The sequence below is a fragment of the Flavobacterium longum genome (assembly GCF_965137575.1).
GTDB classification, from domain to species: Bacteria; Bacteroidota; Bacteroidia; order Flavobacteriales; family Flavobacteriaceae; genus Flavobacterium; species Flavobacterium longum.
In genome coordinates, this window is the sequence record NZ_CBCRZJ010000008.1 from 1 (window position 1) to 55,984 (window position 55,984).

General features: G+C 47.9%; 65 protein-coding genes (1 of these 65 cut by a window edge). 50 read left to right on the forward strand and 15 right to left on the reverse strand.

All coding sequences use genetic code 11. From position 1 onward, the window contains the following. The first annotated feature begins 476 nt into the window (after positions 1-476). The 15 genes from ACM9J1_RS12770 to ACM9J1_RS12840 all read left to right on the forward strand — a co-directional run bounded on the left by ACM9J1_RS12770 (position 477) and on the right by ACM9J1_RS12840 (position 12,857). Positions 477-818 carry an SdpI family protein gene (locus ACM9J1_RS12770; protein ID WP_415582453.1) on the forward strand — a complete coding sequence of 114 codons (342 nt, stop codon included), beginning with the start codon at positions 477-479 and terminating at the stop codon, positions 816-818. 125 nt (positions 819-943) lie between these two features. Next, positions 944-1,864 (forward strand): hypothetical protein, encoded by a 921-nt coding sequence (locus ACM9J1_RS12775; RefSeq protein ID WP_415582454.1) that lies wholly within the window; start codon positions 944-946, stop codon positions 1,862-1,864. Positions 1,865-2,035: 171 nt separating this feature from the next. Next, a complete protein-coding gene (locus tag ACM9J1_RS12780) occupies positions 2,036-2,947 on the forward strand; it encodes a hypothetical protein (RefSeq protein ID WP_415582455.1) in 912 nt (303 codons plus the stop codon). Between the two features lie 1,385 nt (positions 2,948-4,332). Further along, the gene (locus ACM9J1_RS12785) at positions 4,333-5,094 is read left to right on the forward strand and encodes a T9SS type A sorting domain-containing protein (RefSeq protein ID WP_415582457.1); all 762 of its coding nucleotides are present in this window, start codon (positions 4,333-4,335) and stop codon (positions 5,092-5,094) included. Positions 5,095-5,111: 17 nt separating this feature from the next. After that, positions 5,112-5,243 carry a T9SS type A sorting domain-containing protein gene (locus ACM9J1_RS12790; RefSeq protein ID WP_415582622.1) on the forward strand — a complete coding sequence of 44 codons (132 nt, stop codon included), beginning with the start codon at positions 5,112-5,114 and terminating at the stop codon, positions 5,241-5,243. Between the two features lie 163 nt (positions 5,244-5,406). Beyond that, positions 5,407-6,105: a zinc metalloprotease gene (locus ACM9J1_RS12795; protein WP_415582458.1), complete on the forward strand. Its 699-nt coding sequence runs from the start codon at positions 5,407-5,409 to the stop codon at positions 6,103-6,105. A 219-nt stretch (positions 6,106-6,324) separates the two neighbouring features. Next, positions 6,325-6,582, forward strand: a complete 258-nt coding sequence (locus tag ACM9J1_RS12800; protein WP_415582460.1) for a type II toxin-antitoxin system ParD family antitoxin — start codon at positions 6,325-6,327, stop codon at positions 6,580-6,582. Then, positions 6,569-6,862, forward strand: coding sequence for a type II toxin-antitoxin system RelE/ParE family toxin (locus ACM9J1_RS12805; protein ID WP_415582461.1), 294 nt, complete (start codon positions 6,569-6,571; stop codon positions 6,860-6,862). The genes ACM9J1_RS12800 and ACM9J1_RS12805 overlap by 14 nt, the downstream gene beginning before the upstream one ends. A gap of 275 nt (positions 6,863-7,137) precedes the next feature. After that, complete coding sequence (locus tag ACM9J1_RS12810; protein ID WP_415582463.1) at positions 7,138-7,593, forward strand: hypothetical protein; 456 nt, start codon at positions 7,138-7,140, stop codon at positions 7,591-7,593. Positions 7,594-7,607: 14 nt separating this feature from the next. Continuing rightward, on the forward strand, positions 7,608-8,027 hold the full coding sequence (locus tag ACM9J1_RS12815; RefSeq protein ID WP_415582465.1) for a DUF1801 domain-containing protein: 420 nt from the start codon (positions 7,608-7,610) through the stop codon (positions 8,025-8,027). A 139-nt stretch (positions 8,028-8,166) separates the two neighbouring features. Continuing rightward, positions 8,167-9,333, forward strand: a complete 1,167-nt coding sequence (locus ACM9J1_RS12820; protein ID WP_415582467.1) for a T9SS type A sorting domain-containing protein — start codon at positions 8,167-8,169, stop codon at positions 9,331-9,333. Beyond that, positions 9,334-9,939: a M949_RS01915 family surface polysaccharide biosynthesis protein gene (locus tag ACM9J1_RS12825; protein WP_415582468.1), complete on the forward strand. Its 606-nt coding sequence runs from the start codon at positions 9,334-9,336 to the stop codon at positions 9,937-9,939. An 11-nt stretch (positions 9,940-9,950) separates the two neighbouring features. Beyond that, positions 9,951-10,232, forward strand: a complete 282-nt coding sequence (locus tag ACM9J1_RS12830; RefSeq protein ID WP_415582470.1) for a TIGR03643 family protein — start codon at positions 9,951-9,953, stop codon at positions 10,230-10,232. 250 nt (positions 10,233-10,482) lie between these two features. Further along, complete coding sequence (locus ACM9J1_RS12835) at positions 10,483-11,493, forward strand: S41 family peptidase (RefSeq protein ID WP_415582471.1); 1,011 nt, start codon at positions 10,483-10,485, stop codon at positions 11,491-11,493. A gap of 110 nt (positions 11,494-11,603) precedes the next feature. Then, entirely contained in the window at positions 11,604-12,857 is a 1,254-nt protein-coding gene (locus tag ACM9J1_RS12840; RefSeq protein ID WP_415582472.1) for a cystathionine gamma-synthase family protein, read from the forward strand. 69 nt (positions 12,858-12,926) lie between these two features. Here the strand turns inward: ACM9J1_RS12840 and ACM9J1_RS12845 are convergent, their stop codons facing one another. Continuing rightward, positions 12,927-13,190 (reverse strand): hypothetical protein, encoded by a 264-nt coding sequence (locus ACM9J1_RS12845; RefSeq protein ID WP_415582473.1) that lies wholly within the window; start codon positions 13,188-13,190, stop codon positions 12,927-12,929. Positions 13,191-13,385: 195 nt separating this feature from the next. Here ACM9J1_RS12845 and ACM9J1_RS12850 point away from each other — a divergent pair, with 195 nt between their 5' ends. Genes ACM9J1_RS12850 through ACM9J1_RS12865 form a run of 4 tightly spaced genes read left to right on the forward strand, consistent with a single transcriptional unit; the run spans position 13,386 to position 16,423 of the window. Then, the gene (locus tag ACM9J1_RS12850; protein WP_415582474.1) at positions 13,386-13,733 is read left to right on the forward strand and encodes a DUF2200 domain-containing protein; all 348 of its coding nucleotides are present in this window, start codon (positions 13,386-13,388) and stop codon (positions 13,731-13,733) included. 11 nt (positions 13,734-13,744) lie between these two features. Then, positions 13,745-14,974: a serine hydrolase domain-containing protein gene (locus ACM9J1_RS12855; RefSeq protein WP_415582475.1), complete on the forward strand. Its 1,230-nt coding sequence runs from the start codon at positions 13,745-13,747 to the stop codon at positions 14,972-14,974. Next, complete coding sequence (locus ACM9J1_RS12860) at positions 14,975-15,391, forward strand: DUF3788 family protein (RefSeq protein WP_415582476.1); 417 nt, start codon at positions 14,975-14,977, stop codon at positions 15,389-15,391. A gap of 36 nt (positions 15,392-15,427) precedes the next feature. Next, positions 15,428-16,423 (forward strand): alpha/beta hydrolase, encoded by a 996-nt coding sequence (locus tag ACM9J1_RS12865; RefSeq protein WP_415582477.1) that lies wholly within the window; start codon positions 15,428-15,430, stop codon positions 16,421-16,423. On the opposite strand, the gene ACM9J1_RS12870 is transcribed toward ACM9J1_RS12865, so the two are convergent. After that, on the reverse strand, positions 16,420-16,647 hold the full coding sequence (locus tag ACM9J1_RS12870; RefSeq protein ID WP_415582623.1) for a four-helix bundle copper-binding protein: 228 nt from the start codon (positions 16,645-16,647) through the stop codon (positions 16,420-16,422). The genes ACM9J1_RS12865 and ACM9J1_RS12870 overlap by 4 nt on opposite strands. A gap of 242 nt (positions 16,648-16,889) precedes the next feature. Here ACM9J1_RS12870 and ACM9J1_RS12875 point away from each other — a divergent pair, with 242 nt between their 5' ends. Next, positions 16,890-17,429 carry a DUF4256 domain-containing protein gene (locus ACM9J1_RS12875; RefSeq protein WP_415582478.1) on the forward strand — a complete coding sequence of 180 codons (540 nt, stop codon included), beginning with the start codon at positions 16,890-16,892 and terminating at the stop codon, positions 17,427-17,429. Between the two features lie 4 nt (positions 17,430-17,433). Here ACM9J1_RS12875 and ACM9J1_RS12880 read toward each other — a convergent pair whose 3' ends face one another. Continuing rightward, complete coding sequence (locus ACM9J1_RS12880) at positions 17,434-18,132, reverse strand: tetratricopeptide repeat protein (RefSeq protein WP_415582479.1); 699 nt, start codon at positions 18,130-18,132, stop codon at positions 17,434-17,436. A 258-nt stretch (positions 18,133-18,390) separates the two neighbouring features. Next, the gene (locus ACM9J1_RS12885) at positions 18,391-18,756 is read right to left on the reverse strand and encodes a YegP family protein (RefSeq protein WP_415582480.1); all 366 of its coding nucleotides are present in this window, start codon (positions 18,754-18,756) and stop codon (positions 18,391-18,393) included. 126 nt (positions 18,757-18,882) lie between these two features. Between ACM9J1_RS12885 and ACM9J1_RS12890 the strand changes: the two genes are divergently transcribed. The 9 genes from ACM9J1_RS12890 to ACM9J1_RS12930 all read left to right on the forward strand — a co-directional run bounded on the left by ACM9J1_RS12890 (position 18,883) and on the right by ACM9J1_RS12930 (position 24,323). After that, a complete protein-coding gene (locus ACM9J1_RS12890; protein ID WP_415582481.1) occupies positions 18,883-19,503 on the forward strand; it encodes an HD domain-containing protein in 621 nt (206 codons plus the stop codon). Positions 19,504-19,538: 35 nt separating this feature from the next. Continuing rightward, positions 19,539-19,910 carry a hypothetical protein gene (locus ACM9J1_RS12895; protein WP_415582482.1) on the forward strand — a complete coding sequence of 124 codons (372 nt, stop codon included), beginning with the start codon at positions 19,539-19,541 and terminating at the stop codon, positions 19,908-19,910. A gap of 2 nt (positions 19,911-19,912) precedes the next feature. After that, entirely contained in the window at positions 19,913-20,332 is a 420-nt protein-coding gene (locus ACM9J1_RS12900) for a DUF1801 domain-containing protein (protein ID WP_415582483.1), read from the forward strand. Continuing rightward, positions 20,329-20,730 (forward strand): hypothetical protein, encoded by a 402-nt coding sequence (locus tag ACM9J1_RS12905; protein WP_415582484.1) that lies wholly within the window; start codon positions 20,329-20,331, stop codon positions 20,728-20,730. The genes ACM9J1_RS12900 and ACM9J1_RS12905 overlap by 4 nt, the downstream gene beginning before the upstream one ends. Before the next feature lie 40 nt (positions 20,731-20,770). Beyond that, positions 20,771-21,154, forward strand: a complete 384-nt coding sequence (locus tag ACM9J1_RS12910) for a hypothetical protein (RefSeq protein WP_415582485.1) — start codon at positions 20,771-20,773, stop codon at positions 21,152-21,154. A gap of 117 nt (positions 21,155-21,271) precedes the next feature. Beyond that, positions 21,272-21,907: a class I SAM-dependent DNA methyltransferase gene (locus ACM9J1_RS12915; protein WP_415582486.1), complete on the forward strand. Its 636-nt coding sequence runs from the start codon at positions 21,272-21,274 to the stop codon at positions 21,905-21,907. A gap of 40 nt (positions 21,908-21,947) precedes the next feature. Next, the gene (locus tag ACM9J1_RS12920) at positions 21,948-22,337 is read left to right on the forward strand and encodes a hypothetical protein (protein ID WP_415582487.1); all 390 of its coding nucleotides are present in this window, start codon (positions 21,948-21,950) and stop codon (positions 22,335-22,337) included. A gap of 54 nt (positions 22,338-22,391) precedes the next feature. After that, positions 22,392-23,648 (forward strand): peptidase T, encoded by a 1,257-nt coding sequence (pepT, locus tag ACM9J1_RS12925; RefSeq protein ID WP_415582488.1) that lies wholly within the window; start codon positions 22,392-22,394, stop codon positions 23,646-23,648. A gap of 84 nt (positions 23,649-23,732) precedes the next feature. Then, a complete protein-coding gene (locus ACM9J1_RS12930; RefSeq protein ID WP_415582489.1) occupies positions 23,733-24,323 on the forward strand; it encodes a YdeI/OmpD-associated family protein in 591 nt (196 codons plus the stop codon). A gap of 88 nt (positions 24,324-24,411) precedes the next feature. On the opposite strand, the gene yajC is transcribed toward ACM9J1_RS12930, so the two are convergent. The 4 genes from yajC to ACM9J1_RS12950 form a co-directional block, all read right to left on the reverse strand. After that, on the reverse strand, positions 24,412-24,684 hold the full coding sequence (yajC, locus tag ACM9J1_RS12935; RefSeq protein ID WP_415582490.1) for a preprotein translocase subunit YajC: 273 nt from the start codon (positions 24,682-24,684) through the stop codon (positions 24,412-24,414). A 17-nt stretch (positions 24,685-24,701) separates the two neighbouring features. Next, positions 24,702-25,175 (reverse strand): DUF1573 domain-containing protein, encoded by a 474-nt coding sequence (locus ACM9J1_RS12940; protein WP_415582491.1) that lies wholly within the window; start codon positions 25,173-25,175, stop codon positions 24,702-24,704. Between the two features lie 6 nt (positions 25,176-25,181). Beyond that, complete coding sequence (gene nusB, locus ACM9J1_RS12945; protein WP_415582624.1) at positions 25,182-26,090, reverse strand: transcription antitermination factor NusB; 909 nt, start codon at positions 26,088-26,090, stop codon at positions 25,182-25,184. A gap of 143 nt (positions 26,091-26,233) precedes the next feature. After that, positions 26,234-27,337, reverse strand: coding sequence for a Glu/Leu/Phe/Val family dehydrogenase (locus ACM9J1_RS12950; RefSeq protein ID WP_415582492.1), 1,104 nt, complete (start codon positions 27,335-27,337; stop codon positions 26,234-26,236). Positions 27,338-27,522: 185 nt separating this feature from the next. Between ACM9J1_RS12950 and ACM9J1_RS12955 the strand changes: the two genes are divergently transcribed. Further along, positions 27,523-29,280 (forward strand): ABC transporter ATP-binding protein, encoded by a 1,758-nt coding sequence (locus tag ACM9J1_RS12955; RefSeq protein WP_415582493.1) that lies wholly within the window; start codon positions 27,523-27,525, stop codon positions 29,278-29,280. A 69-nt stretch (positions 29,281-29,349) separates the two neighbouring features. Beyond that, positions 29,350-29,724: a PUR family DNA/RNA-binding protein gene (locus ACM9J1_RS12960; RefSeq protein ID WP_415582494.1), complete on the forward strand. Its 375-nt coding sequence runs from the start codon at positions 29,350-29,352 to the stop codon at positions 29,722-29,724. A 52-nt stretch (positions 29,725-29,776) separates the two neighbouring features. On the opposite strand, the gene ACM9J1_RS12965 is transcribed toward ACM9J1_RS12960, so the two are convergent. Beyond that, a complete protein-coding gene (locus ACM9J1_RS12965) occupies positions 29,777-30,112 on the reverse strand; it encodes a tRNA-binding protein (RefSeq protein WP_415582495.1) in 336 nt (111 codons plus the stop codon). Positions 30,113-30,216: 104 nt separating this feature from the next. Between ACM9J1_RS12965 and ACM9J1_RS12970 the strand changes: the two genes are divergently transcribed. After that, complete coding sequence (locus ACM9J1_RS12970) at positions 30,217-30,774, forward strand: thioredoxin family protein (protein WP_415582626.1); 558 nt, start codon at positions 30,217-30,219, stop codon at positions 30,772-30,774. On the opposite strand, the gene ACM9J1_RS12975 is transcribed toward ACM9J1_RS12970, so the two are convergent. Genes ACM9J1_RS12975 through ACM9J1_RS12985 form a run of 3 tightly spaced genes read right to left on the reverse strand, consistent with a single transcriptional unit; the run spans position 30,775 to position 33,048 of the window. Beyond that, entirely contained in the window at positions 30,775-31,095 is a 321-nt protein-coding gene (locus ACM9J1_RS12975; protein WP_415582496.1) for a cytochrome c, read from the reverse strand. Next, positions 31,095-32,066, reverse strand: a complete 972-nt coding sequence (locus ACM9J1_RS12980; protein ID WP_415582497.1) for a hypothetical protein — start codon at positions 32,064-32,066, stop codon at positions 31,095-31,097. Before ACM9J1_RS12980 ends, ACM9J1_RS12975 begins: the two co-directional genes overlap by 1 nt. Before the next feature lie 49 nt (positions 32,067-32,115). Continuing rightward, entirely contained in the window at positions 32,116-33,048 is a 933-nt protein-coding gene (locus ACM9J1_RS12985) for a peptidylprolyl isomerase (RefSeq protein WP_415582498.1), read from the reverse strand. A 141-nt stretch (positions 33,049-33,189) separates the two neighbouring features. Between ACM9J1_RS12985 and ACM9J1_RS12990 the strand changes: the two genes are divergently transcribed. The 10 genes from ACM9J1_RS12990 to uvrB all read left to right on the forward strand — a co-directional run bounded on the left by ACM9J1_RS12990 (position 33,190) and on the right by uvrB (position 47,445). Further along, positions 33,190-33,732, forward strand: coding sequence for a hypothetical protein (locus ACM9J1_RS12990; protein WP_415582499.1), 543 nt, complete (start codon positions 33,190-33,192; stop codon positions 33,730-33,732). A 44-nt stretch (positions 33,733-33,776) separates the two neighbouring features. After that, the gene (locus ACM9J1_RS12995) at positions 33,777-35,414 is read left to right on the forward strand and encodes a WG repeat-containing protein (protein WP_415582500.1); all 1,638 of its coding nucleotides are present in this window, start codon (positions 33,777-33,779) and stop codon (positions 35,412-35,414) included. 27 nt (positions 35,415-35,441) lie between these two features. Further along, a complete protein-coding gene (gene trmD, locus ACM9J1_RS13000) occupies positions 35,442-36,119 on the forward strand; it encodes a tRNA (guanosine(37)-N1)-methyltransferase TrmD (RefSeq protein ID WP_415582501.1) in 678 nt (225 codons plus the stop codon). Between the two features lie 172 nt (positions 36,120-36,291). Then, complete coding sequence (rplS, locus tag ACM9J1_RS13005; protein ID WP_415582502.1) at positions 36,292-36,642, forward strand: 50S ribosomal protein L19; 351 nt, start codon at positions 36,292-36,294, stop codon at positions 36,640-36,642. A 201-nt stretch (positions 36,643-36,843) separates the two neighbouring features. Further along, positions 36,844-38,067: an NADP-dependent isocitrate dehydrogenase gene (locus tag ACM9J1_RS13010; protein WP_415582503.1), complete on the forward strand. Its 1,224-nt coding sequence runs from the start codon at positions 36,844-36,846 to the stop codon at positions 38,065-38,067. A 110-nt stretch (positions 38,068-38,177) separates the two neighbouring features. Beyond that, positions 38,178-39,791, forward strand: coding sequence for a DKNYY domain-containing protein (locus ACM9J1_RS13015; RefSeq protein ID WP_415582504.1), 1,614 nt, complete (start codon positions 38,178-38,180; stop codon positions 39,789-39,791). A gap of 49 nt (positions 39,792-39,840) precedes the next feature. Beyond that, positions 39,841-42,090: an OmpA family protein gene (locus tag ACM9J1_RS13020; protein WP_415582505.1), complete on the forward strand. Its 2,250-nt coding sequence runs from the start codon at positions 39,841-39,843 to the stop codon at positions 42,088-42,090. A gap of 107 nt (positions 42,091-42,197) precedes the next feature. Next, positions 42,198-44,564, forward strand: a complete 2,367-nt coding sequence (locus tag ACM9J1_RS13025; protein ID WP_415582506.1) for a TonB-dependent receptor — start codon at positions 42,198-42,200, stop codon at positions 44,562-44,564. 4 nt (positions 44,565-44,568) lie between these two features. Beyond that, entirely contained in the window at positions 44,569-45,390 is an 822-nt protein-coding gene (locus tag ACM9J1_RS13030) for a DUF4249 domain-containing protein (RefSeq protein ID WP_415582507.1), read from the forward strand. 63 nt (positions 45,391-45,453) lie between these two features. Continuing rightward, positions 45,454-47,445: an excinuclease ABC subunit UvrB gene (gene uvrB / locus ACM9J1_RS13035; RefSeq protein ID WP_415582508.1), complete on the forward strand. Its 1,992-nt coding sequence runs from the start codon at positions 45,454-45,456 to the stop codon at positions 47,443-47,445. Positions 47,446-47,548: 103 nt separating this feature from the next. Here the strand turns inward: uvrB and ACM9J1_RS13040 are convergent, their stop codons facing one another. After that, a complete protein-coding gene (locus tag ACM9J1_RS13040; protein WP_415582509.1) occupies positions 47,549-47,950 on the reverse strand; it encodes a TerB family tellurite resistance protein in 402 nt (133 codons plus the stop codon). 219 nt (positions 47,951-48,169) lie between these two features. On the opposite strand from ACM9J1_RS13040, the gene ACM9J1_RS13045 reads away from it, so the two are divergent. From ACM9J1_RS13045 to ACM9J1_RS13075, 7 genes are read left to right on the forward strand one after another with little or no spacing between them, the layout of a single operon-like run. Next, complete coding sequence (locus ACM9J1_RS13045) at positions 48,170-50,404, forward strand: sensor histidine kinase (protein ID WP_415582510.1); 2,235 nt, start codon at positions 48,170-48,172, stop codon at positions 50,402-50,404. Continuing rightward, a complete protein-coding gene (locus ACM9J1_RS13050; protein WP_415582511.1) occupies positions 50,401-50,778 on the forward strand; it encodes a response regulator in 378 nt (125 codons plus the stop codon). Before ACM9J1_RS13045 ends, ACM9J1_RS13050 begins: the two co-directional genes overlap by 4 nt. Next, positions 50,775-51,806 carry an adenylate/guanylate cyclase domain-containing protein gene (locus tag ACM9J1_RS13055; RefSeq protein ID WP_415582512.1) on the forward strand — a complete coding sequence of 344 codons (1,032 nt, stop codon included), beginning with the start codon at positions 50,775-50,777 and terminating at the stop codon, positions 51,804-51,806. Before ACM9J1_RS13050 ends, ACM9J1_RS13055 begins: the two co-directional genes overlap by 4 nt. Positions 51,807-51,827: 21 nt before the next feature. Next, a complete protein-coding gene (locus tag ACM9J1_RS13060) occupies positions 51,828-52,634 on the forward strand; it encodes an alpha/beta hydrolase (RefSeq protein WP_415582513.1) in 807 nt (268 codons plus the stop codon). Between the two features lie 48 nt (positions 52,635-52,682). Then, complete coding sequence (locus tag ACM9J1_RS13065; protein ID WP_415582514.1) at positions 52,683-53,120, forward strand: DUF1456 family protein; 438 nt, start codon at positions 52,683-52,685, stop codon at positions 53,118-53,120. Positions 53,121-53,128: 8 nt separating this feature from the next. Continuing rightward, a complete protein-coding gene (locus tag ACM9J1_RS13070) occupies positions 53,129-53,539 on the forward strand; it encodes a VOC family protein (protein WP_415582515.1) in 411 nt (136 codons plus the stop codon). 21 nt (positions 53,540-53,560) lie between these two features. Continuing rightward, positions 53,561-53,881 carry a hypothetical protein gene (locus tag ACM9J1_RS13075; protein WP_415582516.1) on the forward strand — a complete coding sequence of 107 codons (321 nt, stop codon included), beginning with the start codon at positions 53,561-53,563 and terminating at the stop codon, positions 53,879-53,881. Positions 53,882-53,941: 60 nt separating this feature from the next. Here ACM9J1_RS13075 and sucC read toward each other — a convergent pair whose 3' ends face one another. Then, positions 53,942-55,135 carry an ADP-forming succinate--CoA ligase subunit beta gene (gene sucC / locus ACM9J1_RS13080; RefSeq protein WP_415582517.1) on the reverse strand — a complete coding sequence of 398 codons (1,194 nt, stop codon included), beginning with the start codon at positions 55,133-55,135 and terminating at the stop codon, positions 53,942-53,944. Positions 55,136-55,400: 265 nt separating this feature from the next. Beyond that, positions 55,401-55,790, reverse strand: a complete 390-nt coding sequence (locus ACM9J1_RS13085; protein WP_415582518.1) for a hypothetical protein — start codon at positions 55,788-55,790, stop codon at positions 55,401-55,403. A gap of 183 nt (positions 55,791-55,973) precedes the next feature. On the opposite strand from ACM9J1_RS13085, the gene ACM9J1_RS13090 reads away from it, so the two are divergent. Beyond that, on the forward strand, positions 55,974-55,984 hold the 5' end (the start) of the coding sequence (locus ACM9J1_RS13090; protein ID WP_415582519.1) for a hypothetical protein. 415 nt of this gene lie beyond the right edge of the window; 11 of the gene's 426 nt are visible here — the first part of the coding sequence; it begins with the start codon at positions 55,974-55,976; the stop codon falls past the right edge of the window.

A 55,984-nucleotide genomic window follows, 5' to 3' on the forward strand; every position in this document is an offset into this window, starting at 1 on the left:
TGTGCTAGAAGCAATTGCTGGCATTTTGTCCAGACGCAACATTTTCTTCACGAAAATGTTTTATCTTCACCGATAGAACGCAGTTCGCTAGGCCGCAACATGCTGCTAGCACTGACCGTTAGCGCGTATCGTATCGGCGCTCGCTGCTCGCCGATAGTTTATAGTTTAGCTTCTATTGCGTGAAAACTGGACGTGAAATTCTTTGCGGAAACTTTGTGGCGCAGATTGCGCTGAATAATTGAGAAGACATGTTTGATTTTCACGACTGCGCTAACAGCAAACAGGCAAGATTCGCTAGTTTTTTCGCGCCGGAAGTTTCTTATTACGAACATTTTGTATCTTCACCGATAGAACGCAGTTCGCTGGATTCGCGAACCTCGCCTGTCTGCCGCCGTTACCAGAAATGGAATTGAGCAATCAACTATCTTTCAAGTTCATAAAACAAAGATTTCCACTTTTTACCTAAATATATAGATATGCATTTTACTCTTATTTTCTTGCTAGCCTTTTCAATCGTTTGGAAATTGTTTCCGCCGAAAAAACCAAACAATCTTTACGGTTATCAATTAGGAAGCGCAAAAAAAAGCATCGAACATTGGAGAGTTGCAAATAAATATGCGGCGAATTATATGATAATACTTTATGGGATAACTCTGATATTATCTTATATATTCGCGAATCAAAATTATGAAGGACATATTTGGATTTTGTTTACTTTCTTTTCTGGTGCGATTTTGATTTATATGCTAATCGAAAACAAACTTAAAAAAATAAATGAGTCCACTTCTGGTAACAGCTTGCATAAGAAATTGCCTTAATTTTTCAAGCCGTTACTTTCTTCTCACGAATAATTTTTATCTTCACCGATACAACGCGGTTCGCTGGTATCGGCAACTTCCCATGCAAGCAAAACGTTGGCAGTAATGTTAATAAACAGCAATCCATGATAATAAACTTACCTACTTATGATGATTTTGAAAAAGTTTCTAAAGAATGTTTAATACAAGCTTTCAATTTGCTTTTTAAAGTCTATGACAATTATGAAGAGTACGACGATGACATTGTTCGAGGTGAAGTACCAATGGACGATGTTTGGGAATACAATAGTGGAACGTTGCGAACTTCAACAATTCTTTTGCATCAAGGCATCGAAACGTATATGAAAGGTATTGTTGCAAAAACATCACCTTTTCTATTATTAGAACAGAAACGCTCAGACTGGCCAACTCTGCCCGACAGTATTGATAAAGATTACGATACTTTATTTACTATCGCGGGAGAAAACTTACTAAATACGTTTTGTGCCGTATGCACAGATATTACACCGACTACTGAGCTAGTGACCTTTATCGAAAAAGTACGACAAAAACGAAACAAAGCGATTCACGGTGCAAGTAAAATTTCAAGCTCTGCAAAGGCTTTAATTCACGACATCTTACAAGCATATACTTACTTTTTCGGTATTGATAAATGGTTTGACGATTTGAAAAACTACAATTATGAAAATCCTTTATTCGGATACTTTGATTGGGAATTCGAAAATTTAATGTCTTATAAATATCTGGACTTTCTAAAATCAACCATCGGCATTAAAAAATTTAAAAACTATATCAGTTATGATGTCACAGCAAGAAGTTATTTTTGTCCTTCTTGCAAAAACGAAATCGATGATAAGTATGGAAATTTACAAAGTAAATGGGCATTTCTTAAACCTAATAGTCCAGATTCGACAAACGTTTACTGTGTTAATTGTCAACATGAAAATACTGTTGAAAGAAAAGATTGCGTCCATGAAGAATGTTTAGGAAATGTTATAGACGAAGAAGGTGTTTGTTTGACTTGTTATGAATATCAAGAAGAATAAAAACCACAACACTACTGCCAACACTGGCTAAGCGAGCATTGCTGGCTGTTTAAATAGCCTCGCGTTTTTTCTCCCGAAAAAACCCTATCTTCACCGATAGCTCTCAGTTCGCGGCACCGCAACGCCGCCTAGCCAGAGACCGTTAGTGGCTATTTTATCGATCATCCGTCTATGAAATTTAAGTTTCTCAATACTGAAATTTATGAAACTCCTTGCCCAGAATGTAAGGCGTTTTCTTTCCCAATCACGCTTGATAGAATGTCAAATTATTTCAATGGAAAAGAAATGGTTTGTCCAAAATGTTCGGCTAAATTGGATTGGTGGTCATTGTTACTTCGCCATTTTGATTGGAATTGGCCTTCTTATACTTATGCAATTGTCGGTGGTTTTACGACGTCTTTTATGATTACGATGAAACCTAACGAAATCTATGAGTTAGATTTGGAAGAAGTAGGAATACCAAAACAATCAAAGATTTTACAAACTGGTTACACTCCAAATGGAAAAGGATTATTTCCTGTTGAATTGCATGGAAATGTTCCGCCACGACATTTTATTCCTCATAAATTACACTTGTTTGGAAGGCCATTTGGCGAACCAACAGAGGAGACACCTGTTGCTGTGTCAATTTGTTGGACTCCAAAATCGGATAACAATGAAACTTGGGAAAACATTGTGAGCGCCGTAGAAGCATTTACAATTTCAGATTACAACTCATGTGTGATACCTGCCAATGTTGCTGTCGAAGCCACACTTCATGATCTGATGTCGGACTATTTCCAAAAATTTGCGGCAAGTGATAGAGTTGACGACTTTTTAAATAATGGAGCTACATATAGCTATCAATTAAACATCTTATTGCCAATGATTGCGAACAGTATTGGATTTCCAAAGATGCCAGATTTCATACGCGGAAATCTAAATACTCTGCGTAGCTTAAGGAATTCTTTAGCCCATAAGGGTAAACCAAAAAAAATAATTGATAAAAAAGCTATTTCACCCTTAATTTGTTCGGCCGCTTTTGGTTTGGCTTATCTAAATCTTTTGAACGAAACAAAAAATCAAATCCAAAACAGCCACTAACCGCAGTCAGGCAAGATTTGCTAGCCGTTGAGTTACCGTTGCATTTCTTTCACGAAAAAACATTACATTCACCGATAGTTCGCAGCTCGCTTGGCCGCAAACCTCACCTGGCTGCAAACCGTTACCAGAGATTTAATCAACTTTGATCTATAAACAGATAAAATGAAAAAATTTGTAAACGCTTTTGTGTTGACTGCAATTTTGGCTTGCCCTGCCGTTTACTTAAATTACTTTTCAAGCTTCGTTTTTCCTTGGCAACAAAATGAGGCAATTCAAGCAACTCTGAATTGGGGCGGATTAGCAAAACTGCCTCAAAATGTCCAAAATCTTGAAATCGAACGAAGAGGAAGTGCTTTTACACGACAGTTTATAATCCAGTTTGATTCTGANGAAAAACAAATTGGAAATTGGATAAAAAATAGTAAAAGGTTAAAAGACAACTCGCCAAAAATCAGAGCACAACAAAAAATATACGAGATTTATCCTGGTGAAAATGACTCATTTGGTGGAAAAGTGATAATAACAAAAAGCAAAGTATTAATAAATATGAGTTGGAGTTAATCAAAACCTCTGATAACAGCTTGCATAAGAAATTACCTTATCTGTCCAGCCTTTACTCTATTCTCACGAATAATTTTTATATTCACCGATACAACGCAGTTCGCTTGAATCGGCAACTTCTCATGCAAGCAAANCGTTATATGGCATTTAATCGNGATTCTTCGATNAACATGAAACAATCGTTGGTGATATTTATAACATTGATTTGTGCGATCACAAATTCTCAAACAAATAAAAACCAGTATCATTTTGANAAAGTCGTAGAGATTACGCAAATCACCTTGCGAAAAAGCATTGGAAATGAATATCGGAAATCTTATCNCAATATCATTGACGAATTAGAATTTAGTTTGGAAAAGGATTTTGAGACAAACGATACAATATGTTATCTACGACGATTTTATGCCATGGAGNCGCGCGAACCTAAGGACCGACTTAAAAAAGAAAAGGAAAAGGTCGACCTAAATGTTTTTTATGATATGGTTAAAAAGCTAAACCAGGTTGATGTGGAAAAAATAAATATCGACTTTAATGTCGCAGACGGGATTAGNTATTCAATAAGCATGTACGGTGGTAAGTACAGTCTAAGCTTGTCTTCAAACCTTAGAAATAAGGATAATGTTGGGTATTTCGATTTGTTTGATTCAATTTGGAAACAATTTCAGCAGTAAACGCCATATAACACACGTTATAAGCAAGCCAAAACGGTGCCTCGTCCAAAAATAGGTTGGCCCAAAATATTTTCAACAACTATCGCGACGCTCTAAAAAACATACATTTGCTTCAAATTGTCAATCATTATAATAACCCGCAAAACTCCAAACATGAAAAACGTTTTACTTGTAATAATGTCATTTAAACTGTGCACTTCTATCGCTCAATGCGGACCTATTCCGCCTCCGTTAGGAATGAATCTAGTGTATAGTATTGACTTAGATAATGATGGATTTACCATCTTCGACATATCATATTATATTGATAACATTGAACGACCTCTGATGGAAGAAATTCATGGTGTAAGTTCCTCGGGATACGATTTTGTGTTTTACAATCAAAACAATATAATTTCACCGCTTATATACCCCAATATTTTTGTCAATGAGATATGTTGGATTCAATATGATTACAGCGGCACAGGTCCAACTTTTGACCCAGTCCCACCTTGCAATTACCCTCCGTTTCCTGGAGGATATATTCAATTAATAGCCGTCCCATTTAATGGAGATCAAGACAATGATGGTATCTTAAATCTGAATGAAGATTCAGACGGTGATCTTAACTTAATGAATGATGATGATGATAGTGATGGCATTCTAAATTTCCTAGATCCTTCAAACCTAAACGTAGAAAGTCAAAGCGTCGATTCTCTTCGGGTCTATCCAAATCCTGTAAACCACGGAACCATTTATTTGGAAACATCATCACAAGTTTTGAGAGTTAGTCTCATTGACCAATCTGGAAAACAAATTAAAATTATTGAAACTCCTGAATCAACAATTAATGTTAGCGATTTTGCAACAGGAATATATTTCCTTAAAATCGAAACCGAAACATCCGTTATGACCAAAAAAATTCAAATATTGTAAACTCAATAATCACCGTTCTGGAACGAGAGGTGACATTTAATAATGAAGAGTTATCGATAGATCTTTCAGCGTTGCAAACGGGGCTTTATATTGTTCGTGTCACCGGCGAAGATGGCAATAATTACGTGACCAAAATAACTATGGAATAGCATCTTCAAGATTTGTAACGTTTTCATATCCGCAAAATCAGATTACAAATCGCTTGTGCATATCCAATTAAAAAGTGGAGCGGTGGCCTGCTTATAACCGCAAGCATAAGAAATGTCCTTACTTTCAGTAGCCTAGAGTTTACTTTTCAAGAAAAAATCTATCTTGCCGATAGAACGCAGTCCGCTGGCATCGGTCATTTCCCATGCAAGCAAAACGTTAGCGGTTTCCGAATCAACCTTATCGTACACAATGAGATTTGACACAAGGCTATTTATTTATCTTTCATCAGCATTTGCAATTTTTGTAGTTATAGGCACATTGAGCCACGAATTTGGTCATTATTTAGTGGCCGAAAGCTTTGGATACAATGCGTCGATTAGTTTTGGTTCAACTCATATACAAGATTACGATAAAGTCCCGCCGTTACATAAATTTTGGATAACGTTGGGTGGACCAATGCAAACAATGTTAACTGGATCGATCGGCCTATTTTGGATTCTAAGATATCATAAATCCTTCTCTGTCAAACAGAGATTAACGTTGGGTAATTGGGCAATAATATTCATGGCGTTATTTTGGCTTCGACAACTTTCAAACTTCGCTTTTGGAATGATTAGATTTCTCAAAAAAGGGGAATTTCCACAAAAAAATGATGAGTCAAGATTAAGTAGCTTCTTAGGATTGCCTGGTGAAACGCTCCTTATCATTTCGGCCGCGTGCGCAGCGATTGTTGTTTGGGTTGTCGTTTTTAGATTTGTCCCAAAATCACAACGGCCTACTTTCATCGCTTCAGGAATAGTTGGCGGATTTTCGGGAATGTATCTGTGGCTGCACTGTTTAGGCAAAATCATAATGCCATAGCCGGCAACCGCTAACAGTTTGCATTAGAAATTGCCTTTATTAGTCTTGCCTTTAGCCTATTCTCACGAATAATTTTTATCTTCACCGATACAACGCAGTTTGCTGACTTCGCAGACTTCGCAAGCCCGCAAAACGTTATGTGTGCTTTTTTCGAGTTTTTTCTATCAAAGAATTATGATTATTACCAAATTTTGGTAACTTTGAACAAACTCTTGAGCAATGGGAAAGAATACTTCAATATCATTGGGAGATCATTTCGAATCTTTTATCGAAAATAGTATTTCAAAAGGTCGATTCACAAATGCCAGCGAAGTCGTTCGCGCCGGACTAAGATTACTTGAAGAAGAGGAAGAAAAAGTCATTGCATTAAGAAATGCGGTTCAAGAAGGCCTGGATAGCGGCATCGTCGAAGACTTTAACCCAAAAAAGTTCTTGGAAGAATTAAAATCAAAGAAAAAGGCGAATGGGAAAGTATAAACTATCCAATCGCGCACTTGAAGATCTGTCCGAAATCTGGAATTACACTTTTGATGAATGGTCTGAACAACAGGCCGACAAATATTATGAATTGATTCTCGCTTCTTGCCAAGATTTAGCGAACAATCCCGAATTCGGGAAGAAATACGAAATTGGGATACAAGGCGTTTTCGGTTACAGGTCAAATCGACATATTATCTTCTTCATTGAATTAAGAGAAGGAGAAATTGAAATCGTTAGAATACTACACGAAATGATGGACTTGAAAAAAAAGTGCTAATAGTTTACACCACATACAAAAGCAAACAGGCGACAATCGCCTAAATTTGACAAACCGCAACTTCTTTCTCACGAACTTTTTGTACATTCACCGATAGAACTCGGCAGGGTGAAACCAGCAACCGCGCCTGTCTGCAACCGTTGCGAGAATTTGAATCAATATTCTTCAAAACAACCGTGAATTTTATAGCCAGATTTTTTACACTTTCCTTGTTACCGTCGCTCTTTGCATCGTGCGATTGCAGTCAATTACATTTAAAAAGTGCGGAAAAGGAAATGTCACCATATAAGCTTAATGACTTGTTGATATTTAAAAGTGAACTAGGAAATCTCGATTCGCTAAAGGTTTCAAGTATTGAAAACGATTTTACAAATCAAGACTGCAACTGGTCATATTCATCGACTCAAAATGAATATATCAGAACTACTTTAAACGCAAATATCTGCAGAAATCATGATTGTGGCGTGAAGATTTTGATAGAAAAAAACCGAAGAAATACTCGGGTTGAGATAAGCGTATTTCGGCAACCAGGAATTTTAAAGCTGAACGGCTCAAATACTACTTCAGTGACATTGTCATCTGGAAAAAAGTACGATTCGGTGTTCACTTTTAAAAATTATAGTCGAAATGATGAAATGGAGGCTTTCTTTTGGGATAGAACAGATGGTTTGATTAAGTATAAAACTAATAAAGAAACATTTGAATTGGTTGGTAGGGCAAACTACCGCTAACAATTCCCGGCTGCATGACCATAGTTGAAAAAGAAATACAGCAGTACATCTACAGCCAGCCGCCAATTAAACGCGCCGACATGGAACAATTGCACGCCATGATCCAGCGCCTGTCGCCCGGTGCAAAACTTTGGTTTCTGGACGGTAAAGACAGCACCGGAAAAGTCATCTCCAATCCAAACATCGGCTACGGACAGCGGGAAACGATATACGCCGACGGGAAAACACGTGAATTTTACCAAATCGGGTTGAGCGCAAACACCACAGGGATTTCCGTTTACATTCTCGGTCTTGAAGACAAGACGTATCTCAAACGCGTGTACGGCGCACAAATCGGGAAAGCGAGTGTCACCGGATATTGCGTAAAGTTCAAGTCCTTGGAAGCCATAAATCCGGACGTGCTTGAAAAAATGATCCTCGACGGCTTGTCATAGTATTCCAGGCGATTGAGACAACATTATTACCCTTTCACGGCGTTTCCATTTTGCGAATAATCCTTATCTTCACCGATGCAAAGCCGCCGGGCAGCGCCAAATCCACAACCGCTGAACGGCCAGAACGAAGCCAGAAACCGTGAAGCCCATACTTTTCTTTACCATATTGTTGCCGCTGTTTTGCACAGATGCTTTTTCACAACTTTACCCGACGTTTGGCCCCGAGAAGAAAGTCACCGTAACTGGTTTGACCTTTGACGCCATGGAACCGTTCATTTCTCCCGACGACAATATCCTGTTTTTTAATTCCCTGAATTCCGGCGGCAACACCAACTTGTATTACGCCGCCAAAGTGAACGACACCACATTCACGTATGCAGGATTGGTAAGCGGCACATTTGATCCCGCGCCAAATCATCTTGACGCAGTGGCTTCCGTAGACGCATCGAACAATTTCTTCTGGACATCGCTAAGGGATTATCCCGACCAAATCGCCAACCTTCGGCGCGGCACGTTTTCCGACGGCAATGTGTCCGGCATCAGCCCGGTTTTCGGCGATTTCAATATCGATGACTTCAACTTCCCGTTCGGCTGGCTGATTATGGATGCCGCCATCAACTACCAAGGCGATCTACTGTATTACACCAATGCGAAATTCGACTTTTCCAATACGACCTGCGTAGGCATTCCCTGTGAGGCAAAATTGGGTGTCGCGGCGCTGGTAAACGACAACACGTTCAATAAACTTCCCGATTCCGACGCGATTTTCGCCAATGTGAACGACCCGGAAAACTATTTGGTTTACGCGCCGCAAATTACGCCTGACGGGCTGGAATTGTACTACACGAGGCTTTTGAAAAATTCGGTCAACACCGAAATCTGTGTGTCGGTCAGGACAAGCGCAACCGAACCGTTTAGCCTGCCGTCTGTCATCCATGCCAATCCCGGTTTCCTGCCCGAAGCGGCAAGCCCGAGTACCGACCAACAGAAAATCTATTACCACCAGAAAGACCAGTCCGGGGTTTTTCGACTCTATTTGCGTTACCGGACGCAGACTGCAGGTGTCGCGGAACACGCCCGTAAGATGGCCCGCGCATATCCAAATCCGACCAGCGGTCTTCTGAACATCTCAACAGATGACGCCGCCGCTGACATCTTAGTAACAGTTTATTCAATCGTAGGTCAGGAAATGTTCAGTGCACCCAACGCAACGTCAGTTGACATGTCACATTTCGCCGCGGGGTTGTACTATGTCGTCATTAGTCAAGACAACAACACCTGGACGGGAAAAATCATCAAACAATAAATGAAGACTACAATATACATCACATGGCTTCTGCTGACCGCCGCCGTCGGGTTTGCGCAAAAGGAATTGATTATTGCCGATGTCGCCGAAAGCCAACTTCCTGCTGATATAAAATGGGGCGGAAAATTCAAACGGGCTTGGCGTTGGCAAGACAAACTCGGCGAAAATCTCGTGGTCATTTCCGAAACGGGTATTTATGGATCTCATGAAGGCCACCGGAATGCCGAAATCTTCGCCTATCATTTCCTGCTCGGCGAAACTTCGAAACCAATTTGGAAACTCTACGATTTCGAGAAAGATTGCCCGGTAGACGTTGAGGCGGAATTCATGGATGATGCCATCACTGACCTGGACAACGACGGCATCAATGAAATCTGGCTCGTTTACAAGAAAGCCTGTCGCGGCGACGTCAGCCCATCGGAAATGAAAATCATCATGTACGAAGGCGGAAAAAAATACGCCATGCGCGGTGAGAACAAAGTGCAGGTTTCTGAAAAAGAAACGTACGGCGGCAATTACACATTCGATGAAGCCTTCAGCAAAGCTAAAATATTCCAGAAATTCGCGCTAAAAAAGTGGCAGGAAAACATCCTGCAAAAATGGTAAGCAAAAATACAATGACCACAGCCTTTTCACCCGAACAAGTTGACCGCATCATTGAAATGGCCTGGGAAGACCGCACGCCGTTCGACGCCATTAAAATCCAGTTTGGCCTGTCGCAGGGCGACGTAGAGAAACTGATGCGCAAAGAACTCAAGCAGGCCAGTTTTAAACGCTGGCGAAAACGTGTGTCGTCGGGCATTGGCGTGAAACACCGCTGCAAAGCCGATCCGGACATGCTCCGATTCAAGTGTTCGAGGCAACGCGCCATCAGCGGCAACAGGATTTCCAAACGATGATTATCCCTTCCCTTATTTCGCCGCAAAAGGGCTATTTTTCCGCGAACAACCGTCAAACGACAACAGTCTGGTGAACGAAAAGAAATAGTCGCCGTGGATGACCCGACCAAATCGCCGATAGGTTCGCCTGTCGGCTTTTTTTATGGAAAATGGGCGTGCCAATAGAATTCATGCTTGTCTTCTTCCAAACAAGAACCTTAATTGAGTAAATTTAATTCGATAACGGCTTCCTGTTCCAAATGTAATTGTCATGAAAAGAAAAGTGTTTGTCCTGCTGTTTTTTGCTTGTTTCTGCCATGGTCAAATTCCTATCGACAGCATATACGTGACCATTAAACGGGAAAGTGTACACCGGAATAGTATCGACTGGAAAACAACAGATGAAGTTTTTCACCGTCAGTTGACCGGGGCAAAAACTGCGGACGACACGTTAAACGCCGTAGTCGAAGTATTCCGGCAACTTCAGGACTACCACAGCAACATTCAATATTTGGGCAGGACATTTTCGAACTATCCCGAATTTGACGAAAAGCAACTCCAGCAGCTGATGCCGTTGGTCAATTTGTCAAATAAGAACACCGGTGTGTTCCGGCGTAAGATCATCGACCAAAAATTCCTTTACCTACAAGTGCCAAGCATTCAGGCTTGGGGCAACGACGTGAATATTGCCGCTAAGGCGCTGTCCGATTCGCTTTGCAAAGGCAATCTGTCGAAACTAAAAGGCGTCGTTATCGATTTACGGCTCAATGGCGGCGGACAATTCAGTGCTATGGCAGGCGGTTTGGCCATGCTGCTGGGCGAGGGTTATATTGGCGGCGGTATCGACGCAAACAATCAAACAGCCTACGAGTTTACCATACAATCCGGAAACCTCTGGATCGGCAATTTCCAGGCGACCAATGTCCAACACGATTGCCGTTCGCTGGCCTCAAAAATTCCTGTGGCGATCCTGATTGGCCCGAACACGAGAAGTTCTGGAAGCATTCTGGCCCTGACGTTTAGAGGTCGCAAAAACACCATACTCATCGGCGAACCGACTGCCGAGGGTTACACCACCGGCAATGACTATTTCGCCTACATGAATGGCACAATCGCACTTAATTTAGCTACATCTTTCAGTACTGATCGGAATCGGAATGTCTATCGGTCATCGGTAAACCCCGATACGACAATCTTCGTTGGGGACGACTTTGAACATCCGGAGAAAGACGAGAAAGTCATCAAAGCAGTTGCCTGGTTGAAAACCATCGCCCGAAAGTAGCAGATTCACAAAGAAAAAGCACGTACGCGAATAAAAAGTACTATTTTCGCGCACGAAAACGATTTCGTGAATCGTGAACAATACATCAGATCGCAACACCAAAACCCCGCATGAACAGAAAAATGAAACCCGAAAGCCTCATGATGAGCTACGGCTACAAGCCAGAACTCTCTGAGGGTGCCGTAAAATGCCCCATTTTCCAGACCTCAACATTTGTATTCAAAAGCGCCGAAGACGGAAAAGCATTCTTCGAAGTCGCTTATGGCCATCGCGCGCAACGGGAAGACGAAGAACAAGGCCTGATTTACAGCCGCATCAACAATCCTGATCTGGAAATCCTGGAAAACCGCTTGACACTTTGGGACGAAGCCGAAGATTGCGCGGTATTCGAAAGTGGTATGGCGGCTATTACAACGGTATTATTGGAGTTCCTTTCGCCGGGCGATTTGCTTTTGACAAGCGCGCCGGTGTATGGCGGAAGCGACCACTTCATCAAGAAAGTCCTGCCGAAATTCGGGATTCATTACGCCGAATTCCGCGTAGGGCAAACCCATGAAGAAATCATCGAAATCGTCAACGCGACTGGCATGGCCGACAAACTCGCGATGGTGTACATTGAAACGCCGGCCAACCCGACCAACGATTTGATCGACATCGAAGGCAGCAAAGACATCGCCCGTCATTTCTCGACAGGCACGAAAGAAGTCATGCTCGCGGTAGACAATACGTACATGGGCCCGATCTGGCAGCATCCGCTCAAGCACGGCGCTGATCTGGTACTGTATTCGGCCACGAAATACATCGGTGGGCACAGCGATGTCATTGCCGGTGCATGCCTCGGTTCAAAAGCGCTTATTACGCGCGTCCGTGGACTGCGGACGTTTCTGGGCAACATGGCAAGCCCGCACACCGGATGGTTGCTGCTCCGAAGCCTCGAAACCCTGAAAGCACGGATGGACATCCAAGCCCGCAACGCACAACATGTCGCCGATTTTTTGAATCATCATCCGCTGGTGGAAAAAGTGTATTACATCGGCAACATCACCGAGAAAGATACGGCGTTATATGCCATCAAACAAAAGCAATGTCTTACCAACGGCGGCATGATTTCCTTTGATGTGAAAGGCGGCGAAAAAGAAGCCTTCAAATTCCTCAATGCCTTGCAATTGATCAAATTGGCGGTAAGTCTGGGTAGTACCGAAAGCCTTGCAGAACATCCGGCCACGATGACGCACGTTGACGTGGACGAAAGCCTTCGCAACGAATTGTCGATCACCGAAAAAATGGTGCGGCTTTCCATCGGGGTCGAACACCACGACGACATCATTGCGGATATCAGCCAAGCGTTGGAAGCCACAAGATAATATGCGATTGCAACCAAATGAAAATGCCGGCGAAAATCGTCGGCATTTGTTGTTTTTACGGAAACCCGGTTATGCAGCGGATGACAATTGGGTGGCCGCAATGCGCTCTTCGCAAAATGCTGCAAGCCTGTACAATTCCTCACGCGCTTTGCCATCCGGATTCTCAGTGCAGGCCGCAAGCGCGAAAATAAGGTTCGACTTCATCTCCGGCGACGATTTAAAGATGTCGGCCAGCGATTCGCAGTTCAAGATTCTTTCTGAGAAAAGCATGCGTTGGCTTTTGCGTTCTGAAATCAAAAGATTCAGCACCAATGTTGTAATGTTCGGGGTCATGGATTTTGTTTTAATGTTAAGACGAAATTAAGCCATGATGTACAAGCCCAGCCATTTACTCGACAAACTGTTAAGAAATTCGACATAACCCTGACCGCAAGTTTTTTGTCCGAAAAATGGTGTCGTTCATCTGCCGCGATATCTGGGCAAAAGTTTATATTTTAGCGGAAACGACTACCAATCAAAGTTTTTTCCATGAACGAAGAACGCATCCACAACCTATTATTTTCCAGCGTCTATCCGCTGTACGTCCAGAAAGCCGAAAGAAAAGGCCGCACGCAGGAAGAAGTGGACCAAATCATTTGCTGGCTCACAGGTTTCGACCAAAGCCAGTTGCAGGCGCAAATCGAGAAAAAAAGTAACTTTCGGGTGTTTTTCGACCAAGCCCAACTTCATGAAAACGCATCAAAAATAACCGGAATCATTTGCGGCTACCGCGTGGAAGACATCACTGATCCAGTCGTCCAAAAAGTACGCTACCTCGACAAACTCATCGACGAATTGGCCAAAGGCCGCCCGATGGAAAAAATCCTCCGACCTTAACGTCAAAAAATATGACCCGAGTCTTTTCACTTTTCGCCGCAATACTTATGCTGTCCTGTCAACACCGGCAAGACGTCAACCAACAGGCTGCCGATGCGCTGACCCGCCAACTCGACAGCATATCGAAACAAGGCATCTTCAACGGTTTTTCGGTGGCGATGGTGAACGACAAAGGCATTTTATACGAGAAAGGTTTGGGCATGGCCGACGTCGCGGCGCAGAAACCTTATACCGAGCAAACCATACAGAACATTGCGTCGGTCTCGAAGACATTGATTGGGATTGCGCTCTTGAAAGCTCAGGAACTGGGCAAATTAAAGCTCGACGACCCGATCAACCGCTACCTGCCATTTGAGGTCGTGAACCCGGACTTCCCCAACGACATTATAACCATCAGGCATCTGGCGACGCATACTTCGGGCATTCTTGACAATGAATTTTACATGACCAAGAACTATTGCATCAAATCTGGGCAAGACTTCAGTAAAATACGTAAAGAATTCGACGACTTGCAAGTATTCAATCCTGCCGATTCATTGTTGACCTTGGAAAAATATCTATACAACGCCTTGTCGAAAACGGGAAAATGGCGAAACAAAGACACATTTGTGAAGACCAAACCGGGCGCAACTTATGAATACTCGAACACGGGCGCCACGCTGGCCGCATTCATCATCGAAAGAGCGACGGGGCAACCGTTCGACGCGTTCACCAAACAATACATCCTGGAACCACTCGGGATGAAGGCTTCAGGCTGGCATTTCAAAGACGTCGATTTTACCCGCTATTCCAGATTGTACGCCGACCCGAAAACTGCATTGCCGTTCTACACGATGTCCACTTATCCGGACGGGAATTTCATTACTTCGGCGCACGACCTGGGTTTATTCCTCAGCGAACTGATCAAAGCTTACGACGGCCGCGGAACCATCCTGAACAAAGAAAGCTTCCGCGAATATTTCAAGCCACAACTGACCGCTGAGAATTTTGTGACGCGTGACGAAAAAAATCCATACAACGACAGTTTCAACACGGGCATTTTCATCGGGTTCGGTTACTCGGGCTACGTTGGCCATACCGGCGGCGACCCAGGCGTGACGACGATGCTGTTCTTCGATCCGACGCGGAAAATCGGACGGTTGCTCATCCTAAACACTTCATTCTCCGGAAAACGAGGCGGTGACGCTTTCTACGGGATTTGGAATGCGCTTGAAAAACACCAAAATAATTTTACCAATTGAATGACCAGCGTATTCGCCGATAAAGACCTGACCCCAACCAATGTCGATCTGGAAAAAGCCATAGGAAACACGTTTACGCTCTGGCAGGAAATGGTATCTTGTGCGATGGCAGCGGGTGTAAATCGCTCCGCGGAATGGGCCTATTCGGGTGCCAAATTCGGATGGAGCTTTCGCGTCAAAGATCCGAAACGCGTCATCGTGTATTTACTTCCTAGAAAAGGTTTTTTTAAAATAGCCATGGTGTTTGGCCAAAAAGCCACCGATGCCATAATGGGTTCCGACGTACACGAATCCGTCAAGGCCGAACTTTTAGCCGCCAAACCCTACGCCGAAGGCCGTGGCATCCGAATCGAGGTCAGGGACAGCCTGCTACTTGAAGACCTCAAAAAACTCCTCGTAATAAAACACTTGAACTAGCGGGTAAATTGCTTAAATTCACCACAAACGAACCGCATGGGCAGGCGCATAGTAAAAATCGCGTTGTTAATTTTATTCATCCTGGGCACAATTTACGTCGCCTTTCAGGTGTCGCCGTATCCGTCGGTTTGGATAGTCCGCTATTTTTTTGAAAAAGAAGCAAAAACGGCAAACGACCGGTTGTCTGCATTTGTTCCGGGACACGTATCGGGCATCGCGGACATCGGTTACGACACATCCGATCCGGACGCATTATTAGATGTCTATTATCCGAAAGAAGCGGCCACCAACGGCGAACTGTTGCCATTAATCGTCTGGACGCACGGCGGCGGTTTGATCTCGGGCAAAAAAGAACATCTCGAAAACTATTGCCGGATGCTGGCCGGCGAAGGCTTTGTAGTTGCGGCCATTGATTACACCGTCGCGCCTAAAGGAAAATACCCGCTACCGCTGCGTCAGTTGAATTTGGCGTTGGGTTTTCTTTCAACGAAAGCTTCGGTTTACCACGCCGATGCATCAAGGATCATCTTGGCCGGGGATTCGGGAGGCGCGATGCTATCGGCGCAGATGGCCAACATCATTTCGAGTGAAAAATACGCCAAAATGGTGGGCATCGTCCCAAAAATACGACCGCGACAATTAAAAGGAACGCTGCTGTACTGTGGCATCTATGACGTGACCAATCTGAATACCGGCGGCGAGTTCGGCGGGTTTCTTAAAACGGTTTTGTGGGCATATTTCGGAAAAAAGGATATTTTCGATGACCGATATGCACAGTCTGCATCGGTCGTTGATTATTTAACACCCAACTTCCCCGCCAGTTTTATCTCGGCAGGCAACAAAGATCCGTTGCTGGAACAATCGCGACTGTTATCGGCAAAACTCCGCGAGCAACACGTAGTTCCGGACACACTTTTTTATCCGGCGAAGCATCACCCCGAACTCGCCCACGAATACCAATTTACGTATGACGAATCGGGAAAGGCGGCGTTTTCGAGGAGCATCGCCTTCCTGAGGAAAGTGACACGTTAGGCGGCCATTGTCCGGCATTCATTCCCGCATTCCCAGCAAGCGGCCGCACATTCATTGCAATGTTCATTGTCGTGGCGGCTGCATTCCCGACCGCATTCTTCGCAGATATCGGCGCACAGACGACACATATCAGCGGCATACGCACTACCCAGACTCATTAGTTGGGCGGCGGCGTAACAAGCAGCGGCGCATTCCATATCAAGCTGGATGCACCGCGCCATCATTTTTACGTTGTCTTCCTGCGTACAGGACGATGCGCAATGGTTACAGATGGCCGCACATTTCAGGCAAGCATCTATGCAGCGCTGGTAGATGTGATAATTATTCATGGCGGTGGATTTTTAGGCTTTACCCAAAGCTGCCACTGCAGCGAGCGATAATTTTATAGGATTCCGAAGCTTGTTTACGCCATGGCCACTTCCCCGGCGAAATCGTATCTTGCGGTAAACAACAACAGTAGGATGAAATGAACGAACAAACTGAACTCCTCAAAACCCTGCGGAAGCGATTTGAAGACAACAAGCACAGGCATCGGGACATCACCTGGGAAACCGTCGAAGAAAGATTGAAAGCGAACCCAGAGAAACTGGCCAGTCTGGCGCGCATGGAAGCCACGGGTGGAGAACCGGACGTGGTCGGCCTGGATGCCAAAACAGGTGCGCTGTTCTTTTGCGACTGTGCGCCCGAAAGCCCGGCGGGCCGAAGAAGTTTATGTTACGATGATGCGGCGCTTCACGCCAGAAAGGAAAACAAACCCAAGGGCAGCGCGATCGCCTTGGCCTTGGCCATGGGTGCGGAATTACTGACCGAATCCCAATACCGCGCCTTGCAGGAATTGGAACCATTTGACCGCAAAACATCGAGTTGGGTAGCCACACCGGAACACATCCGGAAATTGGGCGGCGCGTTGTTTTGCGACCGCCGGTATGACAGCGTTTTTCTCTACCACAACGGTGCCGAATCCTATTACGCAGCGCGCGGATTTCGGGTGATGTTGACTGTGTAAAGTATTATTTCTTGTAGGCGCGCGATTCGAAAATGGCCATCATTTCCTTGGCTTTCTCGAATTGGTTCACCGATTTAAGCGCTTGTGCATACCGGTAAAAATAAACGTCCTCGAGATTGGTGGTAAGCTTGAAGAGTTTGGAATACCATTTCTCTGCAATTTCCAGGTCGCCGTCAAAGAAACGAGCGTCGGCTACTTTCCGGATTAAATCTGCGGATTCATATCCTTTCTCGAGCACGCGCTCGTAGGTATTTACTAGGTCAATCCTCACAGAAGTGGTTTTCTCGACTGCAGTTTTATTGACGGTCAACGGAATCATGACGCGCGGCGCCATCGCCAAGTCTGAGACAGGCATAGCGTTTTGGCCGACAACCGTTTTGGCCGACAAGACCGAAAGGTTTTCCATTACGGGCTTTGGCTTGGCTTTCCCGAAAACAGGTGTCACCACGCGGGAATTGTCTGGACCCAAATCATGGGTATTGACCATTTTCAGGCTCGGTACGTCGTAGGTCGTAATGCGCGATCCAAACTTCATGTTGATGCGCTCTTCCACGTGATAAGATACGATTACCTGCGATTCTTCATTGATTTCTGAGGCAGACGGGCCGCTTCCCATACCGGAATGCGCCAGATCGAAATTTTCCTGCGCGGTGGCGGAAAAACCCATGGCAAGGACAACGATAAGTGACGAAAGTGTTTTCATGGCGTAATTGGTTTTGCTTGTGTGAACACCTTTAATTACACCGCTAAATTACATCGGCGATGACCGTCACATTTTATTTTCCCTGCCATCAGCATTAAAAAACGTTGAAGTGCAAACGGGTTTCACTTGACCGATTTTTCCCCGCCATTCATCGAGACAAACCCAATGAAATTAGGTATTTTCGAGAATTTTCACTAACAGCCATTAGGTGATTTTGTCGGCATAAAAGCGCCGTTCAACGAAACAACGTCGGCCGCACTACCATTCGGCTTCGGCCAACGCATCCGGAAATACTTCGCCCTCGGAGAAATCCAGCGTTTCTGAAACAGACACGTATTTGGTGATTTCGTCGATGCCTTTCTGGAGCAAACCTTCGGTGGAATACTTCCGGCTCGTGGCCAGAACCAAGCCGTCTTTGGACAATCGGAAGAAGAATTTGTTGCCTGAACCGCGTACTTTCGTAAAGGTGAAAAGCGAGAGCTGTTCCCGAATGGCCGCAATCATCGATTCGCAATCAGATTTTTGCTTGCAGGAAATACTGGTAAAAATCGTCTTGCCCTTGCGCGAGGCAAAAATAAACTTGTAATCGCCATTAAACCGTTTGCTGATGACAAAAGCGCCCATACCATTATTTTGAGGTCTGGGCAAAACTAAAAGAATCCGCTGCCGCAGAAATCACCGGGCGTGAAAAGTTGTAAAAAACGTTTTCAACACCGCACAAAGACAATATTGATTAACTTTCGCGTGTTTATGGACAAGTTACGGCATACCTTTTACGAACTGGTGCAGCGCTTTACTGATACTGTCTCGGTGGCCGACCGCCTTTGGGACGAAATCGCGAAACATTACAGTGCCCGACAGCGCCACTACCACAACCTGTCGCACCTCGAGGCGATGCGGGGTGAACTGGTGTCGGTGACTGAGGAACTTTCCTATGCGGAAGCCGTGTGGTTCGCCTTGTACTACCATGACCTCGTATACAACGTCGGCGCTTCCGATAACGAAGAAAAAAGCGCCACCTTGGCGCAGCAGCGGCTGGCTACGCTCGGTGCCGACCACACCTTTACAGACCGCGTAGCCCGCCACATCATCGCCACGAAAAAACACGAATGGTCGCCCGATCAAGACACCAACTTTCTCGTAGATGCAGACTTGTCGATCCTTGGCGTATCTCCGGAACGCTATCGCGCCTACACGCAACAAATACGAAAAGAGTACGCAGTTTACCCTGACTTTCTCTACCATCCCGGCAGACGTAAGGTGTTACGGCATTTTCTTGACTTGCCCACCATCTACAAAACCGAAATCTTCAGAAACCGGTACGAGGCCCAGGCACGGAAAAATCTGGCGTGGGAACTTACTCAACTTTGAATAAAAATGGTATCTTCAACGTTACAAACCAAACCATGAAACGACTATTCCCATTGGGCTTGCTCCTGACATTCCTGTTCATCTACATGGAATGGGGCAACAACCAACAATTCGTTTTCCAGATGCAGTACGACGCCATCGCCAACATCGCCAATAATGCGTCGTCGCTCAGCAACCCGTTGGTGTTCGTGCTGTTTTTCGCCGAAATCCTGCTCATCATCGCATTGCTGCAGCGGCAACCTAACCGCATCTTCATTCTGGCCGGCACGGTCTTGCTCCTGCCCTACGTCATACTGGCGTTTTTGGGCGGATTGGCTGGCCATCCAAAAGTCTGGCTTTCCACGTTTCCGTTCCTGGCAATGGCCATTTTTTTCTTTGTAAAATTCCGCAGGTTTAACCAAGCTTGATCATGTCGCAAAACAAAACCACCGAAAACGAAAACAGCGTGCCCGATTTTCTCCAATCGGTCACCGATGCGCAACAACGCCAAGACAGCGAGAAACTCGTGGAAATCTTCAGTGCGCAAACCGGTTTCAAGGCCAAAATGTGGGGCACGGCCATCATCGGGTTCGGCAGCTACCATTATAAATATGACAGTGGCCGCGAAGGCGACGCGCCACTCGCCGGATTCTCACCTCGTAAGGGAAAAATCGCGCTGTATTTTTCAAGTAAATACGACGGCCGCGAAGCGCTCATGGCAAAACTCGGCAAGCACCAAACCGCAAAAGCGTGCGTCTATGTCAAAAAACTCTCAGACATTGACACCGACATTTTGAAAAAAATGATTGCCGCTTCGGTGAAACACATGCAATCCATCTACCCGTCATGACACGAAGCATCATCGTTGCCACCGCCTTTGTGTGGCTGGCTTTTGGGTCAGGTCAACCGCGGCAACAAGCACAAATCCTAGGCGTCTGGACCGAACATTGGGGTACCGATACGATCCATCCGGAAACCGATGTGCACTACGTGGATACGATTACGATTTTCACCGGACGCAATGGCTTGGCGATTATTTGCCACCACGACAGCCTGTACCGTTATGACCAGATCCGGGTGAAAGACGACAGCTTGTTTTTCAGGATGGAAAACACTTCCTTGCCGAGCAGTCCGTTCTTCGTGAATTTTTACCTCAAACAAGTCGCGCCCGACCGCATGGAAGGCCGCATCTTTAACTCGCAGGATGAAACCGTCGGGATTGTGCTCAAGAAAATGCCCGCACCATAAAACCGCGCAGCCCGGCGTTATCAATAAAAACCTATTGCCCATGAAGCGATTTCTCCCGATACTGTTGCTGATGGTTTCCTGTCAGGAGCAAGCCGTAACCCAGGACTTCGACGACCGCATCCTGGACTTCGTCATCGAAACCCGAAATGGCCGTACCATCGCATTCCCGGATTTGTACGGGCGCACGTTCGAAATCCCGGACGCCAAGAACGAAAAACTCATCCTGAGCGAAAAACTCAAATCACGCGGCTTCACTGTCACCGAAACCACGAGCAACATCCAAGGTTTTACAGGCATCCGGTCGGTCACGCAAAAACTCGTCAAGGACGGTTGTGATTGTCAAGTCACCAAAACCTACGGGCGCACCGCCTATGTCAGCGAATATGCGGTAACCGAAACCATCAGTTGCAGCCCGAATTTATAATTTAGAATCTCCACATTGGCGTTGCCTACGGCCGGGCTGTCCACTGTATCTTTTGCTCGTGGCCTCGCAAAAGGATGCCGTTTCCATCCCTAACGCAACAACACATCATAATTTGTCATGCCACAACAAGCAGAACACCTTTTCAACAGACGCGCGCAAGATTACCAGGCCAAATACATGGACGTAAGCCATTACGGCGATACGCTAGCCCTATTCTGCGATGCGTTACCGCCAAATGCTTCGGTGCTCGATGTGGCGTGCGGCCCGGGAAACCTATCGCGATTTTTGCTCGACCGTCGGAATGATCTGCGTATGTCCGGAACAGACCTCGCGCCCAACATGATCGCGCTCGCCCAAGCCAACAATCCCGAAGCGTCGTTCTCCCTGGCCGACATGCGCCGCATCGCCGAAACAAATTCCAGATATGAGGCCTTGGTCTGCGGCTTCGGCCTGCCCTATCTGTCGAAAGCGGAAGCGGCAACATTTATTTCAGACATGGCCAAAATCCTCCGTCCCGGTGGCAGCGTTTATCTCAGTACGATGACCGCCGACATAGACGCGTCACTGTTGCAGCAATCCAGCGACGGACAAGATGCCATTCTCACGCACTACCACGCCGAAGCGACGCTACGGGAAGTGCTGAAACACGCCGGTTTCGACATTGTCCTTTCACAAAAACAGCCGTTCCCGGACAAACCGGACACGACAGATTTGATCATCATTGCGCAAAAACGACAATCCGTCGGCGCATAAGTGCTGAATCCGTATCTTTGCCGACTGTAACACCAAACCCATGGAAAACCTCCAGAACCAGAAACAACGGCACGGCTGCCTGACCGCATGGCTCGTTTTGATGATGCTCGTATATACCGCCAACATGGCCTACAGCATCGTGCTGAGCTTTATCGTGATCACGCCCATGCAGATGATCATCCCAAAATGGATTTTCTTTCTGCTGGCCGCCATCTGCATCCTGAACGTGGTGTTCGCCATCTTCATCTTCCGTTGGAAAAAGTGGGCATTCTGGGGATTTCTCGTCACCAGTCTCATTACCATGGGCATCAACATCTACACGGGCAACGGCATCCTGTCGTCACTCGTCGGGTTGTTCGGTGTCGGGATTTTGTTCGCGTTGCTGCAACTCAAGGAAAATGGCCGATCGGCTTGGGAAAACTTGGAATAACCCGTTACAAACACGCGCGCAATCTGTATATTTGTGTTCCTAAAATCAGAACACATGCAACACATCATTGACCGTTTTGTCAGCTACGTCACCATCGATACGGAATCAGACCCGAATTCCAACACCACGCCGAGTACTAAAAAACAATTCGACCTGGCCAACAAACTCGTCGATGAACTCAAGGCCATCGGCATGACCGAAGTCACGATAGACAAGAACGGCTACGTCATGGCGACGCTTCCGGCCAATGTAAAAGAGAAAGTGCCGGTCATCGGTTTTGTGTCGCACTACGATACCACGCCCGACTTTACGGGAAAGAATGTCAAGCCGCAAATCGTGAAAAATTACGACGGCGGCGACATCGTCCTCAATAAAAAACAAAACATCGTCCTTTCGCCCAAGTATTTCAAGGACATGCTGCTGTACAAAGGCCAGACGCTGATCACGACCGACGGCACAACCTTGCTCGGCGCCGACGACAAAGCCGGCATTACCGAAATCGTAACGGCCATGGAATACCTGGTAAAACATCCTGAAATCAAGCACGGGAAGATTCGCGTGGGTTTTACGCCCGACGAAGAAATCGGACGCGGCGCGCATCATTTCGATGTGAAGAAATTCGGGGCCGATTGGGCCTACACCATGGACGGCAGCCAGATCGGCGAACTGGAATATGAAAACTTCAACGCGGCGGGCGCCAAAATCACGTGCCGCGGCAAGAGCGTACATCCGGGTTACGCGAAGGGCAAGATGATCAATTCGATGCTCATCGCCAACGACTTCATCAACCATTTACCGGCCGGCGAAATCCCGCAGGAAACCAAAGGCTACGAAGGATTTTTCCACGTGACCGGGCTTTCGGGAAGCATTGAGGAAACCACCGTTGAGATGATCATCCGCGACCACAATGCGAAAAAGTTCAAGGAAAGAAAAGAACTCATCGGGAAAATCGCCAAGAAAATCAACAAGAAATTCGCCAAGCAATTCGGCGCCGACATCGTGGAAATCGAGGTCAAGGACCAATATTACAACATGAAGGAAAAGGTGAAACCGGTTTTCCACATTGTTGAAATTGCCGAGGAAGCCATGAAACAACTGGGTATAAAACCCATCATCAAACCCATCCGCGGCGGCACCGACGGTTGCCAATTATCATACAAAGGGTTGCCGTGCCCGAACATTTTCGCCGGCGGCCACAATTTCCACGGAAAATATGAATATGTTCCGGTGGAAAGCATGGTGAAAGCCACCGAGGTCATTGTCAAGATTGCCGAGTTGACCGCGCTACCGAATTACGGGTTGAAGAAATAAATAATCGACAACCACGAACTTCACGAATTTGGCTGCGTCTTCCATTCGTAACAATCCGTGCCATTCGTGGTTAATTTTTTCATCATGGAAGAAAAAAAGAAAAATCCGTGGGACAAGTCTGGCCTATGGCCCGAAGAAATGGATTTGCTCAAGGCCATCATTGCGCAAACCGAACTGGTGGAAATGACCAAATGGGGTGGCACGGTCTATACACTCGACAAGAAAAATGTGCTGGGCATCGGCGGGTTCAAGAACTATGTGGCGCTGTGGTTCTGGAACGGCGTATTCCTGAAAGACGAGGCCAAAGTCTTGGTCAACGCCAATGAAGGCGTGACGAAAGGCCTACGGCAATGGCGTTTCAATACCAAAGCGGAAATTGCCCGACACGAAAAAATGATCCTACAGTACATCCGCGAAGCCATAGCGAATGAAAAGGCGGGCTTGGCCATCAAGCCTGAGAAAAAGCAAACGGTGGTTTCGGCATTTTTTCAGAGCGCGCTCGACGCAGACAAAGCGTTCGCCACCGCATTTGAAACATTCACGCCGGGCAAGCAACGCGAATTTCTGGAATACATCGACGCAGCCAAGCGCGAAGAAACCAAACTACAGCGGATGGAAAAAATAAAACCGATGGTCTTGGAAGGCATCGGTTTGAATGATAAGTATAGGAAGTAGTTGTTAGTGGCTAGATAAATTGTCTAGCATGTAAAATTTTAGTCTGATTCATCAGCACTCAAAGTTCAATTTTAGAACTATCTAGCAACTATTTCGTCTCCGGCGCATTCAATTTCGCGCTCATTTCCATTGAAATCGCAGAGCGCTCCATCTTGAGTTTTCCGGCCATGGTCTCAATGACAATCGTCGTTTCGGCGAGTTCGGCGATCTTGCCGTGGATGCCACTTTTGGTGACGATCTTGTCGCCGACTTTCAGGGCATTTTCAAACTCCTTCTCTTTTTTCATACGACGTTGCTGTGGCAAGATCATGAAAACAAACATGACCACGAAAATGAGGATAATGGGTAAAATCTGTTGCATATTGTTGTTTTTGGGCGTTAACTGCCTGGGTTGATACTGGTTTTAATCTGGAGTTGTTCGCGCTCCTTCGCGGTATTGGTGAACAACGTCACCGTCTTTTGCTGCTTTCCATGCTTTCCGGCAGAATTGAACGTCACGGTAATTTTTCCGCTTTCGCCAGGTGCAATCGCTTCTTTCGGATATTCCGGAACGGTACAGCCGCAAGAGCCGCGCGCATCCGAAATCAAAAGGTCGGCTTCGCCGGTGTTCTTGAATGAAAATTCATGCGTGACTTTGTCGCCGGGATCGATGTCTCCGAAATCAAATTCGGTTTCCACAAAAGTCATTTCGGGATACTTGCCATCGGCCGGCGGTGTGCGTTTGGCGGGAATCGCCGATGCCGGCCCATCAACTTCAACGACACGGCCGTTGCGGATGACATTGTGCTTTTCCTCCTTGCACGAAGCTAGGCCAGACAAGATTAATAAAAGAAAAAAGAGTCTCGATTTCATGACAATTTACAGAAGGCCGCGGCCCGATTTGTTGAGTTTGTTGGCGGCCTGGTATTCCTTGACCAGATTGTCCAGGATGCCGTTGATGAAAATACTGCTTTTGGGTGTGGAATATTCCTTAGCCAGCTCCAAGTATTCGTTGATGGTTACTTTCACCGGAATCGACGGGAATTTCAGGAATTCGCAAATGGCCATTTTCAAGATGATGGTGTCGATTTCTGCGATGCGATCGGTATCCCAATTCGGCGTCTTGCCCACATATTCCTTGGCCAAATCCGTCTCGTTCAAAACGGTTTTACGGAACAGCAACGACGCGTATTCCTTGTCTTCGGCATCTTTGTACAGCCGCGGCACGAAGAAATTATCTGTGGCGGATTTCAGCCCACGGAGCTGTTTCACGATTTGCGTATTGACCAGCGGAATGTCGTCGATCCAAGTCAACCGATGGTCTTCCAGATAATCGTACAGCTTCTCGTTCGGGGCAATCAGTTCGGTGAACATCTCAATGACAAAATCCTGGTCTTTCTCGAAACCGACGGCCTTATCGGCCATGTATTGCGCATAAAGCGCGCTGTCCTTGATTTCGTCCCGGATGATGATGATGTAATCGTCGTTGCGCGTCCAGTTGTCGATTTTCCGTTCTTTCAACGCGGCGGTAAGCGACGGATTTTCGGCCAGCATTTTCAGCACGGCATTGTCAACGAATTTGCGGTTGGGCTTGCGTTCTTCGGCAGTCGCCAGATGTTTCTTGGCCGACTTTTCCTGGAAGTCGATTTCACTTTTCCGGACCTCGACCAGTGCCGAAAGCATGATCAAGTACAGATCGAGTACGCTTTCGATGCTGTAGAAAAGAAACTTCTCTTCCTTTTCAAGTTGGTCTGAACCGTTTTGGTGCATGGCGTAAATGGCCTGCATCACTTTCATCCGAATATGTCTTCTGTTTAGCACCGTAAGAACTGTTTATGGAACGCGTTTGAACTTTTCAAATGAGTCCAGTCAAAAAAAGGAGCGAAAGCTTCTGGCTTCCGCTCCGCAAAATTATAAAAATATCGTGACGCTTATTGCGCGTTTTCCTTTTTTCTGTCGGCGATGCGCTTTTCCGCGATGGCCAACGCCGCCTGATAGGTCGTCATGCCTTTTTCATCGGCCAGATTGAAGATGTCGGTGGCCGTGTTGAAAATGTTTTCGGTACGGCGCATGGCTTCTTCTTTTCCGTATTTCACGATTTCGCCATACACGTTGATAATGCCGCCGGCGTTGATCAAGAAATCCGGCGCATACAAAATGCCGCGCTCCTTCAGGATTCTACCGTGGATTTCCTCGTTGGCCAACTGGTTGTTCGCCGCGCCCGCAATCACTTTCGCGTTGAGTTTGTAAATGGTATCGTCGTTGACCGTCGCACCAAGCGCACACGGCGCGTAGATGTCAACGTCGGCGCTGTACAAATCGGCACCGTTGAAAATTCTCGCGCCATACTTGGCGGCTACTTCTTCCACGCGTTGTTGGTTGATGTCGGTGATTTCAACGAGCGCGCCTTCTTTAGAAAGGTAATCTACCAAGGTTTCGCCCACGTGGCCAATGCCTTGCACCAATACTTTCTTTCCTGCAAGGTTGTCGCTGCCGAATTGGTATTTTGCCGCGGCCTTCATGCCCATGTACACGCCGTAAGCGGTTACCGGAGATGGATTTCCTGAACCGCCGAGGCTTTCAGAAATACCGGTTACATAAGGCGTTACCGTACGGATCAAGTCCATATCCGGTGTAGTTGTACCTACGTCTTCGGCCGTGATGTATTTGCCGCTGAGGGAGTGGATGAACTGCCCGAACTTGATCATCATCTCCGGCGTCTTGTCTTCTTTGGCGTTGCCGATGATGACCGCTTTTCCGCCGCCCAGGTTCAAACCCGAAATGGCAGATTTGTAGGTCATGCCGCGGGACAAACGGAGCACGTCGTTGAGCGCTTCCCACTCGTTGCTGTATTTCCACATTCGGGTGCCGCCCAAAGCCGGTCCTAAAACGGTGTTATGGATTCCGATTATTGCCTTTAATCCTGTATCTTTGTCGTTGCAAAAAACGATCTGTTCGTGGTTGTCAAAAGACACTTGTCCGAATACGGGATCAATTTTGTGAAGTTCAGCCGCTGTGGTGAGTTCGGTATTCATAGTCGTGTATTTAAGTTGCGGCCTTTTCAAAAAGCCAGCGCAAAAATAGGACTAAATTCAAAATATGACAACGATTTTGGGTTTATTTAGCGAATCGGCAACGTTCAGACAAATGCGCTAAAATTCCGGAATCTGCATCCTTTAACAAAAAACAACAACATAAACGCCTCATTTTCTGGAATAACATGAAAGAACTGCAATACCTGAACAAATATTTCGTCAAATACAAATACCACTTTTTGTTCGGGGTCATCACCACAATCGCTGCGCAGATTTTCTCACTTTTCACCCCGAAGCTCATCGCCAAGTCGTTCAAGGCGATTGAAGACCATTTCAAATCCGGGCTGGGCAGCGCGGACATCAAGACCGAATTGCTGCACAACATCCTGTTGATCATCGCTACGACACTCGTGGCCGGCGTGCTCACTTTTTTGATGCGCCAGACGTTGATTGTGATGTCGCGGCATATCGAATTCGACCTCAAAAACGAAGTATTTCGGCAATATGAACGGCTGTCGCAACATTTCTACAAACAGAACCGCACCGGCGATTTGATGAACCGCATCAGCGAAGACGTGGGCAAAACCCGTATGTATGTTGGCCCGGCGGTCATGTATACCATCAACACCGTCATCCGCTTTGTCATCGTCATCCTATATATGTACGACGTGTCGCCGTTGCTGACGCTTTACACGATCTTGCCGCTGCCTATTTTGTCCTACGCGATTTTCCGGCTGAGCGTCGCCATCAACAAACGATCGACGACGTTCCAGCAATACCTGTCCAAAGTATCGAGCTTCTCGCAGGAAGTCTTCTCAGGCGTACGTGTCATTAAGGCGTATTCGCTGGAAAGCCAGTATGAGCAGAACATGACCGAACTCGCCCATGAAAGCAAGGCCAAGAGCATGAGCCTGGCCAAAGTGCAATCCTTGTTCGGGCCGTTGATGATGGCGCTCATCGGCGTATCGAACCTCGTGGTGATTTACGTAGGCGGCGTGATGTACATCAATGGGAAGATTGACAGCATCGGCACGATCGCGGAGTTTATCCTCTACGTGAACATGCTTACCTGGCCAGTGGCTTCGCTCGGTTGGGTGTCGTCTATGGTGCAGGAAGCCGAAGCCTCGCAGAAACGCATCAACGAATTCCTGAAAATCGAACCCGAAATCAAGAACAACAATCCCGAGCACGCGCCGCTCAAGGGCGAAATCGTCTTCAGCAATGTCGGTTTCACTTACGAAGACACCAACATCCGCGCGCTGGAAAACGTGTCGTTTACCATTAAGGACGGCGAAACACTGGCCATACTCGGCAAAACGGGTTCTGGAAAATCGACGGTATTGTCACTCATTACCAGAACGTATGACGTGACCGAAGGCGAAATTACCGTCGACGGGAAACCCATCCAGCAAGTAAATCTGTTCGACCTTCGCGACGCCATCGGTATTGTACCGCAGGATGCATTCCTGTTTTCGGACACGATCAAGAACAACATCAAGTTCGGCAAGGAAGACGCCACCGACGCGGAAGTCATCGAGGCGGCCAAGAAAGCGGTCGTGCACGACAACATCGTCAATTTTACGCAGCAATACGAAACCATCTTGGGCGAGCGCGGCATCACGCTTTCCGGCGGGCAAAAACAGCGCGTTTCCATTGCGCGGGCCATCATCAAAGACCCGGAAATCCTGTTGCTCGACGATGCACTATCGGCCGTGGATACCGAAACCGAAGAAGCGATTCTGGGGAATTTGATGCAGGTAGCGAAAGGCCGAACGACCATCATCGTAAGCCACCGCGTATCGAGCGCCAAGAACGCAGACCGGATCATCATTTTAGACCAAGGCCGCATCATACAGCAAGGTTCTCATAATCAATTGATAAACGAAAACGGCTATTATCGGGAGCTGTATTTTAAACAACTTTCGGAAAAAGAATTGGGTTAGCGGCTTGTTTTGTAATCCTTTTTTTATCATTTTTGGAAGGAAAAAATTACTTTAACCGACTAAAAAAATATGAGAGAGAATGACATGTTGGAAAAGGAGGAAATCTTTTCCAGGGTATTGCGGGCCGGAAGACGAACGTATTTCTTCGATGTCAGGGCAACCAAAGCCGACGATTATTACATCACGATAACCGAAAGTAAAAAATTCACCGAAGACGACGGTTCATTCCATTTCAAGAAACACAAAATTTACCTTTATAAGGAAGATTTCGCCGCCTTCACCGAAATCCTGGACGAGATGACGCAGTATGTACTCGACCATAAAGGCGAAGAAGTGATCTCTGAACGCCACCAGAAAGATTTCAAGCGCGAGTTTTACCCGGAAGACCGCGAGGAATCCAACGCAAACGCGAGTTTCACGAACCTGGAATTTGACGATATTTAAAAAAAGCCGCTATCGCGGCTTTTTTTAATTAATAATGAATAATTAATAACGCCTACGCTATCCGCAAGCCATTTTCCACGGGTTGGCCGGGATGTAGCAATACCACTGCGCCATCGGTTTCCACTGCGCCGAGTACCAGACACTCGCTCATGAACGGCCCAACCTGTTTCTTCGGGAAATTGACCACGGCCACGATTTGCCTTCCTATCAGATCTTCCTTGCCGTAGTGCGCCGTTATTTGCGCCGATGATTTCCGCGGACCGATGGCGGGGCCAAAATCGATAGTGAGCTGGTACGCGGGTTTTCTCGCTTCGGGAAAATCGGATACGGCGGTTATGGTGCCCACGCGCATCTCGACACGTTCAAAGTCATTCCAGGTCAAATCCATAAAATATTGTTTGCATCTAAATTACATGCATCGGTTACACACACAAAATCCTTCACGCAAAATTTCCATCCGATTCGCTATTTTTGAAAACTCATTCCCTGATTATGGCGCTTACACCATCCAACATGTTGCCGCTCGGCACGCGTGCACCGCAATTCCGGTTAAAGGATACGAACTCGAATTCGCATTATGCGTTTGAGGATTTAAAAGGCCCGAAAGGCACGCTGGTGATGTTCATCTGCAACCATTGCCCGTTTGTGGTGCATGTCATGGAAGAAATCATCCGGATTGCGAACGACTACCGTGTACAAGGCATTGGGTTTGTCGCGATTTCGAGCAACGATGTGGCGCAATATCCGCAGGACGGGCCGGAACTCATGGCAGACTTCGCGCTGCATTACAAAATGTCATTTCCGTATTTATTCGACGACACGCAGGAAACGGCCAAAGCGTTCGACGCGGCCTGCACCCCGGATTTCTATCTGTTCGATACCGATGACAAGCTATTCTATCGCGGCCAGCTGGACGATTCTCGGCCGGGCAACAATATTCCGCTAAGCGGCTCAGACCTACGCGGTGCGATAGATGCATTGCTCTACAACCGAAGCCTTGCGGCGCCGCAGAAACCCAGTATCGGGTGCGGCATCAAATGGAAAAAGTAATTATGGCGTAGCGGACGAAAACACGTAGTCGCGCACCAAATCCATTTGATCGTTGTCCAGTTCTGCCTTGCGTTGCATGCTGGTTAAAATCGGACCCCATTCCCGTTGGTTGAAATCTGTAGGCTTGAACAGCTTGTGGCATTTCGCGCAGTTGTCTTCGAAAAGCCCTTTGCCCTGCGCAATCATGGCTGTGTTGGTCTCTTTTGGTGGCGACGGCATTTGCGGGACGACCGGATCGTTGGGCTGCATCGCTACGACTTTGGGTGCCCCGCAAGCGACTGCGAGTAAAGATACTGCGTATATTACTACTATTTTCTTCATTAGTGATTCGATTTGACTGTTAGGTTTTGTGGCGCGAGGAAGCCATCTGCTTTCAATGTGGCGATGAGCGCGGCATTGAATTTTTCGACACCGCGCTGGCTTAAATGATCGTTGTCGAAAAAATCCAAGGTGTAATCCAATTGAAGTTTTCCATTAAAGTTATAGTAACGGCCTTTTGCGGAAATCAAGCTATCCACATAGGCATTATTGGTTTTCGACCTGTACAACACCTCTGCGATCGGTGCCTGCGCCAATACGAATGGAATCTTCCGGTCCTTGAGCATTTTTAGAATGCGGTCAAACGCCTCCAATTGATTTTCCGAGAATTTATAGGCTGCGGGCTGTAGCCGTTTACGGGGCGAGCGGTTACGATCCAATCTGGTTTCCACAAAACCTCCCGGAATATAATGATCATGTGCAAATACCCGAGATTCTTCGATATGACTGTTGAAACCTGTCAGCTGACGGTAGATGCCAAAAAGCAAGGTGTTGTACACTTTAAACTTATTCACCTTGACGGCCATTTCCACCGTGCGCCAGTCAATTCGGTCATTGGAAATCACATCGGCAGCAGATTCTGATCCGTCGTTACCAAATATCAAGGGATTAACGTCAAAAATAACGCGTTTCGGCCGGATGCTGTCCAGGTATCGCTCCAACAACAATTCTGTCTGCAAAGCGGTTTGGATACTGGAACCGAAGTTGAACGTCCGATAACCCGCCTGTGCAAAAATCCGGGTATCGTAACCGCGATACGCGTGCGAGGTGCCAAGAACAAGAACATCTACATCTTTTACATTTCTCGCTTCTTTCAGTCTGGAAAACAAATGGCCGCCGCCACAACGCCGGTAACGCACAAATGGTTTGGTTACCGATGTAGGCAAAAACTCTCCGCCCAAACACACCAAAAGCGCATCGAACAGAAAGAGTAAGCAAAAAAATACGGTCAGTTTTTTCAGCAATCGCCACATGGCCAATCATTAACGATGGCCAAATATAGCAAAACTGTTAAAGCTAAAATTATTTGACGTCCATCAATTCTACGTCGAACACAAGCGTCGCATTGGGTGGAATGACACCGCCCGCACCGTATTCGCCGTAACCCAGATACGATGGGATTACAAAACGCGCCTTGTCGCCCACCTGTAACAGTGCAATGCCTTCGTCCCAGCCTTCAATGACCTGACCGATGCCGAGCTTGAATTCAATGGGACGTTTGCGGGTGTAGGAGCTGTCGAACACTTTACCGTTGTCCAGCGCACCTTGGTAATGCACCGATACGGTCTTGCCTTTCTCGGCCTTCTGCCCGTTGCCTTTCTGGATGAACTGGTAACGCAGGCCACTGTCGGTCTTCTCGAATCCGGCGGCCAGTTTCTCGAGTGCGGCGTCGGCTTGTGCGCGGGCTTCGGCTTCGCGTTTGGCGCGTGAACCTTCAAAAGTACGGAAGGCTTCCACGGCGTTCCATTTCTTGGCATCGTCGCCTTCGCGGATGATGTCGATGCTTTCAATGATGTCGCCTTGTGAAATCGAATCCACTACGGATTGGCCTTCCACCACATGGCCGAAAACGGTGTGTTTGTCGTCGAGCCAAGGCGTGGCGACGTGTGTGATGAAAAATTGCGAGCCGTTGCTTCCGGGGCCGGAATTGGCCATCGAAAGTACACCCGGCGTATCGTGGCGCAGGTCAATGTGGAATTCATCGTCGAACTTGTAGCCCGGACCGCCCGTTCCTGAACCCTGCGGACAGCCGCCTTGGATCATGAAATCCGGAATGACACGGTGGAATTTCAATCCATCGTAAAAAGGCTTGCCCTGCGGCCGTGCCGAATTTTCGAGGTTTCCTTCGGCCAGCGCGACAAAATTGCCGACGGTTCCAGGAGTTTTATCGTGGGTAAGTTTGATCAGGATCGATCCTTTTCCGGTGGTGATCTTGGCGTAAATTCCGTTTTCCATGGGTACGTTTTTAGTTGACGGCAAAGGTAAGCATTACATCTTGAAATTATATCGGTTTTTTTGTACGAATCGACGACAAAAACTTGCACCGAGATGAATTTCAGATATATTTGCAGACAACAACAATAAACTGAAACTATTATGCCTGTGAGATTCATCCCGTTGCTCGGCGCAGCGCTTTGTTTTTCCTGTTATGACGCAAAAGCCCCAGACCAACATCAGGTTTTCGGACGTGTGGACCAAGTGGACCACTACCAGTTGAACCTGCCCGAAAAAGACTTAGAGAACATCTTCACCAGCGAAAATATTTCGATGGATGAGCGGCGCCTGACCGAAATCATCCACCACAAAGATCCGCGACACATTGAAGATTCTGCTTTTGTCGCAGAACTGGATGCCACGCCTTATTTCACTAAAAAAACCTTTGACCCAAAATACCACGACAAGTTGTTACAGGCGTTTGAGCTGGACGAACCTTTCCTGTCGGCGTCGTTTAAACCCGTCAGCAAATTGTGCGCGCCCATGTACACGGATATTTTGGTGTTCCGATCCCATAAGAAGTTGACCGGGTTGGCCAAACTTTGTTTCGAGTGCGACGAAGCGCACTTGGTGGCCAAAACACCGCCGACAAAAAAAATCAAGACCAATTACCCGGCCTTGCGTAAAGTGCTGAACGCACGTTAACCCTTGCGCTTAGCAATATCCGGCGTGAAATGCTATATTTGGGCATGAGAAATTTGACGCTGGCTATCGCTTTTTTGTTGGCCGTACCGGGTTACGCCCAGAAAACTTTCCCGCTGAATGGTCGCGGCGAAGTGACCGACAACAGCCTGGATAAAATCATTAAATCCCGTGGTTATGACGTGGTTTCGGCCTTTGATACGGTCTGGAAAAAGCCGGTATTGATTTACGCCGAATACGTCAAAGACGGAAAGTTCGGCATCATAGACCACACTGGCAAGGAAATCACCAAACCCATTTACGACGAAATCGTAGGGCTGAACCGTGGCATTACACCCAACCTGTTCGCCTACCCGGCGCATTATACCGTCAAGGAAAACGGGAAATACGGCATGATTACGAGAACAGGAAAAGTACTGATTCCGTCGGTTCACAAATACTTGTACTACCGCACCAAGGATTCACTCGTTGAAGTGACCGAAGAAGGCGAAGAATACACGATGAACCTCAAAGGCAAGCGCGTAGAGGCCAAACCCGAATACGAAGAGCAACAGCCACAATATGACCGCCGCCCAGACAAAGTGCTGTCGCCAGATGGAAAAACCTACTCGCTTTACGACGCGTATTCCCGAAAAGAATCTGTTGTCCCGAACTTGGGCACCGTCGTCCAGAATTTGGTGGATGCCGTAGTCTTCAAAGATGCCAATGGCAAGACCGGATTGTATCATGTCCGTCAGAAAAAGCTCGTCATCCCATTCGAGTATGAAGAAATCAAATACGGTTTCAAAGGTTATTTTCAGGTGAAGAAAGACAAGAAATGGGGCGTCATGGACAGCATCGGGGCGGTGACAATTCCGTTGCAGTACGAATACATCGGGTTGACCTCGGCCGGATACAGTGCGTATGCCGACAAAAAATATACGATGTACGGGGAAAACGGCAAGAAACTGTCCGACCTTTCGTTCGACAAATACAGCTACCTCGGCGCCAACGGCATGATTCTTTCGGTCAACGGCAAATACGGATTGATGGGCAAGGACGGGAAAACCCTCGCACCATTCGAACACGACGAAATGACCGTGCCCGAAGACCACGACCTGCCTTTTACGATTATTGTTGCGCGAAAGAACGGAAAACTCGGTGTGCTGGATTTCTCGGGTAAGATCTGGAGCGATTTCACATACGACATGGTTTTGCCCGAAAGCCTGCTATTTTCTGACAGCCGTACCATGACGCCGGTGTTCAATGGCTATGCGAACCAACCCAACCGGTTCCATTTCGTGCAGGTCGGCCAACATTATGGCATCGTGGACAATGAGTTCAAGACCATCATCGAACCCACGTACGATTACTTCCTCAAAAGCCCAGACCGCTCAGTGCTGCTTGCCAAAAAGAAAGGCAAATGGGGCATGATCGACCTCAGCGAAAAAGTCATCATTCCTTTTGAATACGATTACCAACCCGAATACAAGGACGGCAATTACCAACTCTCGAAAGACCGCAAGATCGGGATAGTCAACCGCGACGGAAAACCCCTGCTTCCGTTCGGCGGCACGCGCGACCTGGACAGCGACTTCATTTACAAAGGCCTGTGGCGCATGACCGATTACCAGGACCGGACGTTTTTCTTCCTGGACTATGCCGGGCGAAAATCAGCCGTACAACAGTTGCCACAGCGCCGGTAATGGCGATAAAGTTCGTATTTTTGCGCAATGAGAATCGACATCATTACCGTATTGCCCGAATTGCTTCGCAGCCCTTTCGAGGCGTCCATCCTGAAACGCGCCATCGACAAAGGCCTGGTGGAAGTGCATTTCCACAACCTGCGCGACTATACGCTCAACAAACAGAAAAGCGTGGACGATTACCAATTTGGCGGCGGCGCGGGTATGGTGATGATGATCCAACCCATCGACGACTGTATCACGAAGTTAAAAAGCGAACGCGACTACGACGAAATCATCTACATGACGCCAGACGGGGAAACGCTCAACCAGCAGATGGCCAACAGGATGTCGTCTTACCAGAATATCATTATCCTGTGCGGGCACTATAAAGGTGTTGACCAACGCGTGCGCGACCAATTCATCACTAAGGAAATTTCCATCGGCGACTACGTCCTGAGCGGTGGTGAACTTGGTGCGCTCGTATTGAGCGACGCCTTGATCAGGCTGATTCCGGGCGTTTTGTCCGACGAAACCTCTGCCCTGACGGATTCTTTCCAGGACAACCTGCTCGCACCGCCGGTGTACACGCGCCCCGCCGAATACAAAGGCTGGAAAGTGCCCGACGTCTTGCTTTCGGGCCACGCCGCCAAAATCGACAAGTGGCGCGAAGACATGGCTTATGAGCACACGAAAGCGCGGCGGCCAGACTTACTTAATGAATAATTAATAATGAATAATTAATAATCGACTGAATGTCATGCATTTATAGATAAGTTTTTTTTTTCATTATTCATTNTTAATTATTAATTATTGATTAAATTTGCGCCCACATTGGCCCAACCTCTGACGAAAATCGTGAATGTTGCGCTGGTTCAAACTTTAAATACCATAAGTCATGGCAGATTTGATGAAATTCGTACAAAACGAATTCACGACAAAAAAAGAATTCCCTGAATTCGGCGCCGGCGATACCATCACGGTGTACTACGAAATCAAGGAAGGTGAAAAAACAAGGACACAGTTCTTTAAAGGAACCGTTATCCAACGCAGGGGTTCAGGCAGCACTGAAACCTTTACGATCCGCAAAATGTCTGGTTCAGTTGGGGTTGAGCGTATCTTCCCGGTGAACTTGCCAGCGTTGCAGAAAATCGAGATCAACAAAAAAGGACACGTTCGTCGCGCCCGTATTTTCTACTTCAGGGAACTTACCGGCAAGAAGGCGAAAATCAAAGACAAAAGGATGTAGTCTTTTTGCTTTGCGATATAATCCCGATATTAACGTATCGGGATTTTTTTTACCCAAAAATTATCGATTTTTTGGTTTGGAAACGCTAAAATGACAATTCCTCAATTTCTCGGGCAATCCTGAAATCCGGCCAGCCAACGCGCCCGATTTACGCAAACGTTTTCTTATATTTGTGTCGCATTTAAAAAACCCTTTTCTGATATGGCAAAAATCAAAGTGGCCAATCCGGTAGTTGAACTGGATGGCGATGAAATGACAAGGATCATCTGGAAATTCATCAAAGACCAACTCATCCTTCCCTACCTTGACCTCGACATCAAATACTACGACCTCGGCATTGAACACCGCGAAGCCACCAAAGATCAAGTAACGATCGATTCGGCGGAAGCCATCAAGAAATACAACGTCGGCATCAAATGCGCCACGATTACGCCAGACGAAGCCCGCGTACAGGAATTCAATCTTTCTGAAATGTGGAAATCACCCAACGGCACCATCCGCAACATCGTGGGCGGCACCGTGTTCCGCGAGCCGATCATCATGAGCAACGTGCCGCGTTACGTACAGGGCTGGACCAAACCCATCGTCATCGGGCGTCATGCCTTCGGCGACCAATACAAAGCCACCGATAAAGTCATCAAGGGCAAAGGCAAATTGACCATGTCGTTCACCAATGAAGCCGGCGAAACCACGACTTGGGAAGTCTATAACTTTAAAGGCGACGGCGTGGCGATGTCCATGTACAACACCGACGAAAGCATTTACGGCTTCGCGCACTCGTCTTTCCAGATGGCGCTCACCAAGAAATGGCCGCTTTATCTGTCTACCAAGAACACCATTTTGAAGGCATACGACGGTCGTTTCAAGGATATTTTCCAGGAAGTCTATGACCAGCATTATAAGGCCGATTTTGAGAAGCACGGCATGGTGTACGAACACCGACTCATCGACGACATGGTGGCTTCGGCCATGAAATGGAACGGCGGATTCGTCTGGGCCTGTAAAAACTACGATGGCGACGTACAATCGGACACTGTCGCGCAAGGTTTCGGCTCGCTCGGATTGATGACTTCGGTACTCGTAACGCCAGACGGCAAAACCGTTGAAGCCGAAGCGGCACACGGCACTGTTACGCGTCATTACCGCGAACACCAAAAAGGAAAGGCGACTTCAACCAACCCGATCGCTTCGATTTTTGCCTGGACGCGCGGCCTCGAACACCGCGGCAAGCTGGACAACAACCCGGAATTGATCAAGTTCTGCAACACGTTGGAGCAAGTGTGTATCGACACGGTGGAAAGCGGAAAAATGACCAAGGATTTGGCCATGCTCGTGAAGCCGGAAGGATTGACGTCGGCAGATTACTTGAACACCGAAGATTTCCTCGCCGCCATCAAAGAGAACCTCGACAAGAAATTATCTTGATTTTGTTTTAATTATAAAAGGAAAGAAGACAGTCAACCGGCTGTCTTTTTTTTGCCCCGTTCCCAACCTTTTGTCTTTTTTCCTATTCTTGTAAGGCGTAACCCACGGGCATGAAAAGATTTTTCCTGTTTCTCACTTTACTATCGGCTGCGGCCTGTGCACAATCCGTTTCCGTAATCGCGCCCGAAACCGATGCCAGCCTAACGTTTCCGACCCGGATTTCCACAGACCGCCCGCTGTACATCGTCAATGCGAACAGCGTCATTTACCAAGACGGTGAAAATTTAGTGCGGATAAAGGCAGACCTTGCCACGTTCCGGCGGTCCAAGGAATACGATGCCGATTTTTTCGCGCTCGACAAAAACGGCATTTATTTCAAAGGGAAACTAGTAACGCCCGACACCGCCGGGTTTAAGATTGTCGGCCAGATCAGGACCGACGATTATTACGCGCCGCGGCATACGCTCTGGAAAAACCACCGCCATATTTTTGACAACGACCACATCGTGAAGGCTGATATCGATGTCGCGACATTCCGGTCGGCTTATTCGTCAACCGACTATTATTTCAAGGACAAAAACTTCCTGTATTTCGGCACGCAGAAAATCGAAGGTTCCGATGCAACATCGGCCAGCGAACCCATCGAACAAATCATCTTCGACAAAAACCACGTCTATATCGCAGGGAAAATCGCCACGTATAAAGGCGAAAACCTAAAGCCAGTAAACTGCAATTTCTTCAAGACGTCGAAATACGTAGTCAATCTGCAACTTCAGGAACAACCTCACATGGACGCGGCCACACTTGTGGGATTGTCGCGCCATTACGCAAAAGACAAAAACCACTTGTACTGGCAAAGGGAAAAGTGCGTAGTTCCGGGATTGGACCTCAGCCGCATCAAGGTTTGGGATCAAGTGAACCGGGCGTATTTTACAGACGGAAAAAAAGTATACGCCGGAACGCAGTATCTGCAGGCCAATCTCGATGCGAAAACCTTCGGCATGCTGCCACATTCCGATTTCTGTTATGACAAGAACGGGGTTTATCAGCAACAGTACAATGAAAAGACAAAAACCGTGGACAACGTAAAATTCCCGTTTACGTACGGACAACCGGTTTCGCCCGAAAACACGTTCATTACCGTGAATTCGCGTTACATCATCTACGATTTGCAAGCCTACGATCCGTGGGATAAAAAGCACTACAAACTGACGCGCGAGCAAGTTCAATTGGCCCGCAACAACCAACTCGACGTGGCGCAAATTGACCCTGCATACGCAAACCTGTTTGATTACAAACTCTACAAACACGACGGCAAAATCTATTGCGACGGAAAAGACACCGGCGCCGACGCCGAAACTTTTGAACGCCTCGGCGGTTTCTACAAAGACAAAAACCACGTGTATCGTTACCTGCGCGGCCAACAACTGGACATCATCGACGGGATTGACGCGGCATCGGCCAAGGCAATGCACTATTTCATCATCGATAAAAATGCGGTTTATAGCGGCCACAGCAAAATCATCGGTAGCCAAGGTTTCGAATGGCTCGCCGTGACAACCGGACACCGTCCGGGCTGCGGGTTGGATAAGACGCCGAGTTCAGACTTCTACATCCTGAAAAATGCAGAAGGATTTTGGGTTGCGCTGGTTTCGGATACGGTCAAAATCAATTTCCTCGGCCGTCAACTCGCCAATGCACAAATGAAACAACTTGGTTTCTAATCCAATAAACGCGACCCGATTTTCGTTAACATCGAACAAAACCATCAAGATGACCAAAACATTCTGGCTGTTGTGTTTCTTCACGGCCTTCGCAACGGCCCAAACCCGCGAGCTTGAACTGCATTTCCAAACCGACTCTTTTGAGCTAACGGCGTCGGAATCCCACAAGCTCGACCAATTCATCCAATCGTTTGACGACCGCCAAAACCTGACGATGGCCATCGCCGGGCATACTGACAACGTGGGCGATTTGGCGTACAATGCTGTGTTGTCCGACAAGCGCGCGCAAACCATCGCATCGGTATTCGGACGCAATGGATTCGACGAGCGGAACATCGTGACTTCCGGGCGCGGAGAAGTACATCCGGTAGCGAGCAACGACACCGATGCGGGCAAGGCGAAAAACCGGCGCGTCATCGTGAAAGTGTCCAAGCCCGAAAAAACAGTCGCGAAAACGATCGATAATAGAAGCCTTCCGGAAACCGGGAATTCCACAACCATCGGCAACGGCAAAGTGAACCACATCGGCGGCTTCAAGCGCGGGATGACGACCTTCACCATCGATGCCGAAAACCCCGAAGTCCTGACGTATCCATCGGGCACGAAAATCACCATTCCGAAATCGGCATTCGTGGACAAAGACGGCCGCACCGTTACCGGAAGAGTCGAGTTGAAATACATCGAATACCGCGACCCGATTGACTTTATCTTGAGCAATATCGCGATGGATCACGGCGGCGGCACGTTCCATTCGGGCGGCATGTTCAAGATTTTGGCGTATCAGAACGGGCAACAAGTCCATCTGGGGAAAGGCCAGGAAATCGATTTTGAATTCCCGATTACCGACAATGTGCCCGACATGAACTTTTACCGTTACGACAGCATCTCGCGGCAATGGACCGAACTGCCCAGGCCGAAACCGCTTGATAGTGCTCCAAAAATATTTACGGTAAGCCGCATCGACCTGGTCGACGCAAACAACTTAAACTATCCATGTTCGCTCGATCCTTGCCTTTCGCTAGGTTACATCCGCCAAAAAGGAATGAAACTGGCCGAAATGGAACGTTCGGTTTACCAATATTATCTCGATTATCAAAAGAAACGCGATTCAACCCTTGTGCGCGACCGCAAAGAAGACGAACCGGTTTGGGTAGACACCGGAACCCATGCGGGCTACATGAAACCCAAACAAGCCATCGTCGTTTTTGAGCGCGTGGTCAAGGCGCGCAGCCGCAGGTTGGCCAAACTTCCCGGATACATCGAGCGACTGACGCCAAGTTTTTCGGTGTCTAAATTGGCGCCGGCAGACGGTAAACCGCGCTTCATCGTCAATTACAAAGCGCCCAACAACATCAAAATTCCGGAATTCGCCAGTACCGAATGGACCGCCGAAGATGCGGCGCTGCCCGAATACCTTTTCACTAAAAAATGGGATTCGTGTACGATTTCGATCTTGGGAAATGACCGCTACAAAATCGTCCTGAAAGACTCGACTGAAACGCTGGCGCTGTCTCCGCTTGGCATGAAAAATCAAAACCTTCAGGGCAATTCGAAGGAAAAGTTCATCGCCGGATTGAATATGGCCGTCGGCATCCAAAAGAAAAAAATCCAACGATTGACCGACACGAAAATACAGGCCGAAAAGGAACTGGCCGATGCGCGCGAGAAAATAGAACTGCTGAAACAGGGCAAATACACCGACAGTTACGTAAAGAACCTCGACGAAATGGAATGCTTCTGGAAAATGAACCGTACCTACATGTCCGCCAAGGAAATCTCTATGAGCACAGACGCTTGGTTCCAGTATTTCGACAAGAACAAAAAGCAGATGGCCGAACGATACACCGAGCTGACCATCAGCCGGGAATGTGCCGAGCGTGCCAGGCTACAACAGCAGGCAGTCCAGATGCGAAACAACGCGAAAGCCCTGACACAATCACTTAAAATCTCGGACCTCGGCATTTACAATTGCGACCAGATTGCGCGGTTGCAACAGCCGGTCATCGTGGATGTGACCTACCGCGACCAAGAGGGAAAGAAAGTCCGGCCAACGTTCATTTACCTCGTGGACAGCCGCATCAATGGCATTTTGCGTTACGACGGTTCGTTTGACTATTCGCCGTTCCATTTTGCGTACAGCCCAAAATCGGAGAACACCTTACTGGCTTTTGCCGGCAACGATTCATACATCGTCAGTGCCGAGGAATTCCGGAAAACAATGGAAAGCGGCCAGGGTTATATCACGCTACGGAAAGTCGAAAAGATAGAAACCAAGGAAGATTTGGCGGCGCAGTTTTAGACCGGTGATGGTGAATTTGGGCGGCGGAAGTGTTAACTAAAAATTAACTTCAAACGCCGAAGTAACCGCTACTTTTGCAATGCCTTACGGCCATCAATCATCATCCAATGACACAAAAAATCCTCGCCTGGCTCTTTCTGGCCTTGGCATTCCATGGTTACAGCCAGGAGAAATTCACCTTCAGCGGCACGGTGCGCGACGCCCGAACGAACGAAACCCTGATTGGCGTCAACCTTTATTTCCCAGACAAGAAAATTGGAACAACCACCAATGAGTACGGGTTTTTCTCGCTCACGCTCCCTAAAGGCGACTACCAGCTGGAAGTGAGCTACATCGGGTATGAAACCATTTCCCAAACGTTGTCTTTGTCGGCCGACATCAAGAAAGATTTCCTGCTGACCGAAACCGGACAGCAACTCGACGAAGTCATCGTTACCGAGAAAACCGCGACCAATACCCGAAAGCCGGAAATGAGCGCGCACAAACTCAGCGCGGCGGCCATCAAGAAAATACCCGTAGCCTTGGGTGAAGTCGATGTCCTGAAAGCGCTGTTGACCTTGCCCGGTGTGACCAATGCGGGCGAAGGACAATCCGGGTTCAACGTGCGCGGCGGCGGTGCAGACCAAAACCTGATTTTGCTGGACGAAGCCACCATTTACAATTCTTCGCACGTGTTCGGCTTCTTTTCGGTATTCAACAACGACGCGATCAAGGACGTAAAACTCTACAAAGGCGGCATTCCGTCGCGGTTCGGCGGGCGCGTTTCCTCGGTGCTCGACATCTATCAGAAAGACGGCAACAGCAACAAGTTCAGCATGAATGGCGGCATTGGTTTGATTTCCAGTCGGCTACTGGCTGAAGGTCCGATCGTGAAAGACAAAGGTTCGTTCCTGTTCGCGGGCCGCGCGTCTTATGCGCATTTGTTCCTGAAAGTGACCGACAACAACAACTCGGCGTATTTCTATGACCTCAACACCAAGCTCAGCTACAAACTCAACGCAAACAACAATTTGTATCTCTCGGGTTATTTCGGGCGCGACGTGTTCAACATCAACGAGAGTTTCATCAATACCTACGGAAACGCCACGCTCAACGTGCGCTGGAACCATTTGTATTCGGACAAGCTTTTCTCGAACCTCTCGGCGATCTATTCCGACTATTACTATGGCTTAAACCTGAACCTGCTGGGTTTCCTCTGGAATTCCGGCATCAAGAATTACAACCTCAAATACGATTTCAAGCATTATATCGGCGACAAAATCAAGCTGAATTACGGCGTGAACGGTTTGTATTATGAATTCAATCCGGGCACGATCGAGCCGTCGTCCGCCGAATCCGGCATTAATTACAGACAGCTCGAAAAGAAATACGCCTTTGAGCCCGCGGGTTACGTGGATGTCGAGCACAAAATCTCGCCGTCGCTGTCGCTTTCGTACGGATTGCGTTATAGTTTGTTTTACCGTTTGGGGAATTCAACGGTGAACCTGTATGAAGACAACAATCCGGTCGTGTTCAACCAGGAACTGCAGATTTACGAGAAAGCCACGCCCATTGCCTCGGAGCATTACGGCAATAACGAAGTCATGGAAAGCTTCAACAACCTCGAACCGCGGTTCGCCGCTTCCTACACGATCGACGACAACCGTTCGGTTAAGGCCAGCTACAACCGCATGGTACAGTATTTACAATTGATATCCAACACCGCATCGCCCACGCCATTGGATGTCTGGACGCCGAGCGACCGCTACATCAAGCCGCAACTGCTCGATCAGGTGGCCGTAGGGTATTTCCAGAACCTGAAGGAAGACGAATATTCCATCGAGACCGAAGCATTTTTCCGAAAGGTCAAGAACCGCATCGATTACATTGACGGCGCCGACCTCATCGCCAACGAAGCCATCGAACAAGTCATCCTCAACGGCGAGATGCGTTCGTACGGTTTGGAATTGCTCGTTAGAAAAAACACCGGAAAGCTCACCGGCTGGGTTTCCTACACGCTGTCTAAATCTGAACAGCGCACGCCGGGGCGAAACGCCTTGGAAACCGGCATCAACGACGGCGAGTGGTACCGTTCGGGTTACGACAAACTCCACAATCTGTCGGTCACCGCGGCCTATACGTGGAACCCGAAATGGAGTTTCAGCGGCAATTTCGTGTTGCAAAGCGGCCAGCCCGTGACATATCCGGAAGGCCAATACCAATACCAAGGCGTGACCATCCCGATATACGGCGCGCGCAATGCCGACCGTTTGCCGGCGTACCACCATTTGGACGTGGCGGCCACCTACACGCCCAAACCCGACAAGAAAAAAGGCTGGCAGGGCGAATGGGTGTTCAGCATTTACAACCTGTATTCGCGTAAAAATGCGGCGTCGATCACGTTCCGCCAGAACGAAACGACAGGTTCCAATGAAGCCATCCGTTTGTCTATTTTCGGGATCGTGCCGTCGGTGACGTATAATTTTAAATTCTAAGGCCATGAAAAAATTTACATACTTCCTATTGTCCATTATCAGTTTAGGTTTGGTTTCCTGCGAAGACGTCGTGGATGTCGATCTGGATACGGCAGCGCCGCGCTTGGTCATCGATGCGTCGATCCAATGGCCGAAAGGCAGTGCGGGCAACGAACAGCAGATCAAGCTGTCCACGACCACCGGGTTTTACGACACCAACATCCCGACGGTTTCGGGCGCCATCATCACCGTGACCAATTCGGCTGGGCAAGTGTTCAACTTCGCCGAAGAAGTACCGGCTTCGGGCATTTACCTTTGCCATGATTTCGTTCCGCAACTCAATGAAACCTATGTCATGTCGGTACTGCTCGGCGGCGATTTATACACTGCCACCGAAATCCTGAAACCGGTAGCTGAGATTACATTGATCGAACAGAACAACGAAGGCGGTTTTACGGGCGAAGACATCGAAATCAAAACGTATTTCAACGATCCGGGCGCGACGCAGGATTATTACCTGTTCCGCTACAAACCGAGCATCAATGCGGTGCCGTCTTTCGATGTCAGCGACGACGAATTCTACAACGGCAACGAGTTCTTCGGTTATTACAGCAACGAAGACATTGAAAGCGGCGACACGATCGACATCACATTATATGGCGTTTCCAAGCGGTATTTTGAATACATGGCCAAACTCATTTTGATTGCACAAGGCAGCGACGGGCCATTCGGGACGCCGCCGGCTACGGTTCGCGGGAACATCGTCAACCAGACCGATGCGGCCAATTTCGCGTTGGGCTATTTCAACTTATCTGAAACCGACCAGCAAACCTACGTGCTGGAATAAACGTTTGGGATGCCGTTGGCAGGCCGCGCGATAATTCGTAAATTGTGAGACTTATTCCTAGCTATGAAGTTTGAGGTCATATCCGATTACAAGCCCATGGGCGACCAACCGCAGGCCATCGAAAAATTGTCTGCGGGCATCAACCACGGCGAAAAATTCCAGACATTGCTCGGCGTGACCGGTTCGGGCAAAACCTTTACGATGGCCAACGTCATCCAGGAAGTGCAACGCCCGACACTCGTACTGGCGCACAACAAAACGCTTGCTGCGCAATTGTATTCCGAATTCAAGCAGTTCTTCCCGAACAATTCCGTCCAGTATTTCGTGTCGTACTACGATTATTACCAGCCGGAAGCCTACATTCCCGTAACCGGTTTGTACATTGAAAAGGACTTGTCCATCAACGAGGAACTGGAAAAAATGCGATTGAGCACAACCTCTGCCCTATTGTCCGGGCGGCGTGATGTGCTCGTGGTGGCTTCCGTATCCTGTCTGTACGGCATCGGCAACCCGGTGGAATTCCAGAAGAATGTGATTTCGATACATTCCGGGCAGGTTATTTCCAGGACGAAATTGCTGCACAAACTCGTACAAAGCCTGTATGCGCGCACCGAAGCCGACTTTACGCCGGGCACATTCCGCATCAAGGGCGACACCGTGGAAATATTCCCGAGCTACGGCGACGAACCGTTCCGCATCCATTTCTTCGGGGACGAAATCGAGGAAATCGAGGCGTTTGATGCGAAGACGTCGCGCGTCATCGAAAAATACAGCAAACTCAATATTTATCCGGCGAACATGTTCGTGACTTCGCCCGATATCTTGCACCAAGCCATCTGGGAAATCCAACAGGACTTGGTAAAACAAGTGGATTATTTCAACAGCATCGGCAAACACCTTGAAGCCAAACGCTTGGAAGAACGCACCAATTTTGATTTGGAGATGATCCGCGAACTCGGCTATTGTTCGGGCATCGAAAATTATTCTCGTTACCTTGACCGGCGTTTGCCCGGCACGCGTCCGTTCTGTTTGATCGACTACTTCCCGAAGGACTTTTTGATGGTCATCGACGAAAGCCACGTCACGATTTCGCAAGTGCATGCCATGTACGGCGGCGACCGTTCGCGCAAGGAAAATCTGGTAGAGTATGGTTTCCGATTGCCCGCCGCCATGGACAACCGGCCGCTCAAGTTCGAGGAATTCGAGGCGATGCAACACCAAGTGGTTTTCGTTTCGGCCACGCCGGCCGATTACGAACTCGAGAAATCAGAAGGCATTTACGTGGAACAGGTCATTCGCCCTACCGGACTGCTCGATCCGGTGATTGAAGTACGGCCGAGCAAGAACCAGATTGACGATTTGATCGAGGAAATCCAGCAGCGCGTGGAAGTGGACGAGCGTGTCTTGGTGACGACACTGACCAAACGAATGGCTGAAGAACTGACAAAATATTTAACGAAAGTCGACATCCGTTGCCGCTACATCCATTCTGAAGTCGATACGCTCGAACGCGTGGAAATCATGCAGGATTTGCGCAAAGGCTTGTTCGACGTGCTCATCGGTGTGAACCTGTTGCGCGAAGGATTGGACTTGCCTGAAGTGTCGCTCGTGGCGATTCTCGACGCCGACAAGGAAGGTTTCCTGCGCAGCAACCGCTCGCTCACCCAAACGGTAGGACGCGCGGCGAGAAATGTCAACGGCAAAGCCATCATGTATGCCGACACCATCACCGACAGCATGCAGCGCACCATCGACGAGACGAATTACCGTCGGGCCAAACAAATGGCTTACAACGAAGAGAACAACATCGTGCCGCAGGCGCTCAACAAGAAAATCGAAAATGCATTGGGCCGGAATTCGGTCGCGACGCAATATCTGGAAAAACGTGACGCCAAAGCCTCCGAACCCGAAAACCAATACCTAACCAAGGCAGAGATCGAAAAGAAAATCAAGGACGCCCGAAAAGCCATGGAAAAAGCCGCCAAGGATTTGGATTTCATGCAAGCCGCGAAATGGCGGGATGAGATCAAGGCCTTGCAGGCAATTGACAATTGATAATTGATAATTGATAATTGATAATTTAAAAAAAGGTTCCGCAGAGCGGAACCTTTTTTATGCGCAATCTGGACATTGTCCATTGTCCATTATCAATTATCAATTAATTCTGCTGTTCCTTAAAAGCCGCAACAACCAACTCCGGTTCTACCATACCTGTCGGCGAGGTTTTCATCAGATCCAGCACGCGGTTCATGGCGGCCGGGCTCAATCCCATATTGATGCCGAGTTGGCGGATGGCGATGTGTTCATTTTGGTGGAGTTTGCCGTCTACGTGCATCAGCAAGGCCAACCGGTAGAATTGGTGGATGCGTTGGGCTTCGCTCTTGATGACGCGGATGTCTGATTGTTGACGGAACAAGTCGATGAACACCGGTTTATCAATACTGAGTTCGCGGGCCACCAGCGAAAGGAATTCCATTTCGCGTTCGTGCAATTCGCCGTCCACTTTGGCGAATTCGATCATTTCGGATAGCAAGCTGATTTTTTGTTCGTAGGTATTCATGGGCATTTGTTTTCAGTAAAAATATTCCATCCGAGCCATAAATCCAAAACTTTACGACGAAAGCACCGATAAATACGGTGTTTTTACCTCATAGACAATCATCGCCAATCATTTATAATAATTTGTCATTCAACGGTATAATAGAAATATATTCCTATTTTTGGGACAGACGGTGCGGCAGCCCTCCTGCCCGTTGGCGCAATCCCTTACATGAAGCCGATGAAAAAAATAATGCTGTTGCTACTGCTTTTGTCGCCCCTTTGGGCATCGGCGCAGCCTTATGTAACCAACAAAAAGAAGGTCGCCGAATTGCACCGGCAACTCAAAGTGAGCAAGCCGGATTCCGCCCGGGTGAACATCTACATTAAGCTCTGCCAGAATATCGAGCTCAGGCAACGGGATTCTCTTCTGCATTATGCGTCTTTGGCGCTAACGCTCTCCAAGAAAATCGGCGACAAAAACGGCGAGGGAAAAGGACATTTAATGTATGCCATCGCACTACGGGGCATCGGATATTATGGCGAGCAAGGTTCGATAACCGACATCCTCTCGCACCTGGAAAAAGCAGAGAAAATATTCAAGACTACTGGCGATGAGTTCCAACTCGCTGAAACGTATCGGCAAATCTCTCGCACGCATTACGTAATGAAAAGCGACTACATCACCGGCTACAAATACAATATGCAGGCGCTCAAAATCTATGAACGACTGGGGAAAAAGCGCGAAATGTCATACTTGTATGAAGACCTTTCCATACTGTATTCAAGTGCCGATGAAATCAAGGAGCAATTGTACTACCTCAACAAATCGCTGGCGCTGAATATCGAATTGAATGATTCCACAGCCATTGGCGATAAAAAAGGATATATCGGGATTTGCCATAAAGACAATGGACGATATGAATTGGCATTGCAAAGCATGTTCGAGGGTTTGAAAATCTTTGAGCAAATGGGCAGCAACAGCCCGGATTACGGCGTGCCTTGGATCAAAGGCTGTATCGGGGAAGTGTATGTCCTGCAGGCGAAGGAGCTGATTTCAAAGAAAAACATTGAAGCCGGAAAATCAAAGCTGGAAAGTGCGCTCAAGCTTTTCATCGATCGGTTCGACGCCGAAACCGCCGGGAAGATGTCGCACCGTGAAACCTATCTCCAATTGGCCGAATGTCACTTGCTGCTCAGTGATGTATCGGCCGGTAAGAAACGACAGCACCATATATCGGAAAGCCTACGGTATTACACCGTTTCCAATAAAACGCTTATCAATACAGACAATGATTGGATGATTTCCATATCGTATCTCGGGTTGTCCAAAGGATACGAAGCAATGGGCGATTATAAATCGGCCTATGAAAACCAAAAAAAATATGTGTTGTACCGCGATAAATATGAAGACCAGCGCAAAGAATCGGAACTGCTGAAACTCAAGATGCAACATGCTTTCGCCAACGAAAAGGAAAAAGTGAAAGCCGAACAAGCGAAGAAAGATGCCGAGGCCAAACGCGCCAAAACCCAGCAACTTTCCATCATCGTGGCATTGGGCGCCATCGTTCTCGCCGTCCTGGTCATTGTACTGATCCTGTTCAAGAACAACAAACAAAAGCAAAAAGCCAATCATTTGCTGCAGGAGGAAAAGGAAAAAGTGGAAGCGGCGCTCGGCGAACTGAAGGCCACGCAACAGCAACTCGTCCAGTCGGAGAAAATGGCTTCGCTGGGAGAATTGACCGCCGGCATTGCGCATGAGATACAGAATCCGCTCAATTTCGTGAACAATTTCTCTGAAGTCAGCAATGAATTGATTGCCGAATTAGTAGACGAACAACAGAAACCGAAAGACCGGCAGGACGAAGCCTTGATCGCCGAAATCCTCACCGACATCAAGCAAAACCTGGAGAAAATAAACCATCACGGCAAACGCGCCGATGCCATCGTGAAAGGCATGCTGCAACATTCGCGCACATCGTCCGGGCAGAAAGAACCCACAGACCTCAACGCGCTGGCCGACGAATACCTGCGCCTGGCCTATCACGGCCTGCGGGCGAAGGACAAGAGTTTCAACGCCGAACTGGCCACCGATTTCGACACATCCGTCGGGAAAGTCAACGTCGTGGCGCAAGACATCGGGCGCGTGATATTGAACCTGATCACCAATGCGTTCCATGCGGTGAATGAGAAAAAGAAGTCGGGCATCGAGGGTTACAAACCCACCGTTTCGGTCACGACGAAAAAGAGCGGAAAACGCGTAACCATTTCGGTCACCGACAATGGCAACGGCATTCCCGAAGCCATCCGGGAGAAGATATTCCAGCCGTTCTTTACCACCAAGCCCACGGGCGAAGGCACCGGCCTTGGGCTTTCGTTGAGTTACGACATCATCACCAAAGGCCATGGCGGCACGATCGACATCAAGAGCGAACCCGGCCAATACACCACATTCACCATAAACTTGCCGACATGAAAATACTGGTTGTAGACGACGAAATGGACATGCAGCCACTCTTTGAACAGCGGTTCCGGAAAGAGCTGAGAAGTGGCGAAATCAACCTGAATTTTGCATTTTCGGGCCACGAAGCCATCGGTTATCTGCAGGCGCACGCGCACGAAGCCGTGTTGATTTTGTCGGACATCAACATGCCGGGCATGAGCGGCCTGGAACTGCTGCGTGAAATCAAGCAGCGGCATACAAACCCGCCGGCTGTTGTGATGATGATCACCGCGTACGGCGATGGCGAGAATTACGATAAGGCCATGGCATTGGGCGCCGATGATTTCCTTACCAAGCCCGTAGACTTTACCGTTTTGAAAGAAAAACTAAAACACTTCACGTCATGACGAAAATACTGGTCGCCGACGATGAGCCAGATTTGGAAGTGCTCATCCGGCAGAAATTCCGGCAAAAAATCAGGCAGCAGGAATACGAATTCGTCTTTGCGGCCAACGGCAACCATGCCATCGAAAAGTTGGGCGAAAACCCAGACATCGATTTGGTCTTGAGCGACATCAACATGCCCGAAATGGACGGACTGACGTTGCTCGGCGAATTGGCGCGTACCAATCCGTTATTGAAGACCGTGATGGTTTCGGCCTATGGCGACATGGACAACATCCGTACGGCCATGAACCGCGGCGCGTTTGACTTCGTGACCAAACCCATCAATTTCGAAGACCTGGAATTGACCATCGAGAAAACCGCGAAACACGTCACGCAACTCAAGGAAACATTCCAAGCCATCAAGGAAAACAACATTCTGAGAATGTACGTCGATGAAAATGTGCTCAACTTCATGGGCTCGCGCGAATACGAAACCTCGCTCACCGACAACGAAACCATCGAGGCGACCGTGGCGTTCATCGACATCTGCGGCTTTACGGCCATCAGCGAAAAAGAATCGCCTGATACCGTTGTCAAACTGCTCAACGACTATTTCGACGTCATGGTCAAGGAAATCATTGCGCAAGGCGGCATCATCGACAAATTCATCGGCGACTGCATCATGGCGGTGTTCAAAGGCGATTTCCACCTGGACCGCGCCATCGAAGCCAGCCTGGCCATCCGGAAGGCAATTGCGGCGCTGCCACAGGAAAAGACGTTCGCGCCACAGGTTTCCATCGGGATCAACAGCGGCGAGATGATTTCGGGCAACATCGGGTCGGTAACGCTCAAACGGCTGGATTATACCGTCATCGGCGATACGGTGAACACCTCGCAACGGTTGCAAAGTGCTGCCACCAGCGGGCAAATCATCATCACCGAATCGTCTTATGAAAAAGTGAAGCAATCGTTCCACTGCGAGAAAATCGGCCAAGTCATGTTGAAAAACAAACAACAGGAAATGGTTTTGTATGAAGTACTGCATTGATTTTCGGCGTATTTTTAGCCGATGAAAAAATTGCTGTTGTCCATCCTAACGTCGGTGCTTTTCTGTGGCAGCGCATTGCACGCCCAAAGCACGGCATCGAAGAACGTTTCCACTTTTATGATCGATGCGCCGCAATTGGGCGGTGCGCGGAAAATCTGGCTTTACCTTCCGGAGAACTACAAAGCCTCGAAGAAAAAGTTGCCCGTGATCTACATGCACGACGCACAAAACCTGTTCGACAAATCCACGAGCTTTTCTGGCGAATGGCAGGTCGATGAAACCCTGGACAGCCTCAAAGCGCAAGTCATCGTCGTAGGCATTGCACACGGCAACGAGAAACGGATCGAAGAACTGACGCCCTATCCGAACCCGAAATATGGCGGCGGAAAAGCGGATAACTATTTGGATTTCATCGTGACCACGCTCAAACCTCACATCGACAAAAATTATCGCACAAAACCCGATGTCAAGAACACCGCGATTTTCGGGAGTTCGCTCGGCGGATTGGTATCGTTTTACGCCGTGTTGAAATACCCAACGGTTTTCGGAAAAGCCGGCGTGTTCTCGCCTTCCTTCTGGTACACCGACGATATATACAAACTGATGGAACAAGCGCCGAAAAACAAGGCGAAAATCTACTTCCTGGCCGGCGACAGCGAAAGCAAGGAAGACGATGTGGTGGGCGACATTAAAAAAATGGAGCACTTGCTCGACGCCAACCGTTGCGCCTGCCTCAAACTGAACAAAACCGTCGTCGTCAAAGGCGGACAGCACAACGAAAAATTGTGGCGCGAATCATTCGCGAAAGCGTATCTTTGGCTTTTTTAGAGGTCGAATGTCGAATATCAAAACAATCACTAACCCGTTACGCATCCCATGAACAACAACGATATTTTCAAGAAACTCCGCGTGGCGCTGATGTTGCGCGACGACCAAATCGTCGACATCCTGGAATTGGTGGATTTCCGCATCTCCAAAGGGGAAATCGGGAATTTCTTCCGCAATACCGACCATCCGAAATATGTGGAATGCGGCGATCAAGTCCTGCGCAATTTCCTCAACGGATTGGTGATCCATCTGCGCGGCACCAAGGAAAATCCGAAAAACCCGAATGACGTGTTGGCCCAAAACAAAGTGCAAGCGGCGGCCTTCCCAAAAGCGCTCAACACCAAGACGGCCGGCGACCATAAAAAACCAACCGCGAAACCGGCAAAGAAGTTTACCGGGAAACCATCAGGACAGAAAGCCAAGGCCAAACCCACATCGCCGGTTGAGAAAGTCAAATTCAAGAACGGTAAAAAACCAAGCAAATAACGATTACCATGACCAAGCAATTCTGGCTCAACCTTCCCGTAAAAGACATCGCCCAATCGCGCACATTCTACAACGCAATCGGCTTCACGGAAAACAACCACATGGGCGCGGCCGATTCGGCTTGTTTCCTGATCGGGCAGCAAAATGCCGTGCTGATGTTGTTCTCTTATGAACAGATGGAAAATTTCATGATGACCAAAATTTCAGACACCAGCGCGGGTAGCGAAATGTTGCTTTCCATCGATGCCGAAAGCCGTGAGGAAGTGGAAGCGCTCGCGCGCGTAGCCGCAACACATGGCGGCACCGTATTCAGCCAACCCACGGAAATCCAAGGTTGGATGTACGGCTGCGGCTTCACCGACCCAGACGGCCACCGCTGGAACGTGTTGCATATGGATATGGACAAAATGCCGCGTTAACGTCAAGTCATCAAACGTGCCATGAGATTTTTTATCCTATTACTGCTTTTCAATCTATTGCCCGCGATCGCGCAAAACGCCCAGGAAATTTTCCTGAACAAGCTTACCGCGCTCGAGAAAGTCGCCTATGAAAAACACGAAATCGACATGAGTGGTTTGTATGAAGCCCGCGGCTTCCTGATAGAGACCACGGGCATAACCTATGAACTGGAAGGAACCTTTGAGTTTCCGGTTTTCCCGCCAGACCATATCTTAAAGGCTTGGCGTGCTTGGTTTGAAGAAAACAAGTACAAACTTTACTGGGACGCGCAGAAGAAAACCGTCGCAGTCCGCAAAGAATAAAAAAATCCCGGCCTAAACCGGGATTTTAATTATTCATAATAATTAACTATCAATTATTAATTACCCAAGCGCTTCCTTCACGCGGTCGGCCGCTTCTTGGAACTGCACCGCCGAGAGGATCGGCATACCTGAGTTGTCGATCATTTCCTTGGCGAGTTCTGCATTCGTTCCTTGGAGACGAACGATGATCGGTACTTTGATCGCGTCGCCCATGTTCTTGTAGGCTTCAATGACACCTTCGGCCACGCGGTCGCAACGCACGATGCCGCCGAAAATATTGATCAGGATCGCTTTTACGTTCGGGTCTTTCAAGATGATCTTGAAGGCCGTTTCCACGCGTTTTGCGTCTGCTGTTCCGCCCACGTCGAGGAAGTTCGCCGGCTCATAACCTGCGTACTTGATCAAATCCATGGTCGCCATCGCCAATCCGGCGCCGTTTACCATGCAACCTACGGTTCCGTCGAGGTCAACATAGTTCAGGCCAGCCGCTTTCGCTTCCACTTCAATAGCATTCTCTTCACGGATGTCGCGCATTTCGGCCAATTTCGGATGACGGTACAACGCGTTGTCGTCGAGGTTTACTTTCGCATCCACCGCGATGATTTTATTGTCGGACGTCTTCAACACCGGGTTGATCTCAAACATCGTAGCATCGGCACCGATGTACGCTTTGTACAAAGCATCTACGAACTGCGTCATTTCCTTGAACGCCATACCCGACAGCCCGAGGTTAAATGCGATGCGGCGCGCTTGGAAAGCCTGCAAACCAACCGACGGATCGATTTCCTCGGTAAAAATAAGGTGCGGTGTCTTTTCGGCTACTTCTTCGATATCCATACCGCCTTCGGTAGAGTACATGATCATGTTGCGGCCTTTGCCACGGTTGAGCAAAACCGACATGTAGAATTCACGGGTTTCGCTTTCGCCAGGATAATACACGTCTTCGGCAATGAGTACTTTGTGGACTTTCTTGCCTTCAGGTGGCGTTTGTGGCGTGATGAGTTGCATCCCGATGATCTGTTCGGCCAACTCTTCTACTTGCTGCAAGTTCTTGGCAAGCTTAACGCCGCCGCCTTTTCCGCGTCCGCCGGCGTGCACCTGCGCCTTGATGACGTGCCATCCGGTTCCGGTTTCCGCAGTCAGTTGCTTGGCCATGGCCACGGCTTCCTGCGGGTTATTGGCCACGTGGCCGCGTTGGGTCTTTACGCCGTATGACGCGAGAATTTCCTTGCCTTGGTATTCGTGTATATCCATAATGAGTTTGTTGACTTTAAAAAGTGGAACAAAAATAAGGAAATTTAGGATATGCCGAAATCAATTCGATCGTAAAAAGTAAAGAAGATTCGATTGCAAAAAGTAAAGAAGATAAGAACACGTCATCAAGGCCATGCCCGTGCCCGCCCTACGGTAAATTTCGGCAATCGGGATACAGCCCCATTACGGTCTTCCCGCAACAAAACTTAAAGTCGCCGCATCAAACGCCGATAAAACGCCCCGAAATGATACTGATGATTTAGATTCAATAGGAAAGTTCAACGTCAACGGCTTCCAACACGGCGCGCAAATACTCAGATTGCTCCGGATTGTATTGGTCAATCCCGTTGCGGTACCAGACTTCAATCACGTCCAGTTGAAAAGGTGTAAAACCGTCGGCGTCCACAGACAGGCCGAGCATACCTGCCAGCAGGAAATCCTCCAGCGTGCTTTTGGTCACGATGCGTTTCGGGATGCCCAGACACAAGAATCCGTTCAGGCCTTCGTATTCGGACCGTCCGAACTCAAAACCGTCGGTATAAGCGGCGCTCAGCACCTTTCCTTCGCACGAATTGTATGGGTCAAGTCCGGCTTCATAGCCTTTGAGGTATTCTTCGCGATATACCGGATTGGATGCTTTCTTGGCGTGTTTCATCTCCCGAAAATTTTACCAAACGTAGCAACAAAGATTCGTCACGCTATAAAAAATCGTCAAACGGGAAAAATACTCTATCACTCACATCGGGCGTGACGTTCGTCGATGAAATTCCGGAAATTTCATCCCGAAGCAACCCTTTTTTCACTTTCACATCTGCTAGAAAACCTAAAAACATTTGTCATGAAAATCAA

Bases quoted from the DNA above. Each gene is read 5' to 3' on its own strand.
- rplS (WP_415582502.1), top strand. From the start codon at position 36,292: ATGGCAGATTTGATGAAATTCGTACAAAACGAATTCACGACAAAAAAA.
- ACM9J1_RS13015 (WP_415582504.1), top strand. From the start codon at position 38,178: ATGAAAAGATTTTTCCTGTTTCTCACTTTACTATCGGCTGCGGCCTGT.
- ACM9J1_RS12920 (WP_415582487.1), top strand. From the start codon at position 21,948: ATGGAAAACCTCCAGAACCAGAAACAACGGCACGGCTGCCTGACCGCA.
- ACM9J1_RS13010 (WP_415582503.1), top strand. From the start codon at position 36,844: ATGGCAAAAATCAAAGTGGCCAATCCGGTAGTTGAACTGGATGGCGAT.
- ACM9J1_RS13025 (WP_415582506.1), top strand. From the start codon at position 42,198: ATGACACAAAAAATCCTCGCCTGGCTCTTTCTGGCCTTGGCATTCCAT.
- ACM9J1_RS12810 (WP_415582463.1), top strand. From the start codon at position 7,138: ATGTCACCATATAAGCTTAATGACTTGTTGATATTTAAAAGTGAACTA.
- ACM9J1_RS13070 (WP_415582515.1), top strand. From the start codon at position 53,129: ATGACCAAGCAATTCTGGCTCAACCTTCCCGTAAAAGACATCGCCCAA.
- ACM9J1_RS13075 (WP_415582516.1), top strand. From the start codon at position 53,561: ATGAGATTTTTTATCCTATTACTGCTTTTCAATCTATTGCCCGCGATC.
- ACM9J1_RS12895 (WP_415582482.1), top strand. From the start codon at position 19,539: ATGAAACGACTATTCCCATTGGGCTTGCTCCTGACATTCCTGTTCATC.
- ACM9J1_RS12910 (WP_415582485.1), top strand. From the start codon at position 20,771: ATGAAGCGATTTCTCCCGATACTGTTGCTGATGGTTTCCTGTCAGGAG.
- ACM9J1_RS12970 (WP_415582626.1), top strand. From the start codon at position 30,217: ATGGCGCTTACACCATCCAACATGTTGCCGCTCGGCACGCGTGCACCG.
- ACM9J1_RS12880 (WP_415582479.1), bottom strand. From the start codon at position 18,132: ATGAAAACACTTTCGTCACTTATCGTTGTCCTTGCCATGGGTTTTTCC.
- ACM9J1_RS12985 (WP_415582498.1), bottom strand. From the start codon at position 33,048: ATGGAAAACGGAATTTACGCCAAGATCACCACCGGAAAAGGATCGATC.
- ACM9J1_RS12785 (WP_415582457.1), top strand. From the start codon at position 4,333: ATGAAAAACGTTTTACTTGTAATAATGTCATTTAAACTGTGCACTTCT.
- ACM9J1_RS13030 (WP_415582507.1), top strand. From the start codon at position 44,569: ATGAAAAAATTTACATACTTCCTATTGTCCATTATCAGTTTAGGTTTG.
- ACM9J1_RS12815 (WP_415582465.1), top strand. From the start codon at position 7,608: ATGACCATAGTTGAAAAAGAAATACAGCAGTACATCTACAGCCAGCCG.
- ACM9J1_RS12905 (WP_415582484.1), top strand. From the start codon at position 20,329: ATGACACGAAGCATCATCGTTGCCACCGCCTTTGTGTGGCTGGCTTTT.
- ACM9J1_RS12965 (WP_415582495.1), bottom strand. From the start codon at position 30,112: ATGGATTTGACCTGGAATGACTTTGAACGTGTCGAGATGCGCGTGGGC.
- ACM9J1_RS12885 (WP_415582480.1), bottom strand. From the start codon at position 18,756: ATGGGCGCTTTTGTCATCAGCAAACGGTTTAATGGCGATTACAAGTTT.
- ACM9J1_RS12950 (WP_415582492.1), bottom strand. From the start codon at position 27,337: ATGAATACCGAACTCACCACAGCGGCTGAACTTCACAAAATTGATCCC.
- ACM9J1_RS13020 (WP_415582505.1), top strand. From the start codon at position 39,841: ATGACCAAAACATTCTGGCTGTTGTGTTTCTTCACGGCCTTCGCAACG.
- ACM9J1_RS12975 (WP_415582496.1), bottom strand. From the start codon at position 31,095: ATGAAGAAAATAGTAGTAATATACGCAGTATCTTTACTCGCAGTCGCT.
- ACM9J1_RS12980 (WP_415582497.1), bottom strand. From the start codon at position 32,066: ATGTGGCGATTGCTGAAAAAACTGACCGTATTTTTTTGCTTACTCTTT.
- pepT (WP_415582488.1), top strand. From the start codon at position 22,392: ATGCAACACATCATTGACCGTTTTGTCAGCTACGTCACCATCGATACG.
- ACM9J1_RS12955 (WP_415582493.1), top strand. From the start codon at position 27,523: ATGAAAGAACTGCAATACCTGAACAAATATTTCGTCAAATACAAATAC.
- ACM9J1_RS12900 (WP_415582483.1), top strand. From the start codon at position 19,913: ATGTCGCAAAACAAAACCACCGAAAACGAAAACAGCGTGCCCGATTTT.
- ACM9J1_RS12995 (WP_415582500.1), top strand. From the start codon at position 33,777: ATGAGAAATTTGACGCTGGCTATCGCTTTTTTGTTGGCCGTACCGGGT.
- ACM9J1_RS12835 (WP_415582471.1), top strand. From the start codon at position 10,483: ATGAAAAGAAAAGTGTTTGTCCTGCTGTTTTTTGCTTGTTTCTGCCAT.
- ACM9J1_RS12770 (WP_415582453.1), top strand. From the start codon at position 477: ATGCATTTTACTCTTATTTTCTTGCTAGCCTTTTCAATCGTTTGGAAA.
- ACM9J1_RS12890 (WP_415582481.1), top strand. From the start codon at position 18,883: ATGGACAAGTTACGGCATACCTTTTACGAACTGGTGCAGCGCTTTACT.
- ACM9J1_RS12915 (WP_415582486.1), top strand. From the start codon at position 21,272: ATGCCACAACAAGCAGAACACCTTTTCAACAGACGCGCGCAAGATTAC.
- ACM9J1_RS12930 (WP_415582489.1), top strand. From the start codon at position 23,733: ATGGAAGAAAAAAAGAAAAATCCGTGGGACAAGTCTGGCCTATGGCCC.
- ACM9J1_RS12865 (WP_415582477.1), top strand. From the start codon at position 15,428: ATGGGCAGGCGCATAGTAAAAATCGCGTTGTTAATTTTATTCATCCTG.
- ACM9J1_RS12840 (WP_415582472.1), top strand. From the start codon at position 11,604: ATGAACAGAAAAATGAAACCCGAAAGCCTCATGATGAGCTACGGCTAC.
- ACM9J1_RS12855 (WP_415582475.1), top strand. From the start codon at position 13,745: ATGACCCGAGTCTTTTCACTTTTCGCCGCAATACTTATGCTGTCCTGT.
- ACM9J1_RS13060 (WP_415582513.1), top strand. From the start codon at position 51,828: ATGAAAAAATTGCTGTTGTCCATCCTAACGTCGGTGCTTTTCTGTGGC.
- ACM9J1_RS12940 (WP_415582491.1), bottom strand. From the start codon at position 25,175: ATGAAATCGAGACTCTTTTTTCTTTTATTAATCTTGTCTGGCCTAGCT.
- ACM9J1_RS13065 (WP_415582514.1), top strand. From the start codon at position 52,683: ATGAACAACAACGATATTTTCAAGAAACTCCGCGTGGCGCTGATGTTG.
- nusB (WP_415582624.1), bottom strand. From the start codon at position 26,090: ATGCAGGCCATTTACGCCATGCACCAAAACGGTTCAGACCAACTTGAA.
- sucC (WP_415582517.1), bottom strand. From the start codon at position 55,135: ATGGATATACACGAATACCAAGGCAAGGAAATTCTCGCGTCATACGGC.
- ACM9J1_RS12875 (WP_415582478.1), top strand. From the start codon at position 16,890: ATGAACGAACAAACTGAACTCCTCAAAACCCTGCGGAAGCGATTTGAA.
- ACM9J1_RS12870 (WP_415582623.1), bottom strand. From the start codon at position 16,647: ATGATGGCGCGGTGCATCCAGCTTGATATGGAATGCGCCGCTGCTTGT.
- ACM9J1_RS12830 (WP_415582470.1), top strand. From the start codon at position 9,951: ATGACCACAGCCTTTTCACCCGAACAAGTTGACCGCATCATTGAAATG.
- ACM9J1_RS12800 (WP_415582460.1), top strand. From the start codon at position 6,325: ATGGGAAAGAATACTTCAATATCATTGGGAGATCATTTCGAATCTTTT.
- ACM9J1_RS13040 (WP_415582509.1), bottom strand. From the start codon at position 47,950: ATGAATACCTACGAACAAAAAATCAGCTTGCTATCCGAAATGATCGAA.
- ACM9J1_RS13085 (WP_415582518.1), bottom strand. From the start codon at position 55,790: ATGAAACACGCCAAGAAAGCATCCAATCCGGTATATCGCGAAGAATAC.
- ACM9J1_RS12960 (WP_415582494.1), top strand. From the start codon at position 29,350: ATGAGAGAGAATGACATGTTGGAAAAGGAGGAAATCTTTTCCAGGGTA.
- yajC (WP_415582490.1), bottom strand. From the start codon at position 24,684: ATGCAACAGATTTTACCCATTATCCTCATTTTCGTGGTCATGTTTGTT.
- uvrB (WP_415582508.1), top strand. From the start codon at position 45,454: ATGAAGTTTGAGGTCATATCCGATTACAAGCCCATGGGCGACCAACCG.
- ACM9J1_RS12845 (WP_415582473.1), bottom strand. From the start codon at position 13,190: ATGACCCCGAACATTACAACATTGGTGCTGAATCTTTTGATTTCAGAA.
- ACM9J1_RS13045 (WP_415582510.1), top strand. From the start codon at position 48,170: ATGAAAAAAATAATGCTGTTGCTACTGCTTTTGTCGCCCCTTTGGGCA.
- ACM9J1_RS12990 (WP_415582499.1), top strand. From the start codon at position 33,190: ATGCCTGTGAGATTCATCCCGTTGCTCGGCGCAGCGCTTTGTTTTTCC.
- ACM9J1_RS12780 (WP_415582455.1), top strand. From the start codon at position 2,036: ATGAAATTTAAGTTTCTCAATACTGAAATTTATGAAACTCCTTGCCCA.
- ACM9J1_RS13050 (WP_415582511.1), top strand. From the start codon at position 50,401: ATGAAAATACTGGTTGTAGACGACGAAATGGACATGCAGCCACTCTTT.
- ACM9J1_RS12775 (WP_415582454.1), top strand. From the start codon at position 944: ATGATAATAAACTTACCTACTTATGATGATTTTGAAAAAGTTTCTAAA.
- ACM9J1_RS12850 (WP_415582474.1), top strand. From the start codon at position 13,386: ATGAACGAAGAACGCATCCACAACCTATTATTTTCCAGCGTCTATCCG.
- ACM9J1_RS12860 (WP_415582476.1), top strand. From the start codon at position 14,975: ATGACCAGCGTATTCGCCGATAAAGACCTGACCCCAACCAATGTCGAT.
- ACM9J1_RS13055 (WP_415582512.1), top strand. From the start codon at position 50,775: ATGACGAAAATACTGGTCGCCGACGATGAGCCAGATTTGGAAGTGCTC.
- ACM9J1_RS12825 (WP_415582468.1), top strand. From the start codon at position 9,334: ATGAAGACTACAATATACATCACATGGCTTCTGCTGACCGCCGCCGTC.
- ACM9J1_RS12805 (WP_415582461.1), top strand. From the start codon at position 6,569: ATGGGAAAGTATAAACTATCCAATCGCGCACTTGAAGATCTGTCCGAA.
- trmD (WP_415582501.1), top strand. From the start codon at position 35,442: ATGAGAATCGACATCATTACCGTATTGCCCGAATTGCTTCGCAGCCCT.